Origin of the sequence: Paraburkholderia sp. GAS42, assembly GCF_050436565.1 — a bacterium.
Taxonomy (GTDB): domain Bacteria; phylum Pseudomonadota; class Gammaproteobacteria; order Burkholderiales; family Burkholderiaceae; genus Paraburkholderia.
The window spans coordinates 114,089-170,482 of the sequence record NZ_JBNDML010000002.1; the positions used below are offsets into that span (position 1 = coordinate 114,089).

At 59.2% G+C, this 56,394-nt stretch carries 53 protein-coding genes, 1 tRNA gene and 3 pseudogenes (2 of these 57 only partly in view); 46 read left to right on the forward strand and 11 right to left on the reverse strand.

Annotated features, from left to right (window positions below; all coding sequences use genetic code 11):
* From dnaG to P3T16_RS03105, 3 genes are all read left to right on the forward strand, one after another.
* Positions 1-1,077, forward strand: the 3' portion of a protein-coding gene (dnaG, locus tag P3T16_RS03095; RefSeq protein WP_429341128.1) for a DNA primase. 798 nt of this gene lie to the left of the window's left edge; only the last 1,077 of its 1,875 coding nucleotides appear in the window; its start codon lies beyond the left edge, outside the window; the stop codon is at positions 1,075-1,077.
* Between the two features lie 95 nt (positions 1,078-1,172).
* Positions 1,173-3,599 carry an RNA polymerase sigma factor RpoD gene (gene rpoD / locus P3T16_RS03100; protein WP_429254176.1) on the forward strand — a complete coding sequence of 809 codons (2,427 nt, stop codon included), beginning with the start codon at positions 1,173-1,175 and terminating at the stop codon, positions 3,597-3,599.
* A gap of 155 nt (positions 3,600-3,754) precedes the next feature.
* Positions 3,755-3,842: transfer RNA gene (locus P3T16_RS03105), tRNA-Ile, on the forward strand.
* A gap of 115 nt (positions 3,843-3,957) precedes the next feature.
* On the opposite strand, the pseudogene P3T16_RS03110 reads toward P3T16_RS03105, so the two are convergent.
* A pseudogene (locus tag P3T16_RS03110) lies at positions 3,958-4,056 on the reverse strand (IS3 family transposase); the annotation flags it as partial.
* A gap of 395 nt (positions 4,057-4,451) precedes the next feature.
* Complete coding sequence (locus P3T16_RS03115; RefSeq protein WP_429341129.1) at positions 4,452-5,159, reverse strand: pentapeptide repeat-containing protein; 708 nt, start codon at positions 5,157-5,159, stop codon at positions 4,452-4,454.
* A 73-nt stretch (positions 5,160-5,232) separates the two neighbouring features.
* On the opposite strand from P3T16_RS03115, the gene P3T16_RS03120 reads away from it, so the two are divergent.
* From P3T16_RS03120 to P3T16_RS03145, 6 genes are all read left to right on the forward strand, one after another.
* Positions 5,233-5,793: a TetR/AcrR family transcriptional regulator gene (locus P3T16_RS03120; RefSeq protein ID WP_429341130.1), complete on the forward strand. Its 561-nt coding sequence runs from the start codon at positions 5,233-5,235 to the stop codon at positions 5,791-5,793.
* 282 nt (positions 5,794-6,075) lie between these two features.
* A complete protein-coding gene (locus tag P3T16_RS03125) occupies positions 6,076-7,020 on the forward strand; it encodes a LysR substrate-binding domain-containing protein (RefSeq protein WP_429341131.1) in 945 nt (314 codons plus the stop codon).
* A gap of 135 nt (positions 7,021-7,155) precedes the next feature.
* On the forward strand, positions 7,156-7,905 hold the full coding sequence (locus tag P3T16_RS03130; RefSeq protein ID WP_429254179.1) for an SDR family NAD(P)-dependent oxidoreductase: 750 nt from the start codon (positions 7,156-7,158) through the stop codon (positions 7,903-7,905).
* 77 nt (positions 7,906-7,982) lie between these two features.
* Positions 7,983-9,311, forward strand: coding sequence for an MFS transporter (locus tag P3T16_RS03135; RefSeq protein ID WP_429341132.1), 1,329 nt, complete (start codon positions 7,983-7,985; stop codon positions 9,309-9,311).
* Positions 9,312-9,353: 42 nt separating this feature from the next.
* Positions 9,354-10,196, forward strand: a complete 843-nt coding sequence (locus P3T16_RS03140) for a transketolase (protein WP_429254181.1) — start codon at positions 9,354-9,356, stop codon at positions 10,194-10,196.
* Positions 10,193-11,194 carry a transketolase family protein gene (locus P3T16_RS03145; protein ID WP_429341133.1) on the forward strand — a complete coding sequence of 334 codons (1,002 nt, stop codon included), beginning with the start codon at positions 10,193-10,195 and terminating at the stop codon, positions 11,192-11,194. Before P3T16_RS03140 ends, P3T16_RS03145 begins: the two co-directional genes overlap by 4 nt.
* 529 nt (positions 11,195-11,723) lie before the next feature.
* On the opposite strand, the gene P3T16_RS03150 is transcribed toward P3T16_RS03145, so the two are convergent.
* On the reverse strand, positions 11,724-12,119 hold the full coding sequence (locus P3T16_RS03150; protein ID WP_429341134.1) for a cupin domain-containing protein: 396 nt from the start codon (positions 12,117-12,119) through the stop codon (positions 11,724-11,726).
* A gap of 160 nt (positions 12,120-12,279) precedes the next feature.
* A complete protein-coding gene (locus P3T16_RS03155; RefSeq protein WP_429341135.1) occupies positions 12,280-13,209 on the reverse strand; it encodes a LysR substrate-binding domain-containing protein in 930 nt (309 codons plus the stop codon).
* Between the two features lie 541 nt (positions 13,210-13,750).
* Here P3T16_RS03155 and P3T16_RS03160 point away from each other — a divergent pair.
* The 19 genes from P3T16_RS03160 (at position 13,751) to P3T16_RS03250 (ending at position 36,918) form a co-directional block, all read left to right on the forward strand.
* Positions 13,751-15,037, forward strand: a complete 1,287-nt coding sequence (locus P3T16_RS03160) for a quaternary amine ABC transporter ATP-binding protein (protein ID WP_429341136.1) — start codon at positions 13,751-13,753, stop codon at positions 15,035-15,037.
* Positions 15,034-15,921 (forward strand): ABC transporter permease, encoded by an 888-nt coding sequence (locus P3T16_RS03165; RefSeq protein WP_429341137.1) that lies wholly within the window; start codon positions 15,034-15,036, stop codon positions 15,919-15,921. The genes P3T16_RS03160 and P3T16_RS03165 overlap by 4 nt, the downstream gene beginning before the upstream one ends.
* Before the next feature lie 109 nt (positions 15,922-16,030).
* Complete coding sequence (locus P3T16_RS03170; RefSeq protein WP_429341138.1) at positions 16,031-16,921, forward strand: glycine betaine ABC transporter substrate-binding protein; 891 nt, start codon at positions 16,031-16,033, stop codon at positions 16,919-16,921.
* 165 nt (positions 16,922-17,086) lie between these two features.
* Positions 17,087-18,388: a serine hydroxymethyltransferase gene (gene glyA, locus P3T16_RS03175; protein ID WP_429341139.1), complete on the forward strand. Its 1,302-nt coding sequence runs from the start codon at positions 17,087-17,089 to the stop codon at positions 18,386-18,388.
* 149 nt (positions 18,389-18,537) lie between these two features.
* The gene (locus P3T16_RS03180; protein WP_429341140.1) at positions 18,538-19,428 is read left to right on the forward strand and encodes a dihydrodipicolinate synthase family protein; all 891 of its coding nucleotides are present in this window, start codon (positions 18,538-18,540) and stop codon (positions 19,426-19,428) included.
* 5 nt (positions 19,429-19,433) lie between these two features.
* The gene (locus P3T16_RS03185; protein ID WP_429341141.1) at positions 19,434-20,765 is read left to right on the forward strand and encodes an NAD(P)/FAD-dependent oxidoreductase; all 1,332 of its coding nucleotides are present in this window, start codon (positions 19,434-19,436) and stop codon (positions 20,763-20,765) included.
* Between the two features lie 17 nt (positions 20,766-20,782).
* The gene (locus P3T16_RS03190) at positions 20,783-22,276 is read left to right on the forward strand and encodes an aldehyde dehydrogenase (protein WP_429341142.1); all 1,494 of its coding nucleotides are present in this window, start codon (positions 20,783-20,785) and stop codon (positions 22,274-22,276) included.
* 94 nt (positions 22,277-22,370) lie between these two features.
* Positions 22,371-23,138, forward strand: coding sequence for a pyrroline-5-carboxylate reductase (locus P3T16_RS03195; RefSeq protein ID WP_429341143.1), 768 nt, complete (start codon positions 22,371-22,373; stop codon positions 23,136-23,138).
* A 215-nt stretch (positions 23,139-23,353) separates the two neighbouring features.
* Entirely contained in the window at positions 23,354-24,385 is a 1,032-nt protein-coding gene (locus P3T16_RS03200; RefSeq protein WP_429341144.1) for a LysR substrate-binding domain-containing protein, read from the forward strand.
* 42 nt (positions 24,386-24,427) lie between these two features.
* The gene (locus tag P3T16_RS03205; RefSeq protein ID WP_429341145.1) at positions 24,428-25,468 is read left to right on the forward strand and encodes a GlxA family transcriptional regulator; all 1,041 of its coding nucleotides are present in this window, start codon (positions 24,428-24,430) and stop codon (positions 25,466-25,468) included.
* A gap of 185 nt (positions 25,469-25,653) precedes the next feature.
* Positions 25,654-27,039: an L-serine ammonia-lyase gene (locus P3T16_RS03210; protein ID WP_429341146.1), complete on the forward strand. Its 1,386-nt coding sequence runs from the start codon at positions 25,654-25,656 to the stop codon at positions 27,037-27,039.
* An 80-nt stretch (positions 27,040-27,119) separates the two neighbouring features.
* Positions 27,120-28,367 carry a serine hydroxymethyltransferase gene (gene glyA, locus P3T16_RS03215; RefSeq protein ID WP_429341147.1) on the forward strand — a complete coding sequence of 416 codons (1,248 nt, stop codon included), beginning with the start codon at positions 27,120-27,122 and terminating at the stop codon, positions 28,365-28,367.
* A gap of 234 nt (positions 28,368-28,601) precedes the next feature.
* Entirely contained in the window at positions 28,602-29,846 is a 1,245-nt protein-coding gene (locus P3T16_RS03220) for a sarcosine oxidase subunit beta family protein (protein WP_429341401.1), read from the forward strand.
* Between the two features lie 22 nt (positions 29,847-29,868).
* Entirely contained in the window at positions 29,869-30,189 is a 321-nt protein-coding gene (locus tag P3T16_RS03225) for a sarcosine oxidase subunit delta (RefSeq protein WP_429341148.1), read from the forward strand.
* The gene (locus tag P3T16_RS03230) at positions 30,186-33,185 is read left to right on the forward strand and encodes a sarcosine oxidase subunit alpha family protein (RefSeq protein ID WP_429341149.1); all 3,000 of its coding nucleotides are present in this window, start codon (positions 30,186-30,188) and stop codon (positions 33,183-33,185) included. Before P3T16_RS03225 ends, P3T16_RS03230 begins: the two co-directional genes overlap by 4 nt.
* Entirely contained in the window at positions 33,175-33,834 is a 660-nt protein-coding gene (locus tag P3T16_RS03235) for a sarcosine oxidase subunit gamma (protein WP_429341150.1), read from the forward strand. Before P3T16_RS03230 ends, P3T16_RS03235 begins: the two co-directional genes overlap by 11 nt.
* Positions 33,831-34,262, forward strand: a complete 432-nt coding sequence (locus tag P3T16_RS03240; protein ID WP_429341151.1) for a dihydroneopterin aldolase — start codon at positions 33,831-33,833, stop codon at positions 34,260-34,262. Before P3T16_RS03235 ends, P3T16_RS03240 begins: the two co-directional genes overlap by 4 nt.
* A gap of 256 nt (positions 34,263-34,518) precedes the next feature.
* Positions 34,519-35,775, forward strand: coding sequence for an aromatic ring-hydroxylating oxygenase subunit alpha (locus P3T16_RS03245; RefSeq protein ID WP_429341152.1), 1,257 nt, complete (start codon positions 34,519-34,521; stop codon positions 35,773-35,775).
* 12 nt (positions 35,776-35,787) lie between these two features.
* A complete protein-coding gene (locus tag P3T16_RS03250) occupies positions 35,788-36,918 on the forward strand; it encodes a 2Fe-2S iron-sulfur cluster-binding protein (RefSeq protein WP_429341153.1) in 1,131 nt (376 codons plus the stop codon).
* Positions 36,919-36,971: 53 nt separating this feature from the next.
* On the opposite strand, the gene P3T16_RS03255 is transcribed toward P3T16_RS03250, so the two are convergent.
* On the reverse strand, positions 36,972-37,259 hold the full coding sequence (locus tag P3T16_RS03255; RefSeq protein ID WP_429341154.1) for a DUF1643 domain-containing protein: 288 nt from the start codon (positions 37,257-37,259) through the stop codon (positions 36,972-36,974).
* A 35-nt stretch (positions 37,260-37,294) separates the two neighbouring features.
* On the opposite strand from P3T16_RS03255, the gene P3T16_RS03260 reads away from it, so the two are divergent.
* From P3T16_RS03260 to P3T16_RS03270, 3 genes and pseudogenes are all read left to right on the forward strand, one after another.
* Positions 37,295-37,603, forward strand: coding sequence for a hypothetical protein (locus P3T16_RS03260; protein WP_429254184.1), 309 nt, complete (start codon positions 37,295-37,297; stop codon positions 37,601-37,603).
* Positions 37,604-37,668: 65 nt separating this feature from the next.
* A pseudogene (locus tag P3T16_RS03265) lies at positions 37,669-37,883 on the forward strand (hypothetical protein); the annotation flags it as partial.
* A gap of 33 nt (positions 37,884-37,916) precedes the next feature.
* Complete coding sequence (locus P3T16_RS03270) at positions 37,917-38,201, forward strand: hypothetical protein (protein WP_429254508.1); 285 nt, start codon at positions 37,917-37,919, stop codon at positions 38,199-38,201.
* A 282-nt stretch (positions 38,202-38,483) separates the two neighbouring features.
* Here P3T16_RS03270 and P3T16_RS03275 read toward each other — a convergent pair whose 3' ends face one another.
* The 3 genes from P3T16_RS03275 to P3T16_RS03285 are packed head-to-tail and all read right to left on the reverse strand — an operon-like array spanning position 38,484 to position 41,052.
* Positions 38,484-39,089: an isochorismatase family protein gene (locus P3T16_RS03275; RefSeq protein WP_429254185.1), complete on the reverse strand. Its 606-nt coding sequence runs from the start codon at positions 39,087-39,089 to the stop codon at positions 38,484-38,486.
* Positions 39,090-39,143: 54 nt separating this feature from the next.
* Positions 39,144-39,971, reverse strand: coding sequence for a pirin family protein (locus P3T16_RS03280; protein ID WP_429341155.1), 828 nt, complete (start codon positions 39,969-39,971; stop codon positions 39,144-39,146).
* 10 nt (positions 39,972-39,981) lie between these two features.
* Positions 39,982-41,052, reverse strand: a complete 1,071-nt coding sequence (locus P3T16_RS03285) for an alkene reductase (protein WP_429341156.1) — start codon at positions 41,050-41,052, stop codon at positions 39,982-39,984.
* Between the two features lie 112 nt (positions 41,053-41,164).
* Here P3T16_RS03285 and P3T16_RS03290 point away from each other — a divergent pair, with 112 nt between their 5' ends.
* Positions 41,165-42,049 carry a LysR substrate-binding domain-containing protein gene (locus P3T16_RS03290; protein ID WP_429341157.1) on the forward strand — a complete coding sequence of 295 codons (885 nt, stop codon included), beginning with the start codon at positions 41,165-41,167 and terminating at the stop codon, positions 42,047-42,049.
* 102 nt (positions 42,050-42,151) lie between these two features.
* On the opposite strand, the gene P3T16_RS03295 is transcribed toward P3T16_RS03290, so the two are convergent.
* A complete protein-coding gene (locus tag P3T16_RS03295; RefSeq protein WP_429341158.1) occupies positions 42,152-42,556 on the reverse strand; it encodes an MAPEG family protein in 405 nt (134 codons plus the stop codon).
* A gap of 169 nt (positions 42,557-42,725) precedes the next feature.
* Positions 42,726-43,019, reverse strand: coding sequence for a hypothetical protein (locus P3T16_RS03300; protein WP_429341159.1), 294 nt, complete (start codon positions 43,017-43,019; stop codon positions 42,726-42,728).
* A gap of 109 nt (positions 43,020-43,128) precedes the next feature.
* Here P3T16_RS03300 and P3T16_RS03305 point away from each other — a divergent pair, with 109 nt between their 5' ends.
* From P3T16_RS03305 to P3T16_RS03350, 10 genes and pseudogenes are all read left to right on the forward strand, one after another.
* Positions 43,129-44,094: a GlxA family transcriptional regulator gene (locus P3T16_RS03305; protein WP_429341160.1), complete on the forward strand. Its 966-nt coding sequence runs from the start codon at positions 43,129-43,131 to the stop codon at positions 44,092-44,094.
* Between the two features lie 240 nt (positions 44,095-44,334).
* Positions 44,335-45,165: a class I SAM-dependent methyltransferase gene (locus P3T16_RS03310; protein ID WP_429341161.1), complete on the forward strand. Its 831-nt coding sequence runs from the start codon at positions 44,335-44,337 to the stop codon at positions 45,163-45,165.
* Between the two features lie 326 nt (positions 45,166-45,491).
* Positions 45,492-46,835: a chromate efflux transporter gene (chrA, locus tag P3T16_RS03315; RefSeq protein WP_429341162.1), complete on the forward strand. Its 1,344-nt coding sequence runs from the start codon at positions 45,492-45,494 to the stop codon at positions 46,833-46,835.
* 199 nt (positions 46,836-47,034) lie between these two features.
* A complete protein-coding gene (locus P3T16_RS03320) occupies positions 47,035-47,310 on the forward strand; it encodes a metal/formaldehyde-sensitive transcriptional repressor (RefSeq protein ID WP_429254192.1) in 276 nt (91 codons plus the stop codon).
* A 12-nt stretch (positions 47,311-47,322) separates the two neighbouring features.
* Positions 47,323-48,588: a CDF family Co(II)/Ni(II) efflux transporter DmeF gene (gene dmeF / locus P3T16_RS03325; RefSeq protein ID WP_429341163.1), complete on the forward strand. Its 1,266-nt coding sequence runs from the start codon at positions 47,323-47,325 to the stop codon at positions 48,586-48,588.
* Between the two features lie 3 nt (positions 48,589-48,591).
* Positions 48,592-48,774, forward strand: a pseudogene (locus P3T16_RS03330) (DUF1289 domain-containing protein); the annotation flags it as partial.
* A 107-nt stretch (positions 48,775-48,881) separates the two neighbouring features.
* Entirely contained in the window at positions 48,882-49,316 is a 435-nt protein-coding gene (locus tag P3T16_RS03335; protein ID WP_429341164.1) for a YeeE/YedE family protein, read from the forward strand.
* Position 49,317: 1 nt separating this feature from the next.
* The gene (locus P3T16_RS03340) at positions 49,318-49,749 is read left to right on the forward strand and encodes a DUF6691 family protein (RefSeq protein ID WP_429341165.1); all 432 of its coding nucleotides are present in this window, start codon (positions 49,318-49,320) and stop codon (positions 49,747-49,749) included.
* 134 nt (positions 49,750-49,883) lie between these two features.
* Complete coding sequence (locus P3T16_RS03345) at positions 49,884-50,261, forward strand: single-stranded DNA-binding protein (RefSeq protein WP_429341166.1); 378 nt, start codon at positions 49,884-49,886, stop codon at positions 50,259-50,261.
* Positions 50,262-50,427: 166 nt separating this feature from the next.
* Positions 50,428-51,156 carry a FadR/GntR family transcriptional regulator gene (locus P3T16_RS03350; protein WP_429341167.1) on the forward strand — a complete coding sequence of 243 codons (729 nt, stop codon included), beginning with the start codon at positions 50,428-50,430 and terminating at the stop codon, positions 51,154-51,156.
* Positions 51,157-51,191: 35 nt separating this feature from the next.
* Here P3T16_RS03350 and P3T16_RS03355 read toward each other — a convergent pair whose 3' ends face one another.
* Positions 51,192-52,934: an IlvD/Edd family dehydratase gene (locus tag P3T16_RS03355; RefSeq protein WP_429341168.1), complete on the reverse strand. Its 1,743-nt coding sequence runs from the start codon at positions 52,932-52,934 to the stop codon at positions 51,192-51,194.
* 366 nt (positions 52,935-53,300) lie between these two features.
* Between P3T16_RS03355 and P3T16_RS03360 the strand changes: the two genes are divergently transcribed.
* The 4 genes from P3T16_RS03360 to P3T16_RS03375 form a co-directional block, all read left to right on the forward strand.
* The gene (locus tag P3T16_RS03360; protein WP_429254199.1) at positions 53,301-54,380 is read left to right on the forward strand and encodes a sugar ABC transporter substrate-binding protein; all 1,080 of its coding nucleotides are present in this window, start codon (positions 53,301-53,303) and stop codon (positions 54,378-54,380) included.
* A gap of 8 nt (positions 54,381-54,388) precedes the next feature.
* The gene (locus P3T16_RS03365; protein WP_429341169.1) at positions 54,389-55,378 is read left to right on the forward strand and encodes an ABC transporter permease; all 990 of its coding nucleotides are present in this window, start codon (positions 54,389-54,391) and stop codon (positions 55,376-55,378) included.
* The gene (locus tag P3T16_RS03370) at positions 55,378-56,148 is read left to right on the forward strand and encodes an ATP-binding cassette domain-containing protein (protein WP_429341170.1); all 771 of its coding nucleotides are present in this window, start codon (positions 55,378-55,380) and stop codon (positions 56,146-56,148) included. The genes P3T16_RS03365 and P3T16_RS03370 overlap by 1 nt, the downstream gene beginning before the upstream one ends.
* A gap of 164 nt (positions 56,149-56,312) precedes the next feature.
* Positions 56,313-56,394 carry the 5' end (the start) of an aromatic amino acid transaminase gene (locus P3T16_RS03375; protein WP_429341171.1) on the forward strand. Its footprint extends 1,130 nt past the window's final position, so only the first 82 of its 1,212 coding nucleotides appear in the window; it begins with the start codon at positions 56,313-56,315; its stop codon lies beyond the right edge, outside the window.

Here is a 56,394-nt window from a genome sequence, read left to right on the forward strand (position 1 = left end):
GAGCAGCAGTACGTGCTGGTGGTCGAAGGGTACATGGATGTGGTCGCGCTGGCGCAACTGGGGTTCCAGAACGCGGTTGCGACCCTCGGTACGGCGTGCACGCCGATTCATGTGCAGAAACTGATGCGCCAGACAGATACCGTGATCTTCAGCTTCGATGGCGACTCAGCCGGCCGACGCGCCGCACGGCGCGCGCTGGATGCCTGTCTGCCGCACGCAGCGGACAACCGGACGATCCGCTTCCTGTTCCTGCCGACAGAGCACGATCCGGACAGTTACGTGCGTGAGTTCGGTACCGAGGGGTTCTCGGAACAGGTCGCGCGGGCGATGCCGCTGTCGCAGTTCATGTTGAACGAAGTGCTGACCGGCAAGGAGCTGGATCAGCCGGAAGGAAAGGCGCGCGCGCTGTTCGACGCCAAGCCGCTGTTGCAGGCGTTGCCGGCGAACGCGTTGCGTGCCCAGATCATGCACATGTTCGCCGACCGGCTCGACGTGCCGTTCGACGAAGTGGCCGCGCTCTGCGAGGTCGATGCCCGGATCGCCGCGGCTTCGCGCGCCGCGCCGCCGCGCAAGGATCGTCGTAGCGTGACCGGGATCGAACAGCGGGCGCTGCGCAATCTTGTGATGCATCCGCGCATTGTCGCGGTGCTGGACGAGGACGCGGAACAGGCGCTGTTGACGGTCACCCGTCACGGTGAACTGTTCGAGGAAGTGACGACGCATGCGCGTGCGCTGGGCGAAGCGGCTGAGTTTCAGCTGTTGTCGGATCTGCTCAGAAACAGCGCGAATGCGCCGACTTTCGAAGAAATCTTCCGCGAAATTCTGGACTATGATGAAAACGTGCGCGACCTGCTGCTGAAGAATCCCGAGGACGAAACCGTCATCGAGGAGCGCCGCGAGCAGGAACGGATTGTTGGCGAGGAACTGAAGGCGGCGATCTTCAGGATGAGCTATGACGCGTACAGCGCGAGGCTCGATCAACTGTCGCGGCAGTCACGACATACGCCGGAAGAACTGGCCGAATACACCGATCTGAATCGGAAGCGGGCGGACATGAAACGTCAGCTCGGGCTGTAAGCGGGGAAGGGCAGAACCTGAGGTGCTATAATAAAAGGTTCCCAGCAGTTTGTTTGCAGTTTTTGTTTGTTTTCCAGGCAAGAGGGCGAATTGCAATGGTAAAGACTACAGGCGGAAAGAAAGCGACGGGCAAAGGCTCCGAGGAGCCGACCAGAAAGGTCACGCAGGCCAGGTCTGCTTCTTCTTCCGCGAGAAAAACGTCTGCCACAAGCGTCGCACCTTCTCCTGGGAAGAAATCCTCGTCCACTTCTGCCGCGCGAGCGGCACCGGTTGCGGCATCTGTAGCTAACGTGGCTGGCGCCTCGAAAGCCTCAAAAGCCACGCAGCCAGCAACGAAGCGGCCGGGTTCCAGAAGTACCAGGGAAGCGGCTGCCGCGCAGGACACTGCGGCAGTGCGCGAGACTCCAGTATCCACGGTTCAACCGGCTGTTGTCCAGCAGCCGCGAGTCGAGACTACAGCCGGTATGGCGAACTCCATGACGAAAAAGCTGAACGAAGTATCCGTCGATGACGACGCAACCCAGAACGAAGAGGCAGCAGCAGCGCCGGTCGTTCCGGGCAAAGGCGAAAAGGCCAAGGCACGCGACCGCCGCGCAAAGGAAAAAGCGCTGCTGAAAGACGCTTTCGCGTCGACGCAGCCGGGCACCGCCGAAGAGCTCGAAGAGCGTCGCGCGAAACTGCGCGCGCTGATCAAGCTCGGTAAGGAACGTGGCTTCCTGACGTACGCCGAAATCAACGATCACCTCCCGGATAACTTTGCCGAGACCGAGGCGATCGAAGGCATCATCAGCACGTTCAACGATATGGGCGTGGCTGTGTACGAGCAGGCGCCCGACGCTGAAACGCTGCTCCTGAACGACAACGCGCCGGCGGCTTCGTCGGATGATGAAGTCGAAGAAGAAGCAGAAGTCGCCCTCTCCACGGTCGATTCCGAATTCGGCCGCACGACCGACCCGGTCCGCATGTACATGCGCGAAATGGGTACCGTCGAGCTGCTGACGCGCGAAGGCGAAATCGAAATCGCGAAGCGGATTGAAGATGGCCTGAAGCATATGGTCATGGCCATCTCCGCGTGCCCGACGACGATCGCCGACATCCTCGCGATGGCCGAGCGCGTCGCGAACGAAGAGATTCGTATCGACGAACTCGTCGACGGTCTGATCGATGCCAACGCGGAAGACGCGGACGGCTTCTCCGAGCAGGAAGCGGAAGCGATCGAGGCTGAAGAAGAGGAAGCCGAAGAGGAAGCAGAGGAAGAAGAAGAAGACGACGGCACCGCGCAGGCTACGGCCAACGCGGCGCAGCTCGAAGCGCTCAAGCGCGCGTCGCTCGAAAAATTCGCGTCGATCAGCGAATGGTTCGACAAGATGCGTCGTGCGTTCGAGAAGGAAGGCTACAAGTCGAAGGCGTATCTGAAGGCTCAGGAAACGATTCAGAACGAGCTGATGATGATCCGCTTCACGGCACGTACCGTCGAGCGTCTGTGCGACACGCTGCGCGCGCAGGTGGACGAAGTGCGTCAGGTCGAACGTCAGATCCTGCATACGGTCGTCGACAAGTGCGGCATGCCGCGTGCCGAGTTCATCGCGCGTTTCCCGGGCAATGAAACGGATCTCGAATGGTCGGAAAAGATCGTCGGCGAAGGTCACGCTTACAGCGCGATCCTCACGCGTAACATTCCGGCGATCCGCGAACAGCAGCAACGTCTGCTCGACTTGCAGGCGCGTGTTGTGCTGCCGCTGAAGGACCTGAAGGAAACCAACCGTCAGATGGCGGCCGGTGAACTGAAGGCGCGTCAGGCGAAGCGCGAAATGACCGAGGCGAATCTGCGTCTCGTGATCTCGATTGCGAAGAAGTACACGAACCGTGGCCTGCAGTTCCTGGATCTGATCCAGGAAGGCAACATCGGCCTGATGAAGGCGGTGGACAAGTTCGAATATCGCCGTGGCTACAAGTTCTCGACGTACGCAACATGGTGGATCCGTCAGGCCATCACGCGTTCGATCGCGGACCAGGCACGTACGATCCGGATTCCGGTTCACATGATCGAAACGATCAACAAGATGAACCGCATCTCGCGTCAGATCCTGCAGGAAACCGGTCTCGAGCCGGATCCGGCAACGCTGGCAGAAAAGATGGAAATGCCGGAAGACAAGATCCGCAAGATCATGAAGATCGCGAAGGAGCCGATCTCGATGGAAACGCCGATCGGTGACGACGACGATTCGCATCTGGGTGACTTCATCGAGGATACGAACACGGTTGCTCCGGCCGACGCCGCATTGCACGCCAGCATGCGCGATGTCGTGAAGGACGTGCTCGATTCGCTCACGCCGCGCGAAGCGAAGGTGCTGCGCATGCGTTTCGGTATCGAGATGAGCACCGATCACACGCTCGAGGAAGTCGGCAAGCAGTTCGACGTGACGCGTGAGCGGATCCGTCAGATCGAGGCGAAGGCGCTGCGCAAGCTGCGTCACCCGAGCCGGTCGGACAAGCTGAAGTCGTTCCTCGAAGGGAATTGATCGACGGCTGTTGGTGTTAAAGGCAGTCTGCTGCCGATGAAGGGGCTTCCAGATCGTTCTGTGTTCAAGCAGGCGGTCCCGGAAGCCCCTTTTTTCGTGTAGTATGTCGGCCAAATCAGCAATCAGGCCCGGCCCTCAGACCGGGTCTTTTTCTTGGGCCGGACGCCGTGCTGGTTGCAGGCAGCGGACTCATAATCCGCCTCCGAAAGGACATCGTCGGTTCGAATCCGACCCGGCCCACCAAGCCTGGCTTGGGTTTGCGGGGTTTCATGTAGTGAGCACCGATTTCCGCAATTCGGGGATTTTTCCGCAATTCTGGCATCGTGGGGTGGTCACCGCTCCGATAGCAGATCAATGAGGGCTGAGTTCTGTATTGCACAGGGCTCAGCCCTTTTAGTTTGGTCTTGATGCGTTGGCGATTGTAGTAGTGGATGTATCGGCGCAGGCCAGACCGAAGCGCAACTCGATCTGCAAGCGCTGCACTGTGTCCGGCAGTGACTCGTACCCTGGTGGGTGGCGCCAGCTTTGTACCTGGCAAAAAGAACAATGCTGTATCGCTCGACGGGAGCACCGGCTACGTGAGTCCGCCGGCCGGTCTGATTTGTAGCCTCTCCGCTCCGACGGCAGAACAAGTGGCCGCGCTCGCCCCAAGTTGGAGGATATCGGGCTTCCAGCGCGCTGAACTGGGCGACATTGACGGTGAACTCGGTCCTTGCACTTCGCGTACGCATAGGCGCTTTGCCAAAGCATCAACGTCGCTAATGTCCGCGCTCATTGTTGAACAGGTCAAGCGTCACTGTCAGAGACAGCCGAACGTGGTCGATCACGAATTCGCCTGTAACGGTGGCCAGTTCAAGCCACCGTTATGCCCAGATCGTTTGCCAGCAGCGCCGCCTGCGCATGTGAGATCGTCGCGCGCTTGAAGCTTGAAGCAGTACGAACTCTGAGCGTTCCAAGCTCCGCGTCGCGCAGATCGGCACCCTCGAACTTCGCATTCGCGAGGTGCGCTTCGCGGAGGCTGCCCCCCTCAAACACGGTATCCCGGAAGTCGCAGCCGCTCAAATCGGCACCGGAAAAGTCAAGCCTCACCAGTCGCTGCTTTCTGAAAGAAACGCCACTCATGTCGGCGCCAACCAGCAGCGTATCGAAGAACTCAAGCCCCAGGGCCGATATTCCGGTGAAGACGGCCCCTGTCAGTTTCACGCCGTCGAACATTGACGAAGCCAGCTTCGCGCGGGCCCACGAGGAATTGTTGAAGTCGGAGTCCTTGAAACGCGCGTCGGTCAACTGTGCCGTGACGAAATCGATGCCGCGGCCCTTGCAGCCCAGCCATCGGCTGTTCTCGAGTCTGGCGCGCCTGAATGACGTTTCTGCTGCTGAGCAGCGCAAAAATGTGCAGTCCCGGAACGTCAGATCGGACAGGTCGGCGCCGTCGAAAGCGCACCGTTCGAATTCAATCGGGCCGTTGCTCGTGCCGAGCAGCTCAACGAGATCAGCGCGACTCATCGTTCTATCGAGAATATGCATGTGGATGGAGGGTGTGCCGAAAAAGGGGAACATTGGGGATCTCGGGTTTGCAGTCCGGGAGAGGAGCAGATTATAATCAAAACATTCCATACGGATGGTATGTTTAATGACCCTTGCTCATCGCAGACAGAAGCAACCTGAACTGGTGCGTAAAGAACTGCTGGATGTCACGCTGCAGATACTGGTGGATGAAGGACCGCATGCCGTGACACTCGACGCGGTGTCGAAACGGGCTGGCGTGACCAAGGGCGGACTCCAGCATCACTTTCGCAGCAAGCAGGCACTTCTTGATGCGCTGTGCGATCAGCTTTTCGTGGGGTTCCATCAGCGATATGAGCTTGCGCTGCTTGCCGAGCCTGATGGCCCCGGTCGGCACGCGCGAGCGTACGTGCGACTGTCATTTGACAGCGGCAACGATCACGAGCAGGTTCGCACGCAACGCGCTATTGCCTTGCTGGCACTGACATGGCCGCCATGTCGCGAGCGGTGGAGCGCTGTCGTGACCGCTGCAATAGCGGCCGACGGCGTGGATGAGGATTTGGCGAACCGGTTGCTGCTGTGCAGGCTCGCTGCTGACGGGTTTTGGTATTCCCAGATGCTGGATTCCTATCCAATTGGGAACAAACGAAAAGCCGCGCTCCTGGATGCCCTTCTAGACTTGTGCTGAAAGGGCGCACAACGAGACAACCCTCGTATTCATACGACCTCTCGCGCCCCTTCGAACCGATTGTCGATCGGCCGAACCCCGGCTTGCCTTTACCTCTGGGATACGCGACATTTCTGGAATCGCCAGTAGCGAAGCAGAACACCTTGGTCCAGGACGGTTCGCGACCACTCCGCATCCCACCACTAAATGCCGTCCTGGACTCCGGCTTCCAGCGAGCGAAGCGGGTTCACTGAACGCCGTCAACGAGAAGCCGATAACCTTAGCGAACCAGGTGTCTACATAATGCGCATCCCACCTCTGAAAGCCATCATTGCATTCGAAAGTGTCGCGCGGACAAAGAGCGTCAATCGGGCGGCTGACGAATTAGGGCTCACGCCATCGGCGGTCAGCCATCAGATTTCGAACCTCGAATCCATGGTCGGTAGACCTTTGTTCACCCGGCTAGGGCGAGGGCTCGTTCTGACTCCGACCGGTCAGCAATACCTGACGGACGTCACAGGATCGCTTGCTGATCTGAGCCGCGCGACGGAGCGCGCATCGAGCCAGTCGGGCCTCGAGATCCTTCGTATCCATTCGAGTCCAAGCTTTGGGTTGATGTGGCTGCTACCCAGGCTGGCTTCGTTCCAGGAAGCGAACGGCGACATCCAGTTGAATCTGGCCTGTTCCTACGAAGATGTGTCGTTTACCTCTGGCTACTATGACCTCGATGTACGGCACGGCTACGCAAACTGGACCGATGGAGAGATCAAGACGCTCCGCAATGAATTCATTGCGCCTCTTGCCTCACCGGACTACCTGAGACGGTTCCCGGTGCGCACTCCCGAGGATCTGCTCGAGCGGCGTCTGATCTTCTCGGAGACTCCGCTCGTACAGTGGAAGCAATGGTTCGGCAAGTTCGGCGTCGCGGCGGCCGGGAAAGCCTACGATTTCTCTTTCGACCGTTCCTACATGTCGCTCGAGGCTGCAGCGCTGGGGCACGGCATCGCGCTCGAAAGCACGATGCTCGCATCGGTCCAGCTCAGGCGACGTTCGCTCGTGCCGGTCTTCGATCAGACCTTTGCGGTCGAAGTCGGTGCCCATCACCTCGTTTACCCTGGCCAGAACGCGGATTTGCCCCGCGTGGCCAAATTTGTGACCTGGGTCGAGCAAGAGACCGGCGAAGACGCAATGGGTCAAGAAGCCACGCCAGGCGGGACGACGGCGCCCGCCATGAGGCGAAATGGATGACTACCGACGCCTGTAAATCCACGGTGCCGCGACACCTGAAAATTCTTCAGCAATAGTTGAGCCGAACTGCATTGATCGAGATGGTCGGAGCGCTGAAACTGCGCCTACTCACTCACACGATCAATGGAGACAAGCATGTTGCTCAACAGCAAAGTGGTCATCGTCACAGGTGCAGCCTCGCCGCGCGGCATCGGCAAGGCAACCGCAAAAGCGCTCGCTGCGCAGGGCGCGCGAGTGGTCATTCTGGACCTTCGAAAGGAAGACGCCGAAAGCGCCGCGCGCGATCTCGGCGACGGGCACCTGGGGCTCGCCTGCGATGTGACCGACAAGGCCGCATGTATCGCCGCGGCCGGGGCGGTGCTGGCAAAGTACGACCGGATCGACGGGTTGATCAACAACGCGGGCATCACCCAGCCGCTGAAGACGATGGACATCGAAGCAGGCAACTTCGACGCGGTCATCGACGTGAACCTGCGCGGCACGCTCTACATGTCGCAAGCGGTTATTCCGCAGATGAGAAAACAGAAGAGCGGCAGCATCGTCTGCATGTCGTCGGTTTCCGCGCAACGCGGCGGCGGGATCTTCGGCGGTCCGCACTACAGCGCCGCCAAAGCAGGCGTACTCGGCCTCGCTCGTGCGATGGCGCGTGAACTCGGGTCCGACAACATCCGCGTCAACTCGATCACACCGGGCCTGATCCAGACCGACATCACCGGCGACAAGCTCACGACGGAGATGCGTGCCGACATCATCAAGGGCATTCCGCTTGGTCGTCTTGGCGACGCGCTCGACGTCGCCAATGCCTGTCTTTTCCTCTCAAGCGATCTATCGGCCTACCTCACCGGTATCACGCTCGATGTCAACGGTGGGATGTTGATCCACTGAAAAGTGACTCGCCTGGATGTCGGGCGAACCCTCAACGCACCCGGGAGAGACCCGGGGCGATATGGCAGGAGACAAGCATGAAATCGAAGTCCACGGTGCCGTCGATGACGGTCGATGTCACGTCGCTTGCCGATACGGCGAGCTTCGAATCAAAAACGTATGCGAAGGTTGGACGGCGCTTGATACCGTTTCTGATGCTGTGCTATCTGGGCGCTTATCTCGATCGTGTCAACGTGGGCTTCGCGAAGCTGCAGATGCTCAATGACCTGCGATTCAGCGAGACCGTGTATGGCTTCGGCGCCGGTATCTTCTTTCTCGGCTATTTCCTCTTTGAAGTGCCGAGCAATCTTATGTTGCACAAAGTGGGCGCGCGAAACTGGCTCGCTCGCATCATGCTGACGTGGGCGCTGATTTCCGCCTCCTTCGTCTTCGTAAAGACGCCCACGACGTTTTATGTTCTGCGGTTTCTATTGGGTGTGGCGGAGGCCGGGTTTGCGCCAGGCGTCATTCTGTACCTGACGTACTGGTTTCCTTCGGCACGGCGCGCCAAGGCGCTCTCCCTCTTCTTCATGGCGATCCCGCTTGCCGGCATTGTCGGTGGGCCGCTGTCCGGTTACATCCTGCACGCGTTCCATGGCGTACAGGGTCTCGCGGGCTGGAAGTGGCTGTTCATGCTCGAGGCGCTGCCGTCGTTGCTGCTTGGCGTTGCCATTCTGCTGTACCTCGACAACGGCATCGCCGCCGCGAAGTGGCTCACTGATGCCGAGAAAGCGCTCCTCTCACGCAACGTGGCGAACGACAACGCCCACAAGGTGGCCCACGTGTCGATCCGGTCTTTCATCGGCGATGGTCGTTTGTGGTTGATGGCTGCGATCTACTTCTGCGTCGTGCTCGGTCAGTATGGACTGACGTTCTGGCTGCCGACGATCATCCGCAAGTCGGGCGTGGCTGATCCGTTATGGGTCGGTATCTTTACCGCCATTCCGTACCTGTGCGCCATCATTGCGCTGCCGCTGGTGGGAGCAAGCGCTGACCGCCATCGCGAACGTCGTCTGCATCTTGCGATTCCGATGCTCGTATCGGCGGCAGGCTTTGCAACGCTGCCGATGCTGGGCGGAGTCGGCGCGTCGCTGGTGTGTGTCAGCGTGGCCGCCGCCGGCATCCTCGCTTCGTCGTCGCAGTTCTGGTCACTGCCGACGGCGCTCCTCGGCGGCATGTCCGCCGCAGCGGGTATCGCCGCGGTGAACTGTTTCGCCAATCTCGCGGGCTTCTTCTCGCCGGCGATCGTCGGCTGGTTGAACGACCTGACCGGTAAGTCGACGGCTGGGCTCATCTTTATCTCTGTCGCAATCGTCATCGGCGCCGCGCTTGTTTTCCTCGTGCCAGCCAAAACCGTCAATCGTTGACATTGTCCGCTGCAAAGACTCACTTCTCTCCAAGGAGACATCATGAACAGTCCGTCATCAGATGCGGTGACGCTCGCTGAGCGCGCCTATCGGATCCGCAGAAACGCCTTGCTGATGGGCGAAGTGCAGGGGCAGGGGTACATCGGCCAGGCACTCGATATCGCCGATGTACTCGCGGTTGCCTACTTCGGCGCGATGCGCTACCAGCCCGACAACCCCGAATGGGACGGCCGCGACCGCTTTCTGCTGTCCAACGGCCACTACGCGATTGCGCTCTATGCCGCGCTGTTCGAAGCCGGCTTCCTGCCACCGGAAGAACTCGAAACCTACGGCAGCGACGACAGCCGCTTGCCGATGTCCGGCATGGCGAGCTATACGCCCGGCATGGAGATGTCCGGCGGCTCGCTCGGCCATGGTCTGACGATCGCGGTGGGTCGCTGCCTCGGACTGAAACGCAAGGGCTCGGACGCTTTCGTCTACACGCTGTTCTCCGACGGCGAACTCGATGAAGGCGCGATCTGGGAAGGCCTGATGTCGGCCGCGCACTGGAAGCTGGACAACCTGATCGCCATGGTCGACGTCAACAACCAGCAAGCCGACGGTCCCTCCACGCAGATCATGGCGTTCGAGCCGCTCGTGGAGAAGCTCGAAGCATTTGGGTGGTTTACGCAGCGCGTGGACGGCAACGACATCGATGCCGTGAAGGCGGCCTTCGATGCCGCGCGCATTCATCCGAAGGCGCAGCCGCGGATCATCGTCTGCGATACGCGCATGGGTTGCGGCGTGCCGTTCCTCGAGGAACGGGAAAAGAACCATTTCATCCGCGTCGATGCCCATGAGTGGCAACTGGCGCTTGCAGCACTCGAAGCAGGGAGACAAGCATGAGCGACACCACCATCAGCAAGCCGCGTCTCAAGACCTCGGCAATGATCGCCTCGATTGCCGGCGAAGGACAGGTCACGCGGTCGGCGCCGTTCGGCCATGCGTTGGCGCAGCTGGCTCGCGAGAAGAAGAACGTGGTCGGCATGACCGCTGACCTTGGCAAGTACACTGACCTGCACATCTTCGGCAAGGAATTCCCTGAACGCTACTATCAGATGGGCATGGCCGAGCAACTGCTGATGGGCGCGGCCGCCGGCATGGCACATGAAGGCGCCCAGCCGTTCGTCACGACCTACGCCGTGTTCGCGACCCGTCGCGCGTATGACTTCATGCACCAGGCCATCGCCGAGGACAACCTCGACGTGAAGATCATCTGCGCGCTGCCGGGCCTCACGACCGGCTACGGCCCGAGCCATCAGGCGGCCGAGGATCTTGCCCTGATGCGCGCAATGCCGAACATGACGGTCATCGATCCGTGCGACGCGCTCGATACCGAGCAGATGGTGCCCGCGATCGCGGCGCACAACGGTCCCGTATATGCGCGCTTGCTGCGTGGCAACGTCCCGGCCGTGCTCGATGAATACGACTATCAGTTCGAACTGGGCAAGGCGAAGCTGCTTCGCGACGGCGCCGAGGTGCTGATCATCTCCTCGGGCATTATGACCATGCGTTCGCTGGAGGTCGCGAAGGCGCTGGAAGCGGACAACGTCGGCGTCGGCGTGTTGCACGTGCCGACCATCAAGCCGCTCGATACAGCGACGATCCTGCGCGAAGCCAGGCGCACAGGCAGAATGGTCGTGGTCGCCGAGAATCACTCGGTGATCGGCGGTCTCGGAGAAGTGGTCGCGACCACGCTGCTCACGGCCGGCGTCACGCCGATGTACCGCCAAATCGCACTGCCCGATGAGTTTCTCGCCGCAGGCGCGCTGCCGACCCTGCACGACCGCTATGGCATCTCGACCAACGTCATGGCGAGCACGATAAAGAGTTGGCTCAGATAAGCGCAGGGAGTATCCCGACGAGACAGGTAAGTCGGGGCCACAGCCTTGGGAGCTGTGACGGTGCGTCAGTTCGACGGCGCACCGTCATGGGAAGACGAGAGAAACGTGAGCGAATCAATTCTTATGACCCCGCGCGGCATCGTGAAGAGTTACGGTCCGACGAGCGTCCTCAGAGGCTTCGATCTGTCGGTAGCTGTGGGAGAAGTGCACGCCTTTCCCGGAGTGTGGATGTCCACGCAGAATTGAGCCACCTGAGCCGGTCAACACGGTCGGAGACTTTTGATCTACCGCGCCAGCCAGTCCGGGGCCTGTTTGCATTAGATCGCCCTCGTCGCGATAACTCAGCGGTTTTTGCAGGCTGGCTGATGCTCGCAAATGCCAGCCTGCTCCGCAATTCTCTATCTGGTCGGTCCGACCTTCTCGCCACGACGGTTTCTGACATCGTGTTCCGTCATGGCGAGGGATTCATGGCCAAGCTCACAACTTCGACTTGCACGTTTGCCTGTCCGCGCTGAAGGCCAATGCTATATCAGTCGACCAGTTGTGAGCCGGTGCGAGCGACAACTAGCACTGTGCACCCGCTTTCTGAAGAGCTTGAGTGGCTCGAACCTGCCGGATAAGTAAGTACATGGCCGACTGAAAACTGAGCCCCATCGCTATCCGCAAAGACTCCTTCCGCGACAAAAATCATCTCGGTCGTCTCATGCAAATGCGTCGGTCCGCGTGCCCCGGGCTCTATTTTCATCCAATAGCTCGTCCATCCGCCTCCTTCGTCATCAGACAAAGGAATCCAGGAGTAACCGGGAATCTCGGACTCACCTATTTTCAGTGGACGCCAATCCTCATCGTTAATTTTGTAGCTTCGTCGCGCTGCCAATTGCACTGGACCGGGTGACGCGCCTTCTTGGATTCTTGCTGAGTTCATGGGTAGCAGGGGAGTAGTTGTCGACACGGAAGAAGCCAGTATTGAGTGGACGATATCAAGCGTCAATGCGCTTTATTTTCGCTGTCGCATTACATCTGGTTATGCGGCGCATCCGCTTCGTGCAGCGACCGTTGTTTGCGCGTCCTGGCACCTGCTGTCCTCAGGTCGGTTGTACGTCTGCACGCAGCCAGTCAATGACGGTGCTCGTGGTCGGCGTTATCGTCCGACCATGCGGGACAACAACGAAATAGGAATCGCTGACCTTCACCGAGGCGTCCGTTACCCGCACCAATTGCCGGGACTCAAGTAAATCGCCCAGCAGTCTACGCCAGCCGAGAGCAACACCATGTCCATGTTGCGCAGCTTGAATTGCGTCCGTGTACAGGCTGCAGCGCAGTGAGTAATGCAACCGCGGCGGCCTCACTCCGACAGCCTGGAACCAGGTCTCCCAGTCCATCCATCCTTCCGAGGTGGAGTCGGAATCAATTAGCTGAGTCATGGTGAGGTCATCGATGGATTGCAATAAGCCGTTCCTGGCCAACCACTCAGGCGAGCAGACTGGAAATACTTCCTCATCAAATAACAACGAGGACGTTCCGTCACGCCATTTGCCGTTGCCGAATCGCACTGCGAGGTCGACTTCGTTGTGACGGAGGTCTGCGGTGAACATGGAGGTCGTCAAACGAAGTGCCAATTGCGGCTCAAGACGCTTCAATTGAGGAAGGTTGGGCAACACGCGGAAATGCGAAAACGCCGCGGTTGTGGCGAGAACCAATTCTTGTTGCGCGCTTCCGTCTGACAGACGGTCGAAGACGCCCGCAATCCGCCGCATCGAGTCAGCCACTACCGAATAAAGCGCTTCACCCTCACTGGTGAGCTTGATTGCCCGGTGCAAACGATGAAAGAGGCGAACATTGAGGGACTCCTCGAGAAATCGCACCTGCCTGCTCACGGCTGCTTGCGTGACCCCGAGCTCGTTCGCCGCCAACGTGAAGCTGCTCAGCCGCGCTACAGCCTCAAACTCCACCAGCGCGGTCAACGAAGGTATCAGCCGTCGGTATCCCTTCGCTCCTTCGGTGGCAGGTTTCATGTTCGGGTCTATACGTATGGGGGCCGCGTAAGCCGTGAGCCGATGATATTCGAAAAGTTTTCTTTCGCGAGAGGCCAATAGTGCCGTCTCCGGACTTTCCCTATAAGCCCAAATCCCGCAGGCGACGTCCCTCAGCGCTTCATGCTGCCCAAACCTATGCCTGGCGTATATCTGCGAGGGTCGCGTGCCTTGTGCGGGTAATCAGCAGGGGTGCACCCATTACCAGCGGTAGGGGAAAGACCACAGAAAATGTAGCTGGCCTAGCCTAATTGGCGATGTACGCTGTCATTACCGCAACAAACATTGCTGATAATGAGTTCAGTGAGGAAAGATTTCAAGCCTTGCGCAAATAAGTCGAATTTATTCGAATTCGTGACTTGACTGTCTTTACTTGCGAAATGGCTTTCGGCGCTTGAGCGTTCGACAGCCGCAATGCTCATCCTGACCCGCAGGAACACCCGACGGAAGGTGCTTGCCGAGCATGTCCGGTCTCGTTTCTCCAGGCCTACAGGTTTTTGAACTTGCCAGTCGGAATGACAGAATGTCCCCAAATCTCACTTTCGCATCGGAAGAGGCAGCATATCCGGGTGCAGCTACAAGCTCTACATCGTCAATCGTGAAGCCGGTGTCAACGCCCGCGGATGAAATCCTTACGGTTCAGAACCTCTCCAAGATTTTTGGACCGAAGCCCGAACGGGCAGCCGAGATGTTGCGGCAAGGCCTTGGGCGCAACGAAATCTTCCAGCAGACCGGGAACATGGTTGCGGTTGACAACGTGAGCCTGGGTGTTCGATCGGGGGAGATTTTCGTGATCATGGGGCTCTCGGGCTCTGGAAAATCCACACTTGTTCGACTATTGAATCGCCTGATTGAACCGACCTCGGGCAAGGTCGTGCTCGAGGGACAGGACATTGCTCCAATGTCGACCCCGGAGTTGCGCGAGGTGCGCCGGAAAAAGATGGCAATGGTCTTTCAATCATTTGCCCTGCTTCCCAACCGGACTGTCATCGACAACGTTGCCTACGGCCTTGAAGTAGCCGGCCGAAAGAAAATCGAGCGATATGAAATGGCACGTAAGTCACTCATTCGCGTTGGGCTCGGCTCGTACGAAAAGCTTCATCCAGGCGAGCTGTCAGGCGGTATGCAGCAACGGGTCGGGCTGGCGCGCGCACTTGCTGTGAACCCCTCGGTGCTTCTGATGGACGAGGCGTTCTCCGCGCTTGACCCGCTCATCCGGTTCGAAATGCAGAACGAGCTATTGCGCTTGCAGAAAGAAGAGCAACGAACAGTGGTCTTTATCTCGCATGACATCGAAGAGGCCATCAAGATTGGTGGGCGAGTTGGAGTCATGAAGGATGGTCGGCTGGTGCAGGTGGGTACACCGGCAGAGTTGATTCAATCGCCCGCTGACGACTACGTTCGCGAGTTCTTCTGCAACGTCGACGTCTCACGCTTCCAGAAGGCGTCTAGTCTCCTTTCAAGAATTGACCGTGGCGTAATTATGTGTGACGCAGGTGTATCCGCTGACCGCTACCTAAACGCACTTACTGATGCCGGCGTCGAGTGGGGTTATGTCTGCGATGAAGCGGGTCGATATCAGGGCTGCGTAACGTCTGCGTCACTCCGCAAATGCGGAAGTGCGCCAATTCGCGAAGCCTTGCTTCGAGACGTCCCGGTCGTGTCGATGGACGCCGACCTGCACGAACTGTCGATGATTGCACTGAACCAGGAGCATGACGTACCGATTATCGACGGAGCCGGCGTGCTAGCGGGCGCCGTGTCGTGCCGGGCGATTCTGAAACAGGTTATGCAACGGAGGGGAGCATGAACTCATCATTTATCGGGGGCGCGGCAGAACACGGGGTCAACTTCCTCTTTCAACATTTCCGGGGCGGATTCGACGCGTTTTCCACGGTCCTGAACGCTGTCGTCAAGCTTCTTCAGGACGGACTCGGCGCTGTTCCTTTCATTGTCATGCTGATTCTCTTCGTGGTAATCGCGCTGTGGCGCAAAGGCATTGTTTTTGCTGCCTTCGTAGGCATTGCGCTTTTCACAATCAACTACATGGGACTTTGGCCACAAACGGTGTCGACCCTTGCACTTGTGATTGCGGCAACCGTCTTCAGTTTGCTAATAGGTATCCCGCTTGGAATCTGGGGCGCACGTAACCGCCGCGCCGAGCTCGTCTTGCGTTCGCTGCTCGATTTCATGCAGACGATGCCAGCGTTTGTGTACCTGATTCCCGCAGTCATTCTGTTCGGACTTGGTCGAGTGCCTGCCGTACTCGCAACAATTGTCTTTGCGATGCCGCCTGTGGTCCGTCTCACTACTTTGGGCATCAAGCAGGTCCGGGAAGAACTGATGGAGGCGGGGCGGTCTTTTGGTAGCACCGACTCTCAACTGTTGTGGAAGATTCAACTTCCCAATGCGTTGCCCTCCATTATGGCTGGCATCAATCAAACCATCATGATGGCACTTTCGATGGTTGTGGTGGCTTCCATGATTGGAGCGGGAGGACTCGGCGAGTACGTCCTTAGCGGAATTCAGAGACTCGATGTCGGTATCGGATTCGAAGGTGGTCTTGGAGTTGTTCTGCTCGCCATCATTCTTGACCGTCTAACGGAGAGTTTCGGCGTTAAATCTGCGAAGAAGAAGGGAAAAGCGCGGGCGGCCAGGCAAACAGTTCGTGAGGCCGTTCAGACGCAACCGTGATTAGCTTTTTGCGGGGGAAGTCGGAATTCCTCCGCGGACTCTTGCAGCATTGATACTCGCAGCTACGGTAAGCCAAATAGAAATTCTTTTTATAATATAGGAGTACTACATGAAATCCGCAAATCTTGCATATTATGCCCTGAAAATTGCTGCATCGACACTCTGCGCCTTCGGCATTTACGGCGGTGTGGCGGTGGCGGCGGAGCCGGTGAAGCCGGTGAAGATAACGATTACTAACTGGGCTGACGTTCTGGCCGTTGCGAATGTGGCGAAGTACGTCATGGAGACAAAGCTGCAGCAGCCGGTGACGTTTGTTCAGGCCGATATTGGCATCCAGTATCAAGGCGTCGCCCGGGGCGATGTGGACCTTATGGTTGGCGGCTGGCTGCCGGTCACTCATGCCACCTACTACGCGAAGTATAAGGACAGTATGGATGATGTCGGCATCATCTACACCGGTGGAAGAAACGGTTGGGCCGTTCCCGCTTACGTGCCGGAGGCCGAACTCTCGTCGATTTCCGACCTGAACAAGCCCGACGTAAAGAGCAAGCTGAATGGCACGATTCAAGGCATCGAACCAGGAGGCGGTCTGATGCAGGCCTCCGAAAAGACCATCAAGGCATACAACCTGGCGGACTACAACCTGCAGTCCTCGAGTGAGGCAGGGATGCTTGCCTCCACTCAGCGTGCGTACCAGTCAAAGGGCTGGATTGTCGACACGGTCTGGAGTCCCCACTGGCTCTTCCAGAAGTACAAGATGCGTTACCTGAAGGACCCGAAAGGTACGCTGGGTGGCGAGGAGCAGGTTCACGCATTCGCATCCAAACAGTTTGCGAGCAAGTATCCGCGGGCCGATGTGTTCATGAAGCATTTCAAGCTCACGCTTGCTGACGTGGAAGCGATTGAGTTTGAGGGCAACACCACGAACGACTATGCCACTGCCGCAAAGAAGTTTGTCGACGCGCATCCAGACAAAGTGAACGCGTGGCTGCAGCAGTAACAGTGGATGCCGGCGTGACTGCAGAATCAGGCGCGTTTCTTCGCGACCGCGTTCACAGGTCACGCCCATCCCTTGTATCGGGAACGTCCGCACTCTGGCCATCGCGATGGTGTGCTTTCGTTCCGAAGTTTTGAAGTGAAACACGTCTTTTGAATATCACGGAGTATGTCTGTGACTGATGATCTTCGATTTTTCTCAGAGAGCCTGCAAGACCGTGACCCGGTTATCTCTGCCGAAATCGTGCTCGAACTACGTCGCCAGCAGCTTCAAATAGAACTGATTGCGTCTGAGAACATAGTTTCGGCCGCGGTGATGGAAGCACAGGGCACTGTGCTTACAAACAAGTACGCGGAAGGCTATCCGTCAAGGCGCTATTACGGTGGTTGTGAACACGTTGACCGAATTGAAGCATTGGCGATGGACCGGGCGAAGGCGCTCTTCGAATGCGAATACGTCAATGTGCAGCCACATTCCGGTGCGCAGGCTAATGGCGCGGTGATGCTCGCGCTATTGCGGCCAGGCGATACCGTTCTCGGCATGTCGTTAGATGCGGGTGGGCATCTGACGCATGGGGCGAGCGTCGCGCTTTCCGGAAAATGGTTCAACGCGGTCCAATACAGCGTCAATCCCGAGACGCTTCGTATCGACTATGAGGAAGTTCGTCGACTCGCTGAAACGCATCGCCCGAAGCTCATCATCGCTGGATTTTCGGCTTATCCGCGTACCCTCGATTTCGCGAGTTTTCGGGCAATTGCCGACAGTGTTGGGGCGATGCTGATGGTCGATATCGCGCACATTGCGGGAATCGTGGCCGCTGGCCGACACGAGAATCCAGTGCCTTTCGCGGATGTAGTGACGTCCACCACGCATAAGACGCTTCGTGGTCCACGAGGTGGCTTCATCCTCACAAACAACTCTGACATCGCAAAAAAAGTTAACTCGGCAGTCTTCCCAGGTTTGCAGGGTGGGCCGCTGATGCACGTGATTGCAGGAAAGGCAGTCGCGTTCGGGGAGGCATTGCGTCCCGAGTTTGCGAAATACATCGACCGGGTTCTAGAAAACGCTCAAACGCTTGCCGAGGTTCTGAAACTTGGCGGATTGAGCCTGGTCACGGGCGGAACAGACAATCATTTACTGCTCGTCGACCTCCGTTCAAAGAAGCTTACCGGGATACAGGTTGAAAAAGCGCTCGAACGCGCGGGCATCACATGCAACAAGAATGGCATCCCATTCGATACGGAAAATCCAGCTGTTACGTCAGGCATCCGGCTCGGGACGCCCGCTGGAACGACTCGCGGCTTTGGAACCAGCGAGTTCGAGGTGATTGGCGCGCTCATCCTCGATGTTCTGACCGCGCTGGAAAGGCAGCCGGCAGGCGATGAATTCGTCGAGCGGTCGGTCCGCAGCCGTGTTCGAGAAATCTGCAGCCGGTTCCCGATCTATTCACACGCTGATGCGTTGATTTAAGTCGGTCATTTGACCGGTTGACGTGGCTAGATGCCAGCAGCCAATACTTTTTAACCCGAGACCCCGAGCGAAGTCACACCATGCGTTCCATAACGGTTACGCGTTGGCGTTGGCATCCGTACCAGGTGTCCGCAACAGGAGAATTACTGATGAGCTTCGAGGGAGTACACGCACCTTTGGTCACGCCGTTCAAGCCGGACGGCGAAATCAACCATGAACTGCTGGGACAGCACGCAGTCGATCTGGCTGGCCGGGGCCTGTCGGGTCTCGGCGTAGGCGGTACGACGGGCGAATACTACGCGCTAAGTTTCGACGAGCGCGTTGCTACGTTTCACACGGTCGCCGACGCGGTCGCCGGAAAGACGTCCCTGACGGCTGGCATCAACGCCACCACCACTCGGGAAACTATCCGCCTTGGGCGTGAAGCCAAGGGCGCCGGAATTAAAGCTTTGTTGGTGGCGGCCCCCTACTACGCACAACCGACTCAGGATGAACTGTTGCAGCACATGCTCGCGATTGACGACAGTCTCAACATGCCCATCATGCTCTACAACTTTCCGGCGCGTACGGGCACTGAGATTAGTGACCGGGTGCTGGAGGAACTGCTCAAGCGCCCGAACTTTGCTGCTATGAAGGAGAGCACGGGCGATGTCGCGCACCTGCACCATCTGGCCACCCACTTTAAGGACAAGCTTGTACTTAGCTGCGGCATGGATGACCAGGCGCTCGAATTCTTCGTCTGGGGCGCCCGGAGCTGGGTCGGGGGCGCGGCTAACTTCCTTCCCGAGGTACACGTCGAGCTGTTCGAGGCGTGTGTCGAGCGTCGCGATTTCGTTGCTGGCCGCGAACTGATGACGCAACTATTGCCGGTGCTCGAGTTGCTCGAACGGAGTGGCAAGTTTATCCAGTATGTCCGTTACGGCTGTGAATTGGCGGGAAAGCCGGTCGGTAATGCTCGCGCACCGTTGGGCGGACTTACCGATGACGAGCGTCGCGATTTCGCGAAGATTGTGCAGCCGCTGCTTCGCAAGGGAAGTTAATTTGAATGGCCTCGAAACTCGAATTCGGTCGGTTGCCTGCAGCCGATGGGGTCAATGGTTGGTGGGAAATACTCCCACCGCCGGCAGCCGTGAATCAATTCCACGGCGACAGGACATTTGACTTCGTGGTGGTCGGCGGCGGAATCACGGGTCTTTGTGCTGCCCGGCGTTTGGCTGAGCTGGCGCCCGAGGCCTCGGTTGCGCTGGTCGAGGCCGACCGTGTTGGTCGCTCGACTGCCGGTCGAAATTCGGGTTTTTTCGTCGATTTGCCGCATGACATAAGCAGTGAAAGCTACTCGCGAAGCGTTGACGCTGACAAGGCCGATGTACGAATGCAGCGTCACGGTATCGATTACGTCAGGTCAGTGGTGCGAAACCAGAACATCGATTGCGACTGGCGTGACGACGGCAAATATCATGCTTCGGCGAACAAACGCGGGAAGGATGCGCTTGACCACTTTGCGGCAGGCCTTAAGCGCATCGGCGAGCACTTTGAGTGGCTTGATGAGGGCGCTATCGCAAAGGTTACGGGTACGTCCTTCTACCACGGTGCTGTATTTACGCCGGGATGCAGCACTGTCCAGCCCGCCGCACTGATGCGAGGGCTTGCCCGCACAATGCCGTCAAACGTGGAGGTCTTTGAGCTCAGTCCCGTCCGCGGCATGGAGCAGGGGGCGTCCGGTCGCGTCCTCTCCTTCCCGAACGGGAGGCTTACCGCAGGCAAAGTGGTCCTTTGCACAAACGCGTACGCAGCAACGTTCGGAGGAAATCCGAACGGTTTGCTGCCGGTTTACACCTTCGCTTCATTGAGCAGAACGATGACAGCGTTTGAGATCAAGACTCTTGGTGGCATCGATTCATGGGCGTTAATTCCCGCAGACCCAATGGGAACCACCGTTCGGCGTTTAGGCAGCAACCGGATTTGCGTTCGTAACCACTTTGCTTTCCGGCCTGGTTTAGAGGTCTCGCCGGCAGATTTACGTAAATCAAGGCATCTGCACCAGCGGTCTTTCGACAGGCGCTTCCCAATGCTCAAGGATGTCAGCCTTGAATACACATGGGGCGGCGCACTTTGCCTGTCGGCAAACAGCGGCGCGCTATTTGGAAAGACGGACGATGACGTGTATCAGGCGCTTGGCTGCAACGGCTTGGGGCTCAGCAGAGGGTCTGCGTCCGGAAAAGTCATCGCCGAATATGCCTTGGGTATGTCCAGCGACATGGTTCATCAGTTACTGAATCAGCCTCAGCCTCGGCCTCTTCCTATGCGTCCCATCGCGGACCTGGCAGTCTCGACGGCAATATGGTTCAAGGAGCGCTCGGCCGGAGTCGAACTTTAATTGATTGAGGAAACGAAATGACGACGCATCAGGAATGGAAGCAGAAGGCAGATGCCTTGACGCTGGATGGCCGTGCTTTTATTGGAGGAAAACGCTGTCCGGCGGCATCGAGCGAGACGTTCCCCACCATAAACCCGTCGAACGGAAAGGTCCTTGCCGACGTCGCTCAATGCGACGCCAGGGACGTCGACGTCGCGGTCACCGCAGCGAGAGAGGCTTTCGAAAAAGGCGTTTGGTCAAAGGCCGCGCCATCGCACCGTAAGTCGGTGCTTCTGAAGCTGGCTCAGCTGATTGAGGAGAACACCGACGAGCTTGCGATGCTTGAGGCACTCGAGGCGGGAAAGCCCGTCGCGGAGTGCCTGGGGCTGGATATCCCGGAGTCGGCAGCGTGTATTCGATGGCATGCTGAGGTTACGGATAAGCGATACGATGCGCTTTCCCCGTCGGGCGCGGGAGTCGTTAGCATGATTACGCGCGAGCCAATCGGGGTTGTGGGCGCAGTCCTGCCATGGAATTTCCCCGCGCTGATGCTCGCATGGAAAATCGGCCCGGCGCTGTCTGTTGGTAACAGTGTCATCGTGAAACCTGCAGAGCAAACGTCTCTTGCGACGCTGCGCATCGCAGAGCTTGCGTTGGAAGCCGGCGTTCCGCCTGGCGTGTTTAGCGTCGTAACCGGCTTCGGTGAAAGCGCGGGTCAAGCGCTCGGTCTTCACGCCGACGTTGACCTCATTGCATTCACGGGTTCGACGGAGACCGGCAAGCGCTTCCTCCGCTATTCCGCCGATACAAATCTTAAGCGAGTCATTCTCGAGTGTGGTGGCAAGAACCCCCAGGTGGTGCTGCCGGATGTCGCCGACCTGGACGCGGTCGCCGAGAATGCGGTCGCCGCCGCGTTCTGGAACATGGGCGAGAACTGCAGCGCGGGTTCCCGTTTGCTGGTCCATGCAAGCATGAAGGATGCTTTACTCAAGAAGATTGAAGCGGTGCTGCAAGGATGGAAAACCGGGGAACCGCTGGACCCTGAGGTGAAACTCGGGGCGTTGATAGAGCAGAAACACTATAAGAAGGTCCTCTCCCACATTGAAACGGCGAAGGCGGAGGGAGCGCGCGTTGTACTGGGGGGAAATGCTCTCTTCGTCGAGAGCGGGGGGTGGTTTGTTGAGCCGACCATCTTCGATGGCGTGACCCCTGACATGAGCATTGCAAAAGAAGAGGTCTTCGGTCCCGTGCTTTGCGTTATCGAGTACAGCGACATCGACGACGCGGTCAAGATAGCGAACGACACGTGCTACGGGCTTGCTGCGTCACTGTGGACTGACAACGTCAATAACGCTCATAAGGTAGCCAGCAGAATCCGCGCCGGAACAGTGACGGTCAACTGCTTCGGAGAAGGTGACCTCGCGACCCCGTTCGGCGGCTTCAAACAATCGGGGTTCGGAGGCCGGGACAAGTCTGTCTACGCGCACGACCAGTACTGCGAACTCAAAACGACCTGGATCAAGCTGAATTAAGTGGGCGTCTTCTCGCGCGGCAAACGCCAGATGACTTGATAAAGCTAGCGCGGAGCGGACTGAGTTTGGTCCGCGCATTTTATATTTCGAAACTATGCGACTCGGATTCATTGGAACAGGAACCATAACGCGTGCAGTCGTGACAGGGTTGATGCACGTTGGCGCGCCCTTTGAGAGCATTTACCTCTCCCCGCGCAATACCGAGGTGGCAACGGGTCTTGCAGCACTTGACTCGCGTGTTTCAGTGTGTCGGACAAACCAGCATGTACTGGACTCCAGCGACGTAGTCTGTTTAGCCGTAGTTCCGCAAATCGCGGCCGACGTATGCAAGGAGTTGCGCTTCACCGCACGACACCACGTTATCAGCTTCCTTGCGGGAGTGGCGATTTCGGATCTGAAACAGATGGTTGGACCGGTGGGCGCAATCGTTCGCGCTATACCACTGCCCGCCGTCGCGGCCGCAAAGGGAAGTACCGCAATCTGTCCGCCAGATGAAATCGCGAGCCGACTCTTCTCGTACGTCGGCGCGGCAGTGGAGGTGGGCGATGAAAATAAGTTTGATGCGCTGTCTGCTGTCACGGCGACCATGGCCAGCTTTTATGCCGTCCTGGAAACACAGGCGGCCTGGTTGGTAGAACAGGGAATCGACTACCGGTCGGCCCGAGCATATCTGGCGGCCTACTGCGAAGGACTTTCCCATGAGGCGACGAAGGGGGCGGAACCATTTTCCGCTCTGGTCCAGTCCTCAATGACAGCCGGGGGTATCAATGAACAGCTTCATCACGAATTGTCCGGCAACGGAACGTACTCCCACTATTCGGCGGCTCTGGGCAATGTGTTGAAACGGATAAAGCGACGCTAGCAAGTCTCGGGAGGACTTGCTGGCAGGATGTCTACGTGGGCGCCGGGCTTCGCCAGGGGCGGGCTTCCGGTCGATGGCGGGTTCGACTGGAAGTCGTGGTTTGTGATAGTTGGGCGCGGAAGATGGCTATATATATATGTCGGTGTAAAGTCTGATTAGCCGCCTGCCGCTGGTTCGCGGCCTTCCCGGGTTCGACCGCCTTGAGGTTAAGGACAATGCAGAAGAAGCAACTGTTCGCCGATAGATTGCTGGCGCAAATGCCCTCGTTGCGTGCACTGCGGTGTTTCGTGACGGCCGCACGCTATGAAAGTTTTACACAGGCGGCGGAGGTGCTGTGCGTAACCCAAGCCGCAATCAGCAGACAAATTAAGGAGCTTGAGGACGCGTTGGACGTTCCCTTGTTTGAGCGGACAGGACGACACATCGCGCTGACTGATTCGGGGCGCATCCTGTACAACGCCTCGTACCTTTCGATTATGAATATCGCCGAGGCCGCCGAGGCAGTGCGCCGTTCTGACAAACAGACCTTGAACGTCTGCGTTTCTCATACGTTCTCTGCATTGTGGCTGTCGTCGAGATTGCCGCGTTTTCGGAAGCTGTTCCCGGAAATCAAGCTGAACGTGACCGTCACCGAGCACTTTATGGAGCTCGATGAGATCATGCAGCCGGACGTCATCATCACGAAAAATCCACCGCGCGAGCTGGAGTATGACGTTGAGCCGTTTTTTCACGACGTGGTTTACCCTGTCTGTAGCCGGCGCCTCTTTGAGAGTCACTTCCAGGGCAAGACGCTGAAGCCGCTCGACCTGCTCACGCAACCGACCTTGCATCTATCCCTGCTCGGGCGCGCCCAGGTTTGCGAACACGTGGACTGGCGCGTATGGCGGAACTGGTTCCAGCAGGGCGACGGCTCTGACAGATATGCCCCGGGCGAGCATTTCGAGAGTAACGACTACCGGCTTCTTGTTTCGTTGGCGGAAGCCGGAGAAGGTACCCTTCTCGGATGGCATCACCTGGTCCATCGCCAGGTTGAACAGGGAACACTGGTGCGCCCGGTACAGGACGCCATTGTTTTCCATGATAGATATCACTACCTCATCAGTCATAAGAACGCGCGGAGTCGGCCCGAATTTCTGAAGTTTCGCCAATGGCTGGCGGACGAGGTCGAGGAGATGATGAAGGATTGGCCAAAGGCGCCGACTGACGTGGCACCCCAGGACAATCGTGTGCTGGATGGCAGTTCGTGACCTCGCGTTGGTTGACGGCAGCCCCCACAACTTGAGCTTGATATGGAATTCAATGCAGCGCTGCCGCGCGAAGAGTGCGGAATAGGGCGGGGGCCGCCGGTTCGATTCGGAATTGTGTTGCTGCCTAATTTCACTTTGACGGCTTTCTCAGGCTTCGTCGACCTGTTGCGTCTCGCTGGCGACGAAGGCGACTTCAGCCGGCCGGTCCGCTGCGCGTGGTCCATCATCAGTGAATCACTCACACCCGTGCGGGCAAGTTGCGGTATCCAGGTCACGCCCTGGACAACGTTCGAGGCAGCCGGGAAATTGGACTATGTCGTAGTGGTGGGGGGCTTGCTGCATTCCGGGTCATCCGCCAGCAAAGCGACTTTGCAGTTCATTCGCGATTCGGCGGAAACATCGGCAACGCTTGTCGGTCTATGCACGGGCGCATTCGCGTTGATGCAGGCAGAGGTGATGAATGGCTACCGGTTGTGCGTCAGCTGGTTTCACTACTGGGACTTTATCGAGCGATTTCCGCAAACAGATGAACGCTATCTTGTCGCCGACCGACTATTCGTAATTGACCGACGACGCATTACATGCTCTGGCGGCCGTGCTTCCATTGATGTTGCGGCGGCAATTCTGCTCCGACATTTCGACGCGACGATTGTCCAGAAAGCGCTTCGCATCTTGCTAGTGGACGATGCCGATAAGGGAAACGCGCCGCAACCGGCTCCTCCGGGCCTTAGGCCTGCAACTCACCCGAAGATAAAGCGAGCCATCTTGCTGATGGAGCAGCACATCGGGCAGCCGCTGAGTCTCGGCGAACTTGCGGACCGACTCGAGATGTCTGTGCGACAACTTGAACGCCTGTTTAACGCCGAAATGGATACCACTCCACTCACTTACGGCCGTCAGTTGCGGCTTCGGACGGCGGCCTGGCTTTTGACCAGTTCAGACCGGACCGTTACCGAAATCGCGTCGTCGTGCGGTTTCTCAGACGCGTCACATCTCGGTCGCGAATTCAAGAAGGAGTATGGGGAGGCCCCGAACGCGTTTCGGACACGTGGTGTACAGCTTACGGCCAGCGTATCAGCTTAGCTCGCTGCCCACGGGCCAACAAGTCTGGTTGAAGGTGCTGCACAGACGCGGTTCTTCGATTCTTTTGCGCCAGCGAGGATTGCGCCACCGCATCCCAGCTATATGTCGCAATCCTTCTAGCTGAACGGGTCCGAGTGCGATGGAATGGCGGTTCGGAATAGCCATTCATCTCAGGGTCCAGTGCAATGAACGTCAGCGTATTCGATATCTTCAAGATAGGTATTGGTCCATCCAGTTCTCACACGGTGGGTCCGATGATTGCGGCCCAGAAATTCGCACGACACCTGGAAGACTCCGGCTATCTCGACCGGGTAAAACGGGTCAAGGTGGAGCTCTACGGTTCGCTTGGCGCCACCGGCAAAGGCCACGGCACTGACAAAGCAGTGATGCTGGGGCTCGAAGGGCACCATCCCACTTCCATCGACCCGGACATTGTCGACGCCACGCTACAGGCAATACGCTCAGAAAAGGTTCTGCGGATTCTCGGTACCCATGCGGTACGGTTCGAAGAACGCGAGCACATCGGCTTCTTCCGTCGTCTCATGACCGGTACCGCGCTGGCGCATCCCAATGGCATGCGATTCCAGGCGTTTGACGCAGACTTGTTACTGCTTGCGCAAAAGGAGTTTTACTCCATCGGAGGAGGCTTCGTCGTCAATGCGGACGGCGGCCGCCTAAATGGAACTGACACGAAAGTAACAGTCCCCTATCCGTTCCGGACTGGGGACGACCTTCTGCGTGTCTGTGACGAAAGTGGCCTCTCGATTGCACAGGTTGCATTCGAAAATGAATGTGCGACCCGTTCGCCATCTGAGGTCAACGAGGGTCTGCTCGAGATATGGAGCGCTATGGCCGCTTGCGTTGAGCGCGGATGTCGTATTGAGGGTTCATTGCCGGGGCCGATGAGTGTCAAAAGACGCGCCCCAGAGCTTGTTCAATATCTACGTTCCCGTTCGGAAGAGTCACTGCGCGACCCGCTGTCGATGCTCGACTGGGTCAACCTGTACGCGATGGCTGTCAACGAGGAGAACGCGGCAGGCGGTCGTGTTGTGACGGCTCCAACGAACGGTGCCGCCGGTGTGATACCGGCCGTTCTGCATTACTACGTGAAGTTTGTCCCCGGTTCGAATCAGAAGGGCATCGTCGATTTTCTACTGACTGCTGCTGCAATCGGCGTCATCTACAAGGAAACTGCGTCCATCTCGGGGGCAGAAGTAGGTTGCCAGGGCGAAGTCGGTGTTGCGTGCTCGATGGCTGCAGCCGCGGTTGCTGCTGTTATGGGCGGGACCCCGTTGCAGGTCGAGAACGCTGCGGAGATCGGCATGGAGCACAACTTGGGGATGACTTGCGACCCTGTCGGGGGTCTTGTGCAGATTCCTTGTATAGAGAGAAATGCGATGGGAGCCGTGAAGGTTATCAATGCTGCACGTATCGCCCTGAAAGGTAACGGGAAACACTACGTTACTCTGGACAACGTCATCAAGACGATGCTTGAGACTGGCGCCGACATGAAGACGAAATACAAGGAGACTTCCCGGGGAGGACTGGCCGTCAATGTTATCGAGTGTTGAGCGAGCTACGTCTGAACTAACCCGAGGATGCGTTGACATCCCGGAATTCAACTGAACCTTAACTTTTTCCACTACTCATCATGTTCATTCGCGAAACCAGCACCGTTGCAAACGTCGACCCGGAACTTTGGACTGCAATCCAGAACGAAAATCGACGCCAGGAAGACCATATCGAACTGATTGCGTCTGAAAACTATACGAGCCCGGCTGTCATGGCAGCCCAGGGATCGCAGCTCACGAACAAGTACGCAGAAGGGTATCCGGGCAAGCGCTACTACGGTGGGTGCGAATACGTGGACGTCGTGGAGCAACTGGCTATCGACCGCGTGAAGCTGCTGTTCGGAGCAGAGGCCGCCAATGTCCAGCCGAACTCGGGCTCGCAAGCGAACCAGGGCGTCTTCTTTGCGATGCTCAAGCCGGGCGACACCATCATGGGACTGAGTCTCGCGCATGGTGGGCATCTGACACACGGCTCGCCAGTCAACATGTCGGGCAAGTGGTTCAACGTTGTCAGCTACGGCTTGAACGATGCGGAAGACATCGACTACGAAGCAACGGAGAAGCTTGCTCAGGAACATAAGCCAAAGCTCATCGTTGCAGGCGCGTCGGCTTTCGCTCTTCGCATCGATTTTGAGCGCATCGCGAGAATCGCGAAGTCTGTCGGTGCATATCTGATGGTCGACATGGCTCACTACGCCGGCCTGATTGCTGCTGGCCTGTATCCAAATCCGGTACCGCATGCGGACTTTGTCACCACCACAACGCACAAGAGCCTGCGGGGCCCCCGTGGTGGTGTCATTCTCATGAAGGCCGAATTCGAGAAGCAGATTAACTCCGCCATCTTCCCCGGTATCCAGGGCGGTCCGCTGATGCACGTCATTGCGGCGAAAGCCGTAGCGTTCAAGGAAGCGCTGTCGCCGGAGTTCAAGGAATACCAGCAGCGTGTACTCGACAACGCACGCGTGCTGGCAGAGACGCTCGTCAAGCGTGGGCTGCGCATTGTGTCTGGCCGTACCGAAAGCCACATGATGCTGGTAGACCTGCGCGCCAGGAAAATCACGGGCAAGGCAGCGGAAGCCGCACTCGGCGCAGCTCACATCACGGTGAACAAGAATGCGATTCCGAACGACCCGGAAAAACCGTTCGTTACAAGTGGCGTGCGTCTCGGGTCGCCGGCCATGACAACGCGCGGCTTTGGCATCAAGGAGGCTGAGATTGTCGGTAACCTGATTGCTGACGTGCTTGAGAGCCCCGAAGACGAAGCCAATGTCGCTCGCGTTCGCGCTCAGGTCGCGGAGCTGACGAAGCGGTTTCCGGTCTACGGCTGACGCTGCTCTGAAACTGGGGCCGGACCTTGGTGTGTCGCGCGGGAGCAGCGTCTGACCGTGAGGCGTCGGGATATCCCGGAGTTGGCGGCGCAATTCTCTGTCAGGGGCGCAATTGTTCTATCGGAAGGATTTGTGGTCCTGTTGAATAGACGTACGGTCAAAGAACGATTCGATAACAGCGTGCCGAACGATTCTGCAGATGATGTTTCGGGTCGCAGCGAACTTGGAGTAGAGATGAGCCGGTATTCGATTTTTAGTCTCGTGCGGAACGGGTTGTCGTATCACGAGAACTGGGAGCGCCAGTGGAGAAGCCCCGAGCCGAAGAAGGAATACGACGTCGTCATCGTCGGTGGCGGCGGACATGGGCTGGCCACTGCCTACTATCTTGCCAAAGAGCATGGTATCCGCAACGTTGCCATTCTCGAGAAAGGGTGGATTGGAGGAGGCAATACGGCTCGCAACACGACCATCGTTCGGTCCAACTACCTCTGGGACGAATCTGCCGGACTCTATGAGAAGGCGATGAAGCTTTGGGAGGGACTCTCTCAAGACCTGAATTACAACGTCATGTTCAGTCAGCGTGGTGTGATGAATCTCGCTCACACGCTGCAGGATGTTCGGGATACGGAACGTAGAGTCAACGCAAATCGACTTAACGGCGTCGACGCAGAGTTTCTAACGCCTGCACAAATCAAGGAAATCGAGCCGACTATTAACCTGAATAGTCGCTACCCCGTGCTTGGTGCTTCGATTCAGCGGCGTGGAGGCGTCGCGCGTCACGATGCGGTGGCCTGGGGCTTCGCTCGCGGCGCTGACCAGCATGGCGTCGACATCATCCAGAACTGTCAGGTCACAGGTATTCGCCGCGACGGCAGCCGGGTGACCGGGGTCGATACCGTCAAGGGTTTCATCAAGGCGAAGAAGGTCGCCGTCGTCACCGCCGGAAATACGACATCTTTGGCGGACATGGCGGGTATTCGTTTGCCAATCGAGAGTCACCCTCTGCAGGCCCTCGTGTCCGAGCCCATCAAGCCCGTGGTCAATACGGTCATTATGTCCAACGCCGTGCACGCGTACATCAGTCAATCTGACAAAGGTGACCTGGTCATCGGCGCGGGCGTGGACCAGTACACGGGATTCGGCCAACGCGGTAGTTTCAACGTCATCGAGGGCACACTGCAGGCAATCGTGGAGATGTTCCCGACGTTCTCGCGCGTGCGGATGAACCGACAGTGGGGCGGCATTGTTGACCTCTCGCCAGACGCATGCCCGATTATCAGCAAGACGGATGTCCAGGGGCTCTACTTCAATTGCGGCTGGGGGACGGGCGGATTCAAGGCCACTCCCGGTTCGGGCTGGGTCTTTGCGCACACGATCGCAAACGATGCGCCGCATCCGCTCAATGCTCCCTTCTCGCTTGACCGCTTTTATACCGGCCATCTCATCGATGAGCACGGCGCAGCTGCTGTTGCCCACTGAACGCCACACAGGAAACGCAAATATGTTGCTCATCGAGTGCCCCTGGTGCGGACCGCGCGCGGAATCGGAATTCTCTTGCGGCGGCGAGGCAGACATCGCCCGGCCGCCGAACCCCGAGAATCTCTCCGACCAGGAATGGGGCGAATACCTTTTCATGCGGAAAAATAGCCGCGGAATTCATCGCGAACAGTGGATGCATGCCCAAGGGTGCCGCCGGTGGTTCATCGCCACTCGAGACACCGTGACATACGAGTTCACTGCGTACGAAACCTTTCCGCAGCCGCTTGCGAACACGACGTCCGCAGTCGCCGAGCGTAGTGAGCCTGGGAGCACTGGAAAATGACACAACAAAACAGATTGGGAGCGGGTGGCTGCATCAGTCGCGCGATTCCGTTGACGTTCACGTTCAATGGAAAGACATATCAGGGCTTCCAGGGCGATACGCTCGCGTCTGCACTCCTCGCCAACAACGTCCATTTTGTCGCGCGCAGCTTCAAGTACCATCGCCCGCGCGGTATCGTCACTGCCGGAGTGGAAGAGCCAAACGCAATTGTGCAGCTCGAGACAGGCGCGAGAACGGTTCCCAACGCACGGGCAACCGAAGTTGAGCTTTATCAGGGACTAGTTGCGTCCAGCGTTAATGTTGAACCTGACCTTGAGCACGACCGAATGGCCGTCAACCAGAAATTCGCGAGGTTTTTGCCAGCGGGCTTCTACTACAAGACGTTTATGTGGCCGGCGAAGTGGTGGCCGATGTACGAGGAAAAAATCCGGGCGGCCGCTGGTCTCGGCAAGGCGCCGACGGAGATAGATGTCGACCGGTACGACAAGACGTACGCGCACTGTGACGTCCTTGTCGTTGGCGCTGGCCCGGCAGGCCTCATGGCGGCGTTGGTTGCTGGCAAGGCGGGTGCCCGCGTCATTCTGGTTGAGACCGAAGCTGTGCTTGGCGGTAGCCTTCTGTCGACGAAGACTGACATCGATGGCCAGTCTCCGCAACGTTGGCTGGTCGACGTGGAGCACGAACTTGCTTCGCTTCCAAATGTGCGTGTTCTCGCGCGAACGACCGCTTTTGGCTATCAAGACCACAATCTTGTGACAGCCGCTCAGCGCCTTACCGACCATCTTCCTCTTTCGGTTCGAAAGGGCACCCGCGAACTGCTCTGGAAAATCCGGGCCAAGCGGGTCATTCTCGCGACTGGCGCGCATGAGCGTCCGATTGTTTTCGGTAACAACGACCTGCCAGGAATCATGCTCGCGTCTGCGGTATCCAGCTACATCAACCGTTTCAGCGTGCTCCCCGGAAAGAGTGTGGTCGTTTTCACAAACAACGACGGTGCGTACCAGGCGGCGCTCGACGTTAAAGCCGCTGGAGGCTCAGTTACAGTCGTGGATTCAAGGGGTGTGACGCACGGAACGTTGCCGGCAATGGCCCGACATCTGGGCATCAAGATTGTCGCTGGTTCTGTCGTGACGTGTGCCGAAGGCAAGAAGCGCGTGTCGTCCGTTCAGATCAGGCGGTACGACAACGGGGTTGTGACAGGCGGCACGGAGCGTGTTCGGTGCGACCTCGTTGCAGTGTCAGGTGGGTGGAGTCCGGCGTTGCATCTTTTCGCGCAATCCGGTGGAAAGGCGCAGTGGAATGACGCCAGGCTTTGCTTCATGCCTGGCCGCGCTATGCAGGCGGAAGTAAGCGTGGGCGGTGCCAACGGGGAGTTTGACCTGGCCCGCGCGTTTTCGGATGGTGCGGCGGCCGGCGCGGAGGCCGCGCGGGCTACTGGTCTGAAACCCTCTCCCCTGGACATGCCCAAGGTCGCCAAGGTTAGGGAGACACCCATTCAGGCGCTCTGGATGGTGGGCACATCGCGTGATGCATCTAGAGGCGCAAAGCAGTTCGTCGACTTTCAGAATGACGTGTCGGCGGCGGACATTCTGCTTGCGGCCCGCGAAGGGTTTGAGTCTGTCGAGCACGTGAAACGCTATACGGCGATGGGCTTCGGTACCGACCAGGGTAAGCTTGGCAATATCAACGGCATGGCCATTCTTGCGGCGGCGTTGGGCAAGTCAATTCCGGAAACCGGCACGACTACCTATCGACCGAACTACACGCCCGTCACGTTCGGGACTTTCGCGGGCCGCGAGCTAGGTGACTTCCTCGACCCCATTCGCAAGACGTGCGTGCATGAATGGCACGTCGAAAACGGCGCGGAGTTCGAGGACGTTGGTAACTGGAAGCGGCCCTGGTACTTCCCCAGGCGAGGAGAGGACCTTCATGCCGCGGTCGGTCGCGAGTGTCTTGCCGTTCGTACCAGCGTCGGCATCCTCGACGCATCGACGCTCGGCAAAATCGACATCCAGGGCCCCGACGCCGCAACGTTGCTGAACTGGGTTTATACCAATCCATGGAGCAAGCTTGAAGTTGGCAAGTGTCGCTATGGCTTGATGCTCGACGAAAACGGCATGGTGTTGGACGATGGTGTGACCGTGCGGCTCGCCGACCAGCACTTCGTGATGACAACCACTACCGGCGGCGCTGCACGCGTTCTTAACTGGATGGAGCGATGGCTGCAGACCGAATGGCCGCACCTGCGCGTTCGTCTCGCCTCTGTGACCGACCACTGGGCGACGTTCGCAGTCGTCGGCCCCAACAGCCGGAAGGTGTTGCAGAAGGTATGCAGGGACGTCGATTTCGCGAACGACCAGTTCCCGTTTATGAGCTATCGCGAAGGCACTGTCGCTGGCGTTTCGTCGCGAATCATGCGCATCAGCTTCTCGGGCGAGCTAGCCTATGAGGTCAACGTACCCGCGAACTTCGGGCGCGCAGTCTGGGAAGCCTTGATGACGGCGGGCGCCGAGTTCGACATCACACCCTACGGCACGGAAACGATGCATGTCCTTCGTGCTGAGAAGGGTTACATCATTGTGGGTCAAGACACGGATGGCTCCATTACGCCGCATGACCTGGGTATGGGCGGAATGGTCGCGAAATCGAAGGACTTCCTGGGCAAGCGTTCCCTGACTCGCTCGGACACTTCGAATGCCGGCCGCAAGCAACTCGTCGGCCTGTTGCCAGACGACGAGGGTCTAGTCCTGCCGGAAGGCAGCCAGATTGTCGCTGGTCGCTTCTCGGGCGACACCGCACCCATGGTCGGACACGTAACGTCCAGTTACTTCAGTCCCATCCTCAAGCGTTCTATCGCGCTCGCCGTGGTCAAAGGCGGACTCGACAAGATGGGTCAGGACGTGACAATCCCGCTTGCCGGCGGAAAGCAGGTCAATGCAAAGATAGCCAGCCCGGTCTTCTACGACCCTGAAGGAGTTCGTCAGAATGTTGAATGAAACAACTACCCGTCAGCCGGGGGCCACGAATACCGGCATCTTCCAGATTCTGAGCGGAGAAGATGGGGTGTGGCAGGAGTCGCCCCTTGTGGCGATGGCATCCGCCATTGCCAGTCGTCAAGCCGGGCCTGCCGCGAGCTTCGAAATGCGCGAGCGGCCATTCGTCGACCTCGTGTCCATCCGGGGCGTCGTGTCAGACACGTTGTTCACTGCTGCGGTCTCGCAAGTTGTGGGTTGTGAGGTTCCGGCGGTTCCCAACACGGTCGCGCACGGAGAAGCGCACGACATGCTGTGGCTCGGCCCTGATGAGTGGATGGTCGTGGGTAAGACAGCGGGCACCGGCGCGTTGGGGAGAGGGCTGGCGACGGCACTTTCGGGCCAGTTCGCATCCGCTGTAGATGTCAGCAGCGGCTACACAATCGTGTCGGTAAGCGGCCGTGCCGTTCGCGATGTGCTTTCCCGGGGCTGTCCGCTGGATGTCGACGCGAACATATTCGGTATCGGAACCTGCGCACAGACGCATTATTTTAAGGCGTCGATCATCCTCATCCGTACTGGCGAAGATGTATTCGACATCATTGTTCGCCGAAGTTTCGCTGACTACTTCTGCCGGATTCTTCTGGATGCGGCAGAGTCGGTGGCTTCATGAGCGGTCACCGGATGTTCAATGCGCCCGTGTTCGATGCGGCAGCGAACTCGCGGGGAATGTGGGTGTTTGTGGACGACATGACAGTGGAAATGTTTGTGGGCATCCACGACCACGAACACCATGAACGTCAACCCGTCACCTTCAGCCTCGAGTTGCGCTACGGGTATCTGCCAGTGGAAGGCGGTGCGCACGACTTTGTCGACTATGAATGTCTGTGCAACGACCTGTCAGTATTTCTCGAGGGCAAACCGCACACGCGTCTGCTTGAGGCACTCGCGTTGGAAATTGCGGGGTTCATTTTCGTTAAGTGGTCTGCAATCGATGAGCTGGTTGTCGTTCTTCACAAACCCAAGGCACGGAAACATAGCCGGCGTCTGGGCGTCGAACTTCGCTGGTCCCGCCTGGACTACGAAGCACAAGCGCGCTAGCGTGCTGAATGCGTGGCGCCGACGCTGCACGTCTAACCTTTCCAGACAAGGAACAACATGTCCAGACCCATGTACTGGACGCTGGGCGGCCGCCGCAATTCGCCTTGGCGGTTAGCTGCGGGTCCGGCCCACGCATAATCTAAAGTAATACCAGACCGAAAATAAAGCGCATTGACGCTCATTTTCGTCAATCCAATACTCAAGTCATAGCGGGAACAATCGAAGTCCCGACAAACCTGAACGTTGGAGAAAGACGATGTCTGAAGTGCAGTTCAAGACTCATGGTGAGTTAATTCGAAGCCGTCAGCCTGGTCACGGTATGCCCGGCGAACTCTTTGGCCGCCAGGACGTTTTCGAAACGGATGTCGATGTCTTTTTTCACAAGCACTGGATTCTGGTCGGGGTCACGGCGGATGTTCCCGAGCCTGGCGACGTTTCGGCCGTTGATATCGGCAAGGCTTCCATCATCATCGTGCGCGACGATGACGAGAATGTCCGGACTTACCGCAACGTCTGCCGCCATCGTGGCGCTCGTCTGAAAGAGGCTGGGAAGTCGACGGTCGGCATGCTGGTATGTCCTTATCATCAGTGGACGTACGACCTCGACGGAAGTCTGCGCCACGCTGCCCACATGGGGAAGGATTTCGACCCGACCTGCCGGAGCCTGATTCCAGTGCATACGAGGATTGTGGGAACGCACATTTTCGTGTGCCTGGGCGATAACGCGCCAGAGGACATCTCGAAGCTGGAGGAGGCGATGGTTCCGCGTTTCGCACCGTACGACCTGCGGAACACCAGGATTGCCTTCGAGTCCGAGATTATCGAGAACGGCAACTGGAAGCTGGTGATTGAAAACAACCGCGAATGCTATCACTGCACCGCTACGCATCCAGAACTGACGGCCTCATTCCTCCCGGAAGATTTTGGATTCTGTCCTGAGAATCTCAGCGAAGAATCGCTGCGGGCGCTCGAAGAATACAAGGCGCGAAACGCGGCTTGCCAGGCAAGCTGGGAAAAAGAAGGCTTCGTCAGCTCGACGGTCGAGTGGCTGGACGGAGATGCGGTGACGCAGTTCCGTTCGCAGCAACTTGTCATCGCCGGCCATGGCGAGTCGCAGACCATGAGCACAAAGGTCGCAAGCACCAGGCTGTTCGGAAATCTTCAACGGCGCGACCTCGGCGACACACATCTTTGGACTCACAATTCGTGGACGCACGTCATGAGCGACCATGCGGTGATTTCGTACGTCATCCCGCTCGCGCCGGACAAGACGCTGGTGCGCTCGAAGTGGCTCGTGCACGCGGATGCCGTCGAAGGCGTGGATTACACCGTTTCTGACCTCACCGAAGTCTGGGTTGCGACGAACATGCAGGACAAGCATCTCGTCGAAATCACCCACGAAGGAACGCAGGACCCGGCCTACCGGCCCGGGTTGTTCTCACCCTTTACCGAAGCGTATGTCGACCAGTTCTCGCGCTGGTACGCCGCACGGTTGAGCGCTCACGGCATTTGAAGACGGGCAATCATGAACTCTGTTGAAACAGTCTTCGCTCCCGCACTTGATGCCGCAGACAGGCTCGCAAATCCTGTCACCTGGGAAAGTGGCGGCAGGCTTTGGGCGAGTAGCGAAAAGCAGACGCTCACGTGTTGTCGCGTCATCGATGAAACCCACGACGTGAAGAGCTTCGAATTCTGTACTGGCGACGGTCTTCCCGTACGCTTCGAGCCCGGTCAGTTTATGACGGTTTCCGCGCATGTGAACGGGCAATCGGTCGAGCGTTGCTACACGATATCCTCGGCTCCGACGCGGCCCTATCTGCTCGCCATTACCGTCAAGCGGGTTCCGGGCGGAACGATGTCGAACTGGCTGCACGACAACATGCAGCCGGGAAGCCGACTTGAAGCGTATGGTCCGTCAGGCACGTTCACGCCGACGGCCGCGCCGGCAGCGAAGTCGCTGTACTTGTCGGCCGGCTCCGGAGTGACACCCTTGATGTCGATGACACGAGCGGGCATCGACCTGGGGCTCGACCGGGATGTCGCGTTTGTGCATAGTGCAAGGACGCCCGCCGACATCGTCTTTCGTGAGGGATTGCGGCGGCTCGCGAGACGCTCGCCGCGTCTGCGTCTTTTCTTTGTCTGCGAGGGTGTTGGAGACGAGGATGATTGGGCGGGCGCCACTGGGCGTCTGAGCCTCGAGTTACTCTCGAAATGGCTTCCGGATTATGCAGAACGCGAGGTGTTCACGTGCGGTCCGGCCGGCTACATGAGCGCCATCAGAGAACTGCTGCGTGAAGGTGGTCACGACCCGGCTCGATATCACCAGGAGAGCTTCGACATCTCCGCCGTTGTTGCCCCAGAACCCGCCGCGGCTGAGAGCGAAGCGGCGCAGAACACTTTTACCGTCAAATTTTCTCGCTCTTCAAAATCCTTCACGATGAACGCGTCAGAGACGGTGTTGGTCGCAGCCAGAAAGAACGGCGTCGCAATCCCGTCGTCGTGCAGTCAAGGCATGTGCGGCACTTGCAAGACGAAGGTCCTTGAAGGTTCGGTGGACATGAAACATAACGGCGGCATTCGTGAACGTGAAGTGCTGAAGGGCTTCCGTCTGCTGTGCTGCAGTCGGCCAACCTCCGACCTGGTGCTCGAGTTGTAACGCTCACTGGTCAATGGCTGTGAGCCGCGCTTGCTGATGTGCGCGGCTACTCCTCACCGCGAACACAATTCACCTTCGTCATCTGTCTCCATATTTTTTGGCCTGCCCTTTGGGGCCGACGAGCGCAGTGCGTACAGATTCGCGACCGCAAGGCCGTTGCAATCCCACAGCTTCGCGAAGCCGCGGCATCGGCGAATGGTCGGATCGTCGAGGTTTGCGTCGGCGGTGCCCGGATTGAGCATCACGAACAGGGCTGTCGGCTTCATCGGCGCCATCGATTCCCACGCGGGCCGCTTGGGCAGGTAGCGGTAGGCGCCGCATGCGCTAAAGATTGCGCTCATGCTACGATTCCTTCATGAGGATGACGGAGGTTGATATGGCTACGTTTGCTATCGACGGCGTACGCATCAGTCCCGCTACTGACCGCGTCACGCACGTGCGCTGGGCTCTCATCGACCCGAAGACACACGAATGGCTGTCCCCGCCCCAAATCGCAGAGGTGGACGCCGCAGTAAGGGCCATACGTGCGGGAGACGTCGTTTGGTCCCTGTTTACCCTCGGTGGCGTGAGATTTCTGGGTCCAAAAATAAAGATCGTTGCGCACCCCGGCGGTCATGATGGGATCGACACGGAGATTCCCGACGGGAAGATCGAAAAGTCCATAGACGATCTGCCGAACGTTTGACTGAGTGCCTGCGTGCTCGTTGGTAGTCATACCAGGGTTCCTTGAAAGCGACGATGGGGGCCGGCATGCAGTTCGACTGCAAGCAGTTCCACATCGACGCTTCGCCGCTCGATGAAGGCGGCTGCTACTACGCCCGCGCAAAGATCTACCGGCGCGCCTCGGTGGGTGGCGATGCCATCGAGGTGAAGTATTCGGGCGACCTCGGTGACTACCCTCCGATGCGGACGGATTCGAGGCGGCGCGCCGCTGGGCGATGCAGTGGTGCGATGAGCACTCCGCTCAGGTCGCGAGTTTCGATTCCTGGAGTATCTCGATGGAGGCTGACATGTGGGATAAAGTCGAACACGAGGGATTTGAAATCTGGGTACTGCCGTTCCCCGTATTCGGACCGCCGGTTCCCAATACTCCCTTTAACTACAGCGGGTATTACTGCCGCCATGGTGCGGATGCACATCTGGTTGACCCGAGCGGTCGGTTCCATGAGCTCGCTGGGACATTCCCCACTGAAGAAGAGGCGAGAGAAGCTGGATACAGTGAAGGCCGGCGTCTCATTGACAAGCTGCTGTCCGAAGGTGGCTGGGCTGTTGGCAACAGCTGAATCAGTGATTCCCTGGCTCTCCCTGCTCTGTAGATTGCGACAGAGCGGCGTCGTAGCCGGGAAAATCAGGCCAGCACCTTTCCCATCGAAAGGTCAGCCAAAAACTCGCTTACCTATTGGCACTGTGTACCTGGGATCGCTGAGAGAACCTCCGACTACAAACTCGTCGAGTGCGAGTGTTCAAGGAATGTCGTTACCCGTGAAGTTCATGACCTGGAAGACATGTGCTGATCTGTTGACTGAAGCGTCGTGCGCTTCAGTCAACAGGATGTGGTTTCGGGTTTAAGCGATGCCGGCGCCAAGGGCCGGGAACACATCGGTGAACAGCAAAGCGATCAGCTGTTGTCCGGCCGGGGTGGACCAGTCCTGCGCGATTTCCGCCATGAGCGTGTTGGTGGCGGTGAGTACCACGCCCGCATCGTGCATCCGTTGACGCGAAAACGCTTCGGAAAGATCGCTGGGCGATCCAGATGCATCCATCACTGCCTGCACGGCAAAGCCTTCGAGCGCAGCGTCAATGGCCGGGAAGATCAGGCAAACGTCGGTGGTGACGCCCGCCATGATCAGGTTCTTGCGCCCCGTGGCGAGCACCGCATTGCGGAAGTCGGGGTAGGCCCAGGCATTGACGACGCCGGGGCGCCTGACGCGCGCGGCATGAGCTTCGGGCAGGATCGCGGCGATTTCCGGAAGAATGGGGCCTTGGGCGCGATCTTCCTGACTGGACGTGATCACGACCGGCAGATTGAGGATCTTCGCCATCTTGGCCAGCGCAATCGACTGCCTGGCTGCGAGTTCCCGGTCGATATTCCTGATCAGTTGCATCGTGCCAACCTGATGGTCAATCAGCAGCAAGGCGGTGTTGTCGGCAGTGAATCGTTCAACCTTCATGATGTAGTTCCTAAGTAGTGGTGGGGCGCACGCCCTGGGGTGCGTGGCGGCTTGCTACAGCCTTCCCATCTCGCCACGGCGGTAAGCGGTGGTTGCCGCGATCAGGCTCTCCTGGCTCGCAAAAGCCATGGGTCCGTTTGACAGTACCGGTTGGCGCAGCGGCTCGCCGATGAACACGGCGACCTTGGCGCCTCCAGCCTTGGCGGCGAGCTTGTGCGTCGTCGCGTCGGTCGCGGCCGGCAGGATCGGGGCAGCGAGGTTGTCGAGGCCGAAGCGTTCGCCATTGAGCTCCGCGTTGCCGAAGATTGGCATGAAGAAGGCGCGCTGGCCCGCGGCCACCGGCAGCGCCAGTTCAGCGCCGGCCTCCAGCGTGATGTCGAGCAAGGTGACCTCGGTCGGCGGTGTCAGCGGGGAACGCACGCCGTCGAAGCTGCCCAGGGGGACGCGGACCCGGACGCCGGGGCGCTGCACCACCGGCACGTCCTGCGGGGCCAGGCTCAGCGCGAACGGCGCCGCGTTCTGCCGGTCCCGGGGGAGATTGACGAAGATTTGCAGCAGGTGGGTGGTACTTCCCGGCACCGCGGGATTCTCTTCATGGATCAACCCCCGCCCTGCCGCGGTCCAATGCAGCCCACCCGGCTCGATTAGCGTGTTGTTGCCCAGCGAATCACGGTTGGCAATTCCTGTTTCCGAGTCGAGGAACAGGTAGGTCACCGCGGAGAAGCCGGCGTGCGGATGCGGCGGGAAGGTGGGCGCGCTCATCCACGCATGGTCGATACCCATGAACGGATCGAGCAGCAGGGGATCGGCACCATGCAGACGGTACGCGCGGAAATGGTTTCCCCGGTTGGCGCGCTGCATGCGGGCGGTGGCTGTCGACATGGCGCAGTCCTTAGACGTTACCGGCCGCATTCAGCGCGGGGTAATCGATGTAGCCCTGAGCGCCGGGCGTGTAGAACGTGTTCTTGTCCGGGGCATTGAGCGATGCGCCCTGGCGGAAGCGCTCGGGGAGATCCGGGTTGGCGAGGAATGCACCGCCGAAGACCGTAGCGTCGGCGCGTCCCTCGGCCAGCAGATTTTCAGCGGCGGCCTGGTCAAGGCCGCCCCCGACCAGATACGCGCCATCGAAACGCGGGCGCAACATGGCGTGGTAATCGACGCTGGTACCGAACAGGGCGACGTGCAGATACGCGAGATTGAACCCGCGCAGACGTTCGACGAGATACGTGTAGGTTTCCTGCGGCGCGGCGTCGGAAATGTCGTTGAAGTTCATTTCCGGCGAGATCTTGATCCCCACGCGATCGCCACCGGCCTCTGCCACCATCGCGTCCAGCACTTCAAGAACGAAGCGCGTGCGGTTCGCAACCGAGCCGCCATATTCATCCTCGCGCTGATTGCTGCCGGACGAGAGGAACTGTTCAGGCAGATAGCCTGAAGCAGCATGCAATTCGACGCCGTCGAAGCCCGCTTCGAGCGCGCGACGCGTCGCCATACGGTACTCGTCAACGACACCGGCGATCTCATCGAGACGCAGCGCGCGCGGCGTGACGAATTCTTCCATACCGTTGCCGGTCCAGGTCTGTCCTGCCGGCTTGATGGCCGACGGTGCCACCGGCAGCGCGCCGTCCGGCTGCATCGATGGGTGCGAGATGCGCCCGCTATGCATCAGCTGCATGACGATACGTCCTCCGCGGGCATGCACGGCTTCAGTCACCCGCTTCCATACGGCCACCTGGGCATCGCTATGGATGCCGGGTGTACGCACATATCCCTTACCGGTCGCGGACGGAAACACGCCCTCAGTAATGATCAGACCTGCGCTGCTGCGCTGGGCGTAATAGGTGACGACGACGTCGTCAGGAACGCCCGCGTCATCGGCGCGCGAGCGGGTCATCGGGGCCATCACCATGCGGTTCGGGATGGACAGGCCGCCAATGCGGACCGGGGTAAAAAGCTGGCTCATGTTGTGTTCCTCTACGGTGATGTGCTCATCAGATGCAGTCATCATCCAGCAAACCGTAGACGGGATAAAGATGGCAAAATGGAAATCATTGGGCCATTTATGGAGCAGTGAGATGGAGTTTCTGAACGACATGGCGTTGTTTGTCGACGTGGTCAAGGCGAAAAGCTTCCGCCGCGCAGCCGAGGCGACCGGGGTGCCGAACTCGACGCTATCGCGCCGGATTGGTGCCCTCGAAAAGGCGATCGGATTGCGCCTTCTGCATCGCACGACCCGCAAGACGGAGTTGACCGAAGCCGGTCAGCTCTATTTCGAGCGCGCGAGGCGCATCGTGGACGAGGCGCGGCTTGCGCACGAGCAACTCGGCGAAATGCTGGCCCAGCCAGTGGGTGTGTTGCATGCGTCATTGCCGGTGGATTTTGCGAATATCTTCCTCGCGCCGCTGCTCGCAGAATTTGCACGCCGCTATCCCGGCATCACCTTCGAATTCGACCTGACGCCGCGCCGGGTTGATCTGGTCACCGAGCCGTTCGATGTCGCGATCCGCATGGGTGAACCGCCGAGCTCGAGTCTGATTGCGCGGCAGCTCGCCCGTTTGCCGCGGTATCTCTACGCATCACCGCGTTATATCGAAACCTATGGCGAGCCAGGCGAGCCGGCCGACCTGGAGCGGCACGAATGTCTGCGCCTCAGCCCGGCAGAGGTCAACGGATGGACGCTGCACAGTGAAAGCGAAAGCGAACCGGCCGAGGTCGCAGTGGGCGGTCGGTTCCTGCTGAACAGCGTCGGCATGATCCGGCGACTCGCGACCCTGGATCTGGGCATCGCTGTACTTGCGGAAGAAGTGGTCGCCGAAGATGTCGCCAACGGGCTGTTGCGCCGGGTGATGCCGGGGTGGCAGGCCCCGGCGGTTCCCGTCTATGCCATCACGGAGACGCGGTTGTTACCAGCGAAGACACAGCGCTTTATTGAATTTTTGCGAGAGCACCTGGGGGAGTAGTGCCTGTCACCACGCAACCATCTGCCCGGCCGCTCCGATGCCGACGCGAAAGTTGCACCGGCGAAGAGGACGACGGGTTTCATAGCGTTTTCCTTCGATTGCCTAGACATGGCTGAGCACAGCGGCAGCGATCACCAGGGTCGCTCCGGCGCCGACCACGAAGGCCAGCGTGCGGACAACCGGGATGCCGGCGGCGTAGACGACGTAGTGGACGAGCCGCGCCCCCAGATAGACCTTGCATGCCACGATTGTCGCCGGGGTGCTCATGCCGGTCAGCGCCGCGATGACCACGAGAGGCGCGAACACGGCCAGGTTTTCCACCGCGTTGGCGTGCGCGCGGCGCGCCCTCTCGGCCCAGGCCGGGTCGGGCGGAAAAGCTGGATCGGGATTGGCCAATGTCTGGGCGGGCCCGCGCGTCAGGATTCTCGCGAACATGTACGGGATCCACATCAGGACCGTCGCTGTGGCAATCAGAGCCAGGACATGGAGTTCCGGTGTGAGCTTCATAATTGGCGGCCTCTTATCGCTCCGAGAGCTTCAGTTGGATTTCGAGTTGACGGGCGCGCCCGTCGTTCTGGTGAACGAAAGCGCGAGAGGGAAGCCCTTCTGCAAGAGGCGCTTCGCGGCGACGCTGCCGGTTGCGCCGCCGATGTGTTCATCGACGGCGCTCCTGCGCTTACTTGCTTTGAATCAGAAGACCCAGCGGGGCGAGCGGACCGACGTGCATCAACTCATACTTTGCGTACCTGCCGGCCGTGAGCGGCAGGGCTTCTACCGCCGCCCTGGCCTCTTCGATCGTTTCGACGTTCATGAGGAAAATCACGCCGGGCTTATCCTGGCGGAACCAGAACTGCTCGATCTTGCCGTCGAGATAGAGCTTGAGCGTGGCAGGCACTTCGTTCGGCATGATCTGCTGGCGCTGTTCCGGCGAGAGCGGCTGAACGATCGATGCGACAGCTAAAACCTTCATGTGGATCTCCCTGGTTGAAGTTCATTGCGTTGTGCAATGGAGAGCACTGTAGTCGTCGCGGGCAAAAATCTGTATCGTCACAAATGCCAACTTTAAGGTCATTTACGCCATGCGCATTTCGGTGCTCGCTCTTGACGGATTATTCGATACCGGGCTCGCTGTGACGCTCGATGCGCTTACCGCCGCGAATGGGCTCGCTGCCCGCCTGATGGGCGGAACACCTCGTTTCGACGTATCAACCGTAGGCGTGCGCAAAAGAGTGCGTTCTGGCCAGGGCTTCACGATTCCCGTACAGGCCATCACGCCCGATCTGAAGCCGGACTGGGTGATCGTTCCGGCGCTGAATACGACGACTCCGGATCGGCTGATCCCCGCTCTCGAACGGGCGGATGTGAGGCGCGCCGTCGCGCAACTGCTGACGTGGCATCGCGAAGGCGTACGTATTGCCGCTTCGTGTATCGGGACGTTCCTTGTGGCGGAGGCCGGCCTTCTCGATGATCGGGAGGCAACGACGACCTGGTCGCTTGCTCCGCTGTTTCGGCAACGCTATCCGCATGTCTCGCTCGACGAGTCCCGCATGCTCGTGCCATCGGACATCGGCGTAACCGCTGGCGCAGCGATGGGACATCTCGATCTCGTCCTCTGGTTGATACGCACGGCGAGCCCGGGACTGGCGTCCCTCGTTTCACGCTACCTGCTGGCAGACATTCGCTCCCTGCAGGCGCCCTACATCATTCCCAACCATCTGGCGCAGGCCGATCCTTTGATCCAGCAATTCGAACGGTGGGCCCGGGATCATCTGAAGGAGGGATTTTCGCTGCAGGAAGCGGCTGGCGCGCTGGCGACCAGCACGCGGACACTGCAGCGCCGTTGCCAGGAAGTGCTCGGCAAGTCACCGCTTGCCTGGTTCCAGGACCTGCGCGTCGAACGCGCGCAATCCCTTCTTCACGGCAGCGGGCTCGATATTGAAGCGATTGCCGCGGAAGTTGGCTACGAAGACGGGGCAACGCTGCGCACGCTCTTGCGCCAGCGGCTCGGGCGAGGCGTGCGCGATCTGCGTGCCGAACTGATGTAGTGAAGCTGGTTCCTGACTCCATCCGATCAGGATACGTTTAAAGCGGCAACATGAGGATGGATTCCAGTCAGGGCCACCTGCGCTTGCGGCGTGCCTTGGGCTCGCTTTTCCGTCCGGCGAAGTACAAAGAATCTTGTGGCGTAAACGGCTGCAAAGTTGTCGTTTATGACTCTGCAGTCTGTCGCGTTCCAGCATTAGACTTCACTCCATCGTGCGTGGCACGGCGAACAGGAGGAGAAGATGACCGACGCAGCAGAGATCGAGCAGCACTACGGACCGAAAGGCCTGCTCGAACGCCTGAAACTTGCCCTGTCCGCAATGGGACACGAAGCAGGTCGTCTGCGGCTGGAGGAACTTGCGCCCCTGGATCAATTTCATTCCCGGGGCCTGGACGCTACGGTAGAGCTCGCGCAGGCGCTTCGGATCGACGGCTCGACGCGCGTCCTCGACATCGGGTCAGGCCTGGGTGGACCGTCTCGCTATCTGGCGGCGACCTACGGTTGCACGGTGCATGGTATCGACCTCAGTCTGCCGTTCGTCGAAGCGGCGACCTTCCTCGCGGAACGAACCGGACTCTCCGACAAAGTCACCTATCAGTGCGCGGATGCGCTCGGCCTTCCGTTCGGTGTCGATGCGTTCGATGTTGCATGGACGCAGCACGTTGCCATGAACATAGCCGACCGCGCGGCGCTCTACCGTGAGACGTCTCGCGTGCTGCGCCCGGGAAGCCACTTTGCCATCTTCGATGTCGTCGCGGCATCCGATACCCCGCTGCATTACCCCGTTCCGTGGGCTCGCGGGCCCGAAACGAGCTTTCTCGTTACCGCGGATGCGATGCACCGTCTGCTGACGGAACAAGGGTTTCGGCCGATCTCGTGGGTCGACAGCACACAGGCCGGAATCGCCTGGTTTGCGGAGCGGCAAGAGGCCCGGGCTCAGCAATCAGCCCCGCCCGTGCTCGGCCTCCATCTCGCGATGGGCCCGGGCTTCGGCGAAATGACAGCCAACCTCGCGCGCAACTTGCGTGAGGGACGTGCGGCGCTCGTCCAGGCGATCTACGAAAAATCCTGACTGACCAACGCGAATCGCGCGTCGCAATCCGCGAAGACGCTTATGCCTGATTTTCGCGGACAGCTTATGCTTAACGGCACGATCAATGTGCCGTTAAGCATAAAGTGGCTATCTGCCTGACTCCCCGCCCGCGCATTTTGTTACCGCAGAAAAAGAAGCGGCCAGGCGGCGCCGGTAGTTCCGTCTTCACCGGCCTGCTATTGCTTCCCGGGGGCTCGATTGCGCTGCCTTTCGCCACGTGTGCGACAGCCCCTTGCAATCCTCCTTAATCAAAGTCCGCATGCGGAGGTTCAATGCAACAAAGTGAACCAGCGCCGGAAAGCGGAATGAGCAGGCAGCGCGTCGGGTCAGCCGGGTCGGTGTCCTTCGGTCAGGCGCTGCGGTACTGGCTTAGGCTAGGCTTTATCAGCTTCGGAGGGCCAGCCGGGCAGATCGCCATCATGCATCAGGACCTGGTCGAGCGAAAACGCTGGATTTCCGAGAAGCGATTCCTGCACGCATTGAACTATTGCATGATTCTTCCCGGACCCGAGGCGCAACAGCTTGCCACCTACATCGGTTGGCTAATGCATCGCACGTGGGGCGGCATCATTGCCGGGGCGCTCTTCGTACTCCCGTCGCTTTTCGTCCTGATTGCACTCTCCTGGGTCTACATGGCTTTCGGCAACGTCCCAGCCGTCGCAGGCGTGCTTTATGGGATCAAGCCAGCGGTCACGGCCATCGTGGTCTTCGCTGCATACCGGATTGGCTCGCGCGCACTGAAGAATGCGTGGCTGTGGTCGATTGCGGCCGCTGCATTCATCGCCATTTTCGTTGCGAATGTCCCGTTTCCGCTGATTGTCCTCGTCGCCGGCGTCATCGGTCACTTTGGCGGCAGGTACGCTCCGTCGAGATTCGTCGTTGGAGGAGGGCACAAGGCCGGTGAAAAGGCGTTTGGTCCCGCGGTCCTCGACGATGACACGCCCACTCCCCGACACGCGTTGTTCACGTGGAAGCGATTCACCGTCGTGCTCGCTGCCTTCATGCTTATCTGGCTCGCGGCTATCGCTGCACTTTCTTTCGTCTACGGTTGGACCGGAACGCTAACCCAGATGGCCTGGTTCTTCACGAAAGCCGCCTTGTTAACCTTCGGGGGCGCATACGCAGTGCTGCCGTACGTCTATCAGGGTGCCGTCGATCATTATCACTGGTTGACCGCCCCGCAGATGATAGATGGCCTGGCTCTCGGAGAGACGACGCCCGGACCGCTCATCATGGTGGTCTCGTTTGTCGGGTTCGTTGGCGGCTGGACCAGGGCAGTGTTCGGGCCGGACGCAGTGCTCGCATCCGCAGTCGTTGCGTCCATCGTCGTGACGTTCTTTACGTTCCTGCCGTCTTTCCTGTTCATTCTGCTCGGCGGACCATTCATCGAGACAACCCACGGTAACCTGAAATTCACCGCGCCTTTGACAGCCATTACCTCGGCGGTAGTTGGCGCCATCGTGAACCTCGCGGTTTTCTTCGCCCTTCACGTGTTGTGGCCACATGGCATGCAGGGCGGCTTTGACTGGCTATCGCTGCTTGTTGGCCTGGCCGCGGGCATCGCATTGTTTCGATTCAAGCTCGGCGTGATTCCGGTTGTGCTTGCGTGCGGCGTCATCGGTCTTGTACTGCGGTTGTTCATGTTATGACGCCGCTCGCGGATGTGAAGCCAGATTCCCGCCGCCATCAGTGCCGCCGCTAGCAGAACAGCAGGCGTGCAGTCCAACGCCCCGGCCGGGCTTAAACAGGTCGCCGCCATGAAAGGCGAAAGGGAGTCGAAAGATACCCCTTCCCCCTATACAAAAATTGCAAAAGATATATACTCCCCGGGGGTATAAGGGGAATGCGATGGGTCACACAGTTCAGGAAAAACAGAGGCTTCTCAACAGGGTTCGCCGCATCAAAGGCCAGGTAGAGGCCATTGAACGTGCACTGGAGGAAGAGCACGGTTGCGCCGATGTCCTGCAGCGAATTACGAGTTGTCGGGGAGCGATGAACGGCCTTCTTGCCGTGGTGCTGGAAGACCACATCAGGAATCACCTTGTCGATGCGGACACGGGCGAGGAGCCAGATGGCAGCGCGAGTGAACAGCTCATCGAAGTTGTTCACAGCTATTTCAGGTAAGCAGGGCTGGAAATGAGTGATTTCAAAAACGCCGCATTCGGCGCAGGACACGACCACATCTTTCTGGGTGCCGGTCACGAAAAGAACGAGCGTAAAACGTGGGCCGTGATTGCGCTGTGCAGCGCGATGATGCTGATTGAGATCGTTGGCGGAAGTATGTTCGGGTCGCTTGCGCTCGTGGCCGACGGCCTCCACATGTCGACACATGCAGGGGCAATGCTGATTGCGGCGCTCGCCTATACGTATGCGCGCAGACATGCTGCCGATTCCCGCTTCGTATTCGGAACAGGCAAGCTGGGCGACCTCGCGGGATTCACCAGCGCCATTGTGCTCGCGATGATTGCCCTGCTCATCGGGTACGAGGCGGTCTCGCGTTTTCTGTCGCCGGTGCCAATTCATTTCGGCGAAGCGATACCCATCGCAGTGGTTGGCCTGCTGGTCAATCTGGCGAGTGTGTGGCTGTTGAGCGGCGATCATCACGGTCACAGTCACGGCCATGTTCATGGTCATGATGACCACGCTCACGAAGAGGCAGCAGAGAAGATTTCTACTCCGTCCGGTGTATTCGCCGTTTCCATCTTCGAAGATGGCGTGCCACCCGTTTTCCGCATTGCGCCGGCCTCGGCGAGCTCACAACTGGACGCTTTGGCCGTGTCGGTGACGACTATCCGACCAGACGGTGCGCAGCAGGTATTTACGTTGGCAGACCGTGGTGCTTACCTGGAATCGAAGGAAGACATTCCTGAGCCGCACGCTTTTAAGGCCGTCGTGCGGATGCCGGACGGCGAGCACGAGGTCGAATTCGCGGAGCATGAGCATGGCCACGACGCGCATGACGCAGCTACGCGGGACCACAACATTCGCTCCGCGTACATCCACGTTATGGCTGACGCGGCTGTATCCGTGCTGGCCATCATTGGCCTCGTGCTGGCGCGGACGTTTGGATGGCTCTGGATGGACCCGTTGGCGGGTGTCATCGGGGCATTGGTGATTGCAAACTGGTCGTACGGATTGATGCGCGACACCGGAGCGATTCTGCTCGACATGAATCCCGACCGGCGCATGGCGGAGAACGTGCGTTACGCGATAGAAGACCGGGGCGACAAAGTCGTAGACCTGCATGTGTGGCGGGTGGGTCCGGGTCACATGAGCGCGGTGGTGTCGGTGGCGACGAATGAGCCCCAGCGGGACTCGCGCTTCTATCATGCCGTGCTCGAGCGCTTCAAGGGGCTGTCGCATGTCACGGTGGAAGTACAACCCTCGCAAGCGGCGGCCTGACCCATGGCAGTCGAGTCGCCGTGCGTCGACGTTTGTAAGATTGATGGCAAGTCCGGTTTATGCGTTGGATGCTTTCGCACACGCGATGAAATTCGCGGATGGAAGCGTATGACCGACCACCGACGCCATCAGGTGATTAACGACAGGTCGAGCCGTGAGGCAAAGCTGCAGCGCGAATCGCCAGACTCGTTGGTGCGGGCAGAGAATGCCGTGGGCGGCACCCTGCAGGCCAGCGAGCCGGCTGAACGCACTGCCGGCTTCCCGCGCGAGCATCGAGAAGACAAGGAGGGGCCATGTTGATTGATCTGGAAAGTTTCACGCCAGGCTTGTCCCTCACCGGCGGCCTTCTGATTGGCGCTGCCGCCGCCGTGCTGGTTTTCTTTAACGGACGTATCGCCGGCATCAGCGGCATTCTCGGTGGTCTGTCTGGCATGCAGGACAAGGATGTGGGATGGCGTATCGCCTTTGTCGCTGGACTTGTCGGGGCACCCATCCTCGCAAGCTTGCTGGGCAAATCGATAGCGCCTGATATCCAGGCTGGGTGGAGCGAAATCATCGTTGCCGGATTTCTTGTCGGCATCGGCACACGTTACGCCAGCGGATGCACAAGCGGCCACGGCGTCTGCGGCATCTCACGCGGCTCGATTCGCTCACTTGTGGCGACGGCGACATTCATGGCGAGTGGTTTTTTGACCGTGTTCGTGCACAGACATCTGCTGGGAGGCTGAGATGGGGCTGCTCACTGCGTTACTTTCCGGGCTGCTATTTGGCGTCGGCTTGATGGTGTCAGGCATGGCCAATCCGGCGAAGGTATTGGGGTTTCTCGACATCGCGGGACGATGGGACCCCTCGCTCGCATTGGTGATGGCCGGCGCGATAGCTGTCGGCGCGATGGCCTTTCTTTTTGCCAGACGCCGGAAGTTTTCCCTGCTGGGGGCGCCCATGCGGATTCCCACTAGCGCGGATGTAACACGGAGGCTTGTTCTGGGTAGCGCGGTGTTCGGCGTGGGCTGGGGACTTGCAGGATTTTGTCCGGGGCCCGCACTGGTTGCGCTAGGCGCCGGCTTTCCTAAAGCGTTGGGTTTTGTTGTCGCCATGCTCGCAGGAATGGCGGTCTTCGAGTGGCTGGAGCGGGCGAAATTGACTCGGCAGCAAGCCTGAGTTGCTGCCCGGAAAGTGCTCTTTCCCGCTAGCCGGCCGGTCTGCTTCGATGAGAGGGTGGCCCGACGCGCAGACGCCGGAGCAGTCACGTCGGATAGAGATGACGAAGCAGGGAACTGACGAGGAGAAGCAACATGATCGATGGACTGATAGCTGGACGCCTGTACGGCGAAGCCCAGATCCGGACAGGACAGAACGGGAAGCGGTTCGTGACGTGCAAGGTGCGGGCAACCGCCGGCGACGGGGATACGCTTTTCGTCAACGTGATTGCTTTCGATGACGACGTGCAATCGGCGTTGCTGGCTCTGGGTGACGCCGATAGCGTGGCACTGACCGGCGCCCTGACGCCGAAGGTCTGGACGGACAAGAACGGTCTTGTGAAACCTGCGCTCGACATGGTCGCGCACGGGATCCTTACGGCGTATCACGTCCGCCGCAAGAGGCAAGCCGTCAGCGGCGAATCAGCGCCGCACGACCCTCACGCCGAGGATCACCTGGATGACCCGATATGAACCGGCTGGCCGCCCGGACCATGCCGGATATCGCGTGCTATGCTTGACCACGCAACGGACTTCCACGAAACAGACCTGTATCTGCGTCGACGATGAGGTAAGCGCCGTTTCAAACGTCGCGCAGGTCGGCACAGGGCTGAGTCGGGCACGACCGCGATCGCTGACCATGGACTATCGTCATCTGCAACAGCGCAAGAGCCTGCACGGCCGCATCGTGCAGGAACTCGGCATGGATATCGTGAGCGGCAAGGTGCAGCCGGGCCAGCGGTTGCCCGCTGAAGCTGTACTGTGCGAGCGCTATGGTGTCAGTCGCCCCGTACTGCGCGAGGCGACCCGTGTGCTCGTGGCAAAAGGGCTGGTCGTGTCGAAACCGCGTGTCGGCAGTGTCGTGAAGCCGCGCGCGGAGTGGCATATGCTTGACCCTGACGTCCTGTACTGGACGATCAACAGCATTCCGGAAGGCGAATTCTTCAGTTCCCTCCTGACCGTGCGCCGCATCATCGAACCCGCGGCGGCCGCACTCGCCGCCACCGCAGCCACAAACGACGATCTTGCGCGCATCGCGTCTGCTTACGACCAGATGGAGCGTGCGGAAACCGCAAGCGCGCTGCTGGATCCCGATCTCGAGTTTCACCGCGCAATCATGGCGGCCACCCATAACGATATGCTGGCCTATATCGGCAACATGCTGTCGCTCGCCCTGTCGGAATCGATCAAGTTGACGAGTCGCCATCCAGACACGCATGCGCTTTCGTTACCGCGCCACAAGGCGATTCTGACCGCGATCCAGAGCCGTGACCCGCTGGGCGCGCGACACGCCAGTCTGGTCCAGCTCGACAATGCGCGCGCGGACGCTGAGCGTATTCTGGAAACCGGCAGCCATCACCCGGCGTAACCGTCACCCGGATGCGACAGCAGCGCCTGCGCCGGTCAATGCGAATGTCGCGGCACTTCCGCGCCCCGGCAGCCCACCAGGAAATCGAAGTCACAGCCCTGATCGGCCTGCAATACGTGCTCCACGTACAGATGCCGGTAGCCGCTCGCATCGGCGGGATCGTCTTGCCGGGCTTGACTCCACGCTGCGAGACGCGCAGCCAGTTCGTCGTCGCTGACGTCCAGATGCAGGTGCCCGGCATCGCAGTTCACCTCGATCCAGTCTCCGTCCTGGACCACCGCAAGCGGGCCGCCCGCGCGAGCCTCGGGTGCTACGTGGAGCACGACCGTGCCGTATGCCGTGCCGCTCATTCGCGCGTCGGATATGCGCACCATGTCCGTCACGCCTTGTGCCAGCAGTTTCGGCGGCAGACCCATGTTGCCTACCTCCGCCATGCCGGGATAGCCCTTGGGGCCGCAGTTTTTCAATACCAGCACCGAATCGGCGGTCACGTCCAGGTCGGGTAGACCAATGCGTGCCTTGTAGTCCTCGAAACTCTCGAACACCACCGCTCGCCCGCGATGCCTGAGCAACGCGGGCGTGGAGGCAGAAGGCTTGAGCACCGCCCCGTTCGGCGCGAGGTTGCCGCGCAGCACGTATAAGCCGCCATCGGGGAAGATCGGGTTGTCTAGCGTGCGGATGACTTCGTCGTTGTAGAGCGGGGCGTCCTTGCAGTTTTCCCATAAAGACTGACCATTCGCGGTCAACGCACCAGGATGCGGCAGCAGACCGCCTTCGCCGAGGCGGCGCAATACCGCAGGCAGACCACCTGCGTAATAGAACTCCTCCATCAGGTAGCGGCCCGACGGCTGCAGATCGACCAGCGTCGGCGTGCCGCGTCCGATCCGGGTCCAGTCATCGAGTTCGAGGCTCACGCCGATGCGGCCCGCGATGGCTTTCAGATGAATCGCCGCATTCGTCGAACCGCCGATCGCCGCATTCACACGAATCGCGTTTTCGAATGCTTCGCGCGTGAGCAGTTTCGACAGACGCAGGTCCTCAAGCGCCATCTGCACGATACGCATGCCCGACATATGCGCCAGTACGTAGCGGCGCGCGTCGACTGCGGGAATCGCGGCGTTGTGAGGGAGTGTCACGCCAAGCGCTTCGGCCATGCAGGCCATCGTCGAAGCGGTTCCCATCGTATTGCACGTGCCCGCTGAACGCGACATACCGGCTTCCGCCGACATGAAGTCGTGCAGGGAAATTTTGCCCGCCTTTACCTGCTCGCTCAATTGCCAGACGATCGTGCCGGAGCCGATATCGCGGCCTTGATGCTTGCCGTTGAGCATCGGGCCGCCGCTTACGACGATCGCCGGCACATCGCAGCTTGCCGCGCCCATAAGAAGCGCGGGGGTCGTTTTGTCACAACCGACCAGCAACACGACCGCGTCGATCGGATTGCCGCGAATCGACTCCTCGACGTCCATGCTCGCAAGATTGCGTGTGAGCATCGCCGTGGGACGCAGGTTCGACTCGCCATTGGAAAACACGGGGAATTCAACCGGAAAGCCGCCTGCTTCCAGCACGCCGCGCTTCACGTGTTCGGCGAGCTTGCGAAAATGCGCATTACACGGCGTCAACTCGGACCACGTGTTGCAGATCCCAATAATTGGCTTGCCGTGAAACTCGTGATCGGGAATGCCCTGGTTTTTCATCCAGCTTCGATACATGAAGCCGTTCTTGTCGGCTGAGCCGAACCATTGGGCAGAGCGTAGCGGGCGCGTTCCGTTCTTCATGTCCCTTTCCTCCTTGACGCTACCTCGATAGTAATACTATTAAAGTGGCACATAGTGCGGATCGTATCGATAACGCGCGACCCGCGGAAAACGAACCAGACCCGTCCCGTCATCGTGTTGCGCTGCACCGCTGGCTGCGACTACGGAAAGCTGCGTTGTGCCGCGAAAATTAATTAGTCGGACTAGTTAAGGGTATACATCGATTAATAGGTAAAAGTGCGTGATATAGCATTTTCGGCAGGGTAGTCATGCGTACGCGCGTGCACGCGGGTTTCGTGGATGTAGTGATGCCCGGCTCCGGTGCTTTTCCGACCTGCGCCGTCATGCACCGTGAAGTGTTTAACAACTGAGAGACGGGAGAATGAGATGGCGCACGAGCAGGAAGACAAGGATGAAGTGCAGGGCATGCGTCGCGGGTTGCTACAGGGCGCTGGCCTGACTGCGGCACTGGCGCTACTGGGTGGCGCGATCACGCCGGCGCAGGCGGCGGAAGCGGCTCCGTTCCCGGCGCACAAGCGCTGGAAGATCGTATTCGTCAACCATGTCACCACGAATCCGTTCTTCGTTCCAACGCAATATGGCATTCAGGACGCGACCGCTTTGCTTGGGATGGACTACCAGTGGACCGGCTCGGCCAATGCCGACATTGCCGAAATGGTGAACGCGGTGAACGCGGCGATTGCCGGAAAAGCGGACGCAATCGCTGTACCGATCGTCGACCCGAAGGCGTTCGACAAACCGATCCAGGCCGCGCTCGACGCCGGCATTCCTGTCTTTGCCTATAACGCCGATGCGCCCTCGGGCTCGTCGAATCCGCGCCTCGCCTATATCGGACAGGATCTGTACCTGTCTGGCTACCAGATGGGCGAACGCATCGTGAGCCTCATCGATAGCGGCCTCGTCGGGCTCTTTATCGCAACGCCAGGTCAGCTGAACATTCAACCCCGGCTTGACGGCGCAGTGGCTGCAATCAAGAAGTCGGGCAAGAAGATCGACGTGCAAACCATCGCCACCGGCGCGACCGTCAACGAAGAATTATCGAAGATAAAGTCGTTCTTCCTGGGCCACCAGGATCTCAAGGGCATGTTCGCGGTTGACGCGGGCAGTACCCAGGGCGTCGCAGAGGTGATGAAAGAATCTAACCTGCCTTCCAAAGGCGTCCATGGCGGCGGCTTTGATCTGTTGCCACGCACGGTCGATCTGATCCACGACGGCTTCCTCGACTTCACGATCGACCAGCAGCCTTATGTGCAGGGTTTTTATACCGTGGTGGAGGCGTTCATCTTTCTCGCGTCCGGTGGCCTTGTTGGACCGGCCAATATCAACACGGGCCTGAAGTTCGTCACCAAGGGCTCGGTCGATCCTTATCTGACCACTTCGACGCGCTATGAAGGCAAGAGCACGAAAGCCCAGATCGTGCCACGCACGGGTGCGATCAAAGGGTGACATCCTCCGTGGCGGACGCCAAAAAGTCCCTCAGACGCCCGAGGCGCTGGTCAGGCGCACTCGGGCGTTCCAGCGAGATCCGCATCTTTGCGGTCGCGCTCATCCTCTCTGTGTACTTCGAGACAGTCAATCATGACTTCCTGCTGACCAGCGCGAGCCTCCAGAATCTCTCGCAGTTCATCGCCCCGGTGGCGATCATTGCCTTTGGCGAAATCATGCTGATGATTGGTGGGGAGATCGATCTCTCCGCCGGGATGGTCTTTGCGTTTGCGCCGTTCATCATGCATTTTGCTCTTGAGGCCGGCTTGCCCACATGGCTTGCAATCCTCACCGGAGTGACTGCGGCGGGCCTTGTCGGGCTGATTAACGGCGCAGTGACGGTGTACCTGCGCATCCCATCCTTTGTGACGACGCTGGGTACGTTGTTCTTCGTGAACGGCCTCACGCTGACGATCTCACGCGGTACACCGGTTTCGCCGCCGGAGAATTCAGCTTTTGCGGCGTTCATGGGGGGATGGGGTTACAGCGAAATCATCTGGACGCTCGCCATTGCCGCGGCGATGCACGTGCTGCTTCGCTATACACGCTGGGGTTTGCATACGATCGCGTCGGGAGCGAATCCGCTAGGCGCAAGCGAAGCGGGGATACACGTCAGGCGCCTGAAGCTCGGAAACTTCATTCTTGCCGCCCTGCTTGCCGGCTTTACCGGCATCCTGGAAGGCTTCCGTATAACGTCGATCGATCCGCAAGCGGGCGGTAACCAGATCATGTTTCTCGCAGTTGCCGCTGCTGTGATTGGCGGTACGCCGCTAGCGGGTGGATCGGGCACGATCATTGGTGGCTTGATCGGTGCGGCGGTGCTTGGCATTCTCAACGACGGCTTCACGCTGATCGGCATCAACGCCTTCACTTTCAACATGATTCTCGGCGCAGCCATCCTCGGGGCCATGATCTTCAACATTCATGTCGTTCGTCTCGCGCGCAAGGGAGAGTTGTGATGTCCGAGGTGCTGGAGGCGCTGCGCGGCGAAGATATTGTCAAACGTTTCGGCGCGGTCACCGCGCTCGACGGCGTATCGCTGACGCTAAGACACGGCGAGATCCTCGGCGTCCTCGGCGACAATGGCGCAGGCAAATCGACCTTGATCAAGATTCTGACGGGGTTTCATCAGCAGACAAGTGGCAAGCTTTTTGTGGGCGGCGAGGAAACAGCACTTCGCTCGGTCGATCACGCCCGTTCGCTAGGCATTGAATGTGTCTACCAGGATCTGGCCCTCGCCAATTCGCTGAGCATTTATCACAACATGTTCCTGAACCGGGAAATCATACGTCGAGGGCCGTTTCGACTGTTGAACAACCGCGCAATGCGTAACCGCGCCGCGGAGTGTCTTGAAGAAATCGGCGTGCACGTGCCCTCGGTGGACCTGCCGGTCGAGCAGCTTTCCGGTGGGCAGCGGCAGGCTATCGCGGTTGCTCGCGCGGTCAATTCGAATGCACGGATACTGCTGCTCGACGAACCGCTTGCCGCGATGGGTGCCCGCGAAGCCGGACTGATCATCGACCTGATTCTTCGGCTCAAGGAAAAAGGTGGCCTGTCTATCGTGATGATCATGCACAACTACGCGCAGACGCTCGATATCGCGGATCGTGTGATGCTGATGCAGCGTGGGCGCGTGACGTACCAGCGGGAGGCCGCCAGCACGTCGGTCGCGGAGCTGATGGATATCGTGCGACGCGAATATCGGGCCATGCGGACAGGGACGCAATGACGCCAGCCGGCGCAAAGCCAGCGCGCGAACGGCTGACGATTGAGCCGATAGAGCATGGATTTGATCCTTATTGGCCTGTGCACTTTGCGATCAGTCGGATAAGCTCGCAGGGTCGGGCATATCGTAATCCGCGCGCCCGCTGCCATACATGAAGGAAGAAGGCCATGTTCGAAAATGTGCCAGCTTATGCCGGCGATCCGATTCTTTCCCTGAACGAAGACTTCCAGCGCGATCCGCGTACCAACA

Excerpts from the sequence above, each read along its gene's own strand:
- P3T16_RS03270 (WP_429254508.1), top strand. The coding sequence starts at position 37,917 with ATGGAGGCTGACATGTGGGATAAAGTCGAACACGAGGGATTTGAAATC.
- P3T16_RS03135 (WP_429341132.1), top strand. The coding sequence starts at position 7,983 with ATGAAATCGAAGTCCACGGTGCCGTCGATGACGGTCGATGTCACGTCG.
- P3T16_RS03155 (WP_429341135.1), bottom strand. The coding sequence starts at position 13,209 with ATGAAACCTGCCACCGAAGGAGCGAAGGGATACCGACGGCTGATACCT.
- P3T16_RS03360 (WP_429254199.1), top strand. The coding sequence starts at position 53,301 with ATGGCGCACGAGCAGGAAGACAAGGATGAAGTGCAGGGCATGCGTCGC.
- rpoD (WP_429254176.1), top strand. The coding sequence starts at position 1,173 with ATGGTAAAGACTACAGGCGGAAAGAAAGCGACGGGCAAAGGCTCCGAG.
- P3T16_RS03240 (WP_429341151.1), top strand. The coding sequence starts at position 33,831 with ATGAGCGGTCACCGGATGTTCAATGCGCCCGTGTTCGATGCGGCAGCG.
- P3T16_RS03310 (WP_429341161.1), top strand. The coding sequence starts at position 44,335 with ATGACCGACGCAGCAGAGATCGAGCAGCACTACGGACCGAAAGGCCTG.
- P3T16_RS03140 (WP_429254181.1), top strand. The coding sequence starts at position 9,354 with ATGAACAGTCCGTCATCAGATGCGGTGACGCTCGCTGAGCGCGCCTAT.
- P3T16_RS03230 (WP_429341149.1), top strand. The coding sequence starts at position 30,186 with ATGACACAACAAAACAGATTGGGAGCGGGTGGCTGCATCAGTCGCGCG.
- P3T16_RS03225 (WP_429341148.1), top strand. The coding sequence starts at position 29,869 with ATGTTGCTCATCGAGTGCCCCTGGTGCGGACCGCGCGCGGAATCGGAA.
- P3T16_RS03350 (WP_429341167.1), top strand. The coding sequence starts at position 50,428 with ATGGACTATCGTCATCTGCAACAGCGCAAGAGCCTGCACGGCCGCATC.
- glyA (WP_429341139.1), top strand. The coding sequence starts at position 17,087 with ATGTCTGTGACTGATGATCTTCGATTTTTCTCAGAGAGCCTGCAAGAC.
- P3T16_RS03200 (WP_429341144.1), top strand. The coding sequence starts at position 23,354 with ATGCAGAAGAAGCAACTGTTCGCCGATAGATTGCTGGCGCAAATGCCC.
- P3T16_RS03180 (WP_429341140.1), top strand. The coding sequence starts at position 18,538 with ATGAGCTTCGAGGGAGTACACGCACCTTTGGTCACGCCGTTCAAGCCG.
- P3T16_RS03320 (WP_429254192.1), top strand. The coding sequence starts at position 47,035 with ATGGGTCACACAGTTCAGGAAAAACAGAGGCTTCTCAACAGGGTTCGC.
- dmeF (WP_429341163.1), top strand. The coding sequence starts at position 47,323 with ATGAGTGATTTCAAAAACGCCGCATTCGGCGCAGGACACGACCACATC.
- P3T16_RS03255 (WP_429341154.1), bottom strand. The coding sequence starts at position 37,259 with ATGAGCGCAATCTTTAGCGCATGCGGCGCCTACCGCTACCTGCCCAAG.
- P3T16_RS03295 (WP_429341158.1), bottom strand. The coding sequence starts at position 42,556 with ATGAAGCTCACACCGGAACTCCATGTCCTGGCTCTGATTGCCACAGCG.
- P3T16_RS03115 (WP_429341129.1), bottom strand. The coding sequence starts at position 5,159 with ATGTTCCCCTTTTTCGGCACACCCTCCATCCACATGCATATTCTCGAT.
- P3T16_RS03150 (WP_429341134.1), bottom strand. The coding sequence starts at position 12,119 with ATGAACTCAGCAAGAATCCAAGAAGGCGCGTCACCCGGTCCAGTGCAA.
- P3T16_RS03220 (WP_429341401.1), top strand. The coding sequence starts at position 28,602 with ATGAGCCGGTATTCGATTTTTAGTCTCGTGCGGAACGGGTTGTCGTAT.
- P3T16_RS03145 (WP_429341133.1), top strand. The coding sequence starts at position 10,193 with ATGAGCGACACCACCATCAGCAAGCCGCGTCTCAAGACCTCGGCAATG.
- P3T16_RS03235 (WP_429341150.1), top strand. The coding sequence starts at position 33,175 with ATGTTGAATGAAACAACTACCCGTCAGCCGGGGGCCACGAATACCGGC.
- P3T16_RS03165 (WP_429341137.1), top strand. The coding sequence starts at position 15,034 with ATGAACTCATCATTTATCGGGGGCGCGGCAGAACACGGGGTCAACTTC.
- P3T16_RS03340 (WP_429341165.1), top strand. The coding sequence starts at position 49,318 with ATGGGGCTGCTCACTGCGTTACTTTCCGGGCTGCTATTTGGCGTCGGC.
- P3T16_RS03335 (WP_429341164.1), top strand. The coding sequence starts at position 48,882 with ATGTTGATTGATCTGGAAAGTTTCACGCCAGGCTTGTCCCTCACCGGC.
- P3T16_RS03280 (WP_429341155.1), bottom strand. The coding sequence starts at position 39,971 with ATGTCGACAGCCACCGCCCGCATGCAGCGCGCCAACCGGGGAAACCAT.
- glyA (WP_429341147.1), top strand. The coding sequence starts at position 27,120 with ATGTTCATTCGCGAAACCAGCACCGTTGCAAACGTCGACCCGGAACTT.
- P3T16_RS03160 (WP_429341136.1), top strand. The coding sequence starts at position 13,751 with ATGTCCCCAAATCTCACTTTCGCATCGGAAGAGGCAGCATATCCGGGT.
- P3T16_RS03185 (WP_429341141.1), top strand. The coding sequence starts at position 19,434 with ATGGCCTCGAAACTCGAATTCGGTCGGTTGCCTGCAGCCGATGGGGTC.
- P3T16_RS03195 (WP_429341143.1), top strand. The coding sequence starts at position 22,371 with ATGCGACTCGGATTCATTGGAACAGGAACCATAACGCGTGCAGTCGTG.
- P3T16_RS03210 (WP_429341146.1), top strand. The coding sequence starts at position 25,654 with ATGAACGTCAGCGTATTCGATATCTTCAAGATAGGTATTGGTCCATCC.
- P3T16_RS03355 (WP_429341168.1), bottom strand. The coding sequence starts at position 52,934 with ATGAAGAACGGAACGCGCCCGCTACGCTCTGCCCAATGGTTCGGCTCA.
- P3T16_RS03305 (WP_429341160.1), top strand. The coding sequence starts at position 43,129 with ATGCGCATTTCGGTGCTCGCTCTTGACGGATTATTCGATACCGGGCTC.
- chrA (WP_429341162.1), top strand. The coding sequence starts at position 45,492 with ATGAGCAGGCAGCGCGTCGGGTCAGCCGGGTCGGTGTCCTTCGGTCAG.
- P3T16_RS03260 (WP_429254184.1), top strand. The coding sequence starts at position 37,295 with ATGGCTACGTTTGCTATCGACGGCGTACGCATCAGTCCCGCTACTGAC.
- P3T16_RS03250 (WP_429341153.1), top strand. The coding sequence starts at position 35,788 with ATGAACTCTGTTGAAACAGTCTTCGCTCCCGCACTTGATGCCGCAGAC.
- P3T16_RS03285 (WP_429341156.1), bottom strand. The coding sequence starts at position 41,052 with ATGAGCCAGCTTTTTACCCCGGTCCGCATTGGCGGCCTGTCCATCCCG.
- P3T16_RS03170 (WP_429341138.1), top strand. The coding sequence starts at position 16,031 with ATGAAATCCGCAAATCTTGCATATTATGCCCTGAAAATTGCTGCATCG.
- P3T16_RS03370 (WP_429341170.1), top strand. The coding sequence starts at position 55,378 with ATGTCCGAGGTGCTGGAGGCGCTGCGCGGCGAAGATATTGTCAAACGT.
- P3T16_RS03300 (WP_429341159.1), bottom strand. The coding sequence starts at position 43,019 with ATGAAGGTTTTAGCTGTCGCATCGATCGTTCAGCCGCTCTCGCCGGAA.
- P3T16_RS03120 (WP_429341130.1), top strand. The coding sequence starts at position 5,233 with ATGACCCTTGCTCATCGCAGACAGAAGCAACCTGAACTGGTGCGTAAA.
- P3T16_RS03190 (WP_429341142.1), top strand. The coding sequence starts at position 20,783 with ATGACGACGCATCAGGAATGGAAGCAGAAGGCAGATGCCTTGACGCTG.
- P3T16_RS03130 (WP_429254179.1), top strand. The coding sequence starts at position 7,156 with ATGTTGCTCAACAGCAAAGTGGTCATCGTCACAGGTGCAGCCTCGCCG.
- P3T16_RS03205 (WP_429341145.1), top strand. The coding sequence starts at position 24,428 with ATGGAATTCAATGCAGCGCTGCCGCGCGAAGAGTGCGGAATAGGGCGG.
- P3T16_RS03290 (WP_429341157.1), top strand. The coding sequence starts at position 41,165 with ATGGAGTTTCTGAACGACATGGCGTTGTTTGTCGACGTGGTCAAGGCG.
- P3T16_RS03125 (WP_429341131.1), top strand. The coding sequence starts at position 6,076 with ATGCGCATCCCACCTCTGAAAGCCATCATTGCATTCGAAAGTGTCGCG.
- P3T16_RS03345 (WP_429341166.1), top strand. The coding sequence starts at position 49,884 with ATGATCGATGGACTGATAGCTGGACGCCTGTACGGCGAAGCCCAGATC.
- P3T16_RS03275 (WP_429254185.1), bottom strand. The coding sequence starts at position 39,089 with ATGAAGGTTGAACGATTCACTGCCGACAACACCGCCTTGCTGCTGATT.
- P3T16_RS03245 (WP_429341152.1), top strand. The coding sequence starts at position 34,519 with ATGTCTGAAGTGCAGTTCAAGACTCATGGTGAGTTAATTCGAAGCCGT.